Annotated in this window: 33 protein-coding genes and 1 tRNA gene (1 of these 34 cut by a window edge); 14 read left to right on the forward strand and 20 right to left on the reverse strand. The window is 63.6% G+C overall.

Annotated elements, in window-relative coordinates:
- Positions 1–1006 carry the 3' end of an excinuclease ABC subunit UvrB gene (gene uvrB / locus HNQ40_RS17580; protein WP_184679119.1) on the forward strand. 1070 nt of this gene lie to the left of the window's left edge, so the window shows 1006 of its 2076 coding nt (coding positions 1071–2076); its start codon lies off the left edge, out of view; the stop codon is at positions 1004–1006.
- Between the two features lie 41 nt (positions 1007–1047).
- On the forward strand, positions 1048–1920 hold the full coding sequence (locus tag HNQ40_RS17585; RefSeq protein ID WP_184679120.1) for an efflux RND transporter periplasmic adaptor subunit: 873 nt from the start codon (positions 1048–1050) through the stop codon (positions 1918–1920).
- Between the two features lie 74 nt (positions 1921–1994).
- Here the strand turns inward: HNQ40_RS17585 and HNQ40_RS17590 are convergent, their stop codons facing one another.
- The 3 genes from HNQ40_RS17590 to HNQ40_RS17600 all read right to left on the reverse strand — a co-directional run bounded on the left by HNQ40_RS17590 (position 1995) and on the right by HNQ40_RS17600 (position 8213).
- Positions 1995–3968, reverse strand: coding sequence for a preprotein translocase subunit SecA (locus HNQ40_RS17590; RefSeq protein WP_184679121.1), 1974 nt, complete (start codon positions 3966–3968; stop codon positions 1995–1997).
- 4 nt (positions 3969–3972) lie between these two features.
- On the reverse strand, positions 3973–6174 hold the full coding sequence (locus HNQ40_RS17595) for a hypothetical protein (RefSeq protein ID WP_184679122.1): 2202 nt from the start codon (positions 6172–6174) through the stop codon (positions 3973–3975).
- A gap of 110 nt (positions 6175–6284) precedes the next feature.
- Entirely contained in the window at positions 6285–8213 is a 1929-nt protein-coding gene (locus tag HNQ40_RS17600) for an HlyD family efflux transporter periplasmic adaptor subunit (RefSeq protein ID WP_184679123.1), read from the reverse strand.
- A gap of 159 nt (positions 8214–8372) precedes the next feature.
- Between HNQ40_RS17600 and HNQ40_RS17605 the strand changes: the two genes are divergently transcribed.
- Positions 8373–8446 (forward strand) — tRNA-Val (locus HNQ40_RS17605).
- Positions 8447–8547: 101 nt separating this feature from the next.
- Here the strand turns inward: HNQ40_RS17605 and HNQ40_RS17610 are convergent.
- The 4 genes from HNQ40_RS17610 to HNQ40_RS17625 all read right to left on the reverse strand — a co-directional run bounded on the left by HNQ40_RS17610 (position 8548) and on the right by HNQ40_RS17625 (position 13700).
- Positions 8548–11502: a hypothetical protein gene (locus HNQ40_RS17610; protein ID WP_184679124.1), complete on the reverse strand. Its 2955-nt coding sequence runs from the start codon at positions 11500–11502 to the stop codon at positions 8548–8550.
- A 92-nt stretch (positions 11503–11594) separates the two neighbouring features.
- Positions 11595–12416: an esterase/lipase family protein gene (locus tag HNQ40_RS17615; RefSeq protein ID WP_184679125.1), complete on the reverse strand. Its 822-nt coding sequence runs from the start codon at positions 12414–12416 to the stop codon at positions 11595–11597.
- Positions 12417–12420: 4 nt separating this feature from the next.
- Positions 12421–13260 carry a lipase family alpha/beta hydrolase gene (locus HNQ40_RS17620; RefSeq protein ID WP_184679126.1) on the reverse strand — a complete coding sequence of 280 codons (840 nt, stop codon included), beginning with the start codon at positions 13258–13260 and terminating at the stop codon, positions 12421–12423.
- Between the two features lie 26 nt (positions 13261–13286).
- Positions 13287–13700 carry a hypothetical protein gene (locus HNQ40_RS17625; RefSeq protein ID WP_184679127.1) on the reverse strand — a complete coding sequence of 138 codons (414 nt, stop codon included), beginning with the start codon at positions 13698–13700 and terminating at the stop codon, positions 13287–13289.
- A gap of 352 nt (positions 13701–14052) precedes the next feature.
- On the opposite strand from HNQ40_RS17625, the gene rpsD reads away from it, so the two are divergent.
- Complete coding sequence (gene rpsD / locus HNQ40_RS17630) at positions 14053–14652, forward strand: 30S ribosomal protein S4 (RefSeq protein ID WP_184679128.1); 600 nt, start codon at positions 14053–14055, stop codon at positions 14650–14652.
- A gap of 95 nt (positions 14653–14747) precedes the next feature.
- Here the strand turns inward: rpsD and HNQ40_RS17635 are convergent, their stop codons facing one another.
- From HNQ40_RS17635 to HNQ40_RS17665, 7 genes are all read right to left on the reverse strand, one after another.
- Positions 14748–15590, reverse strand: coding sequence for a class I SAM-dependent methyltransferase (locus HNQ40_RS17635; protein WP_184679129.1), 843 nt, complete (start codon positions 15588–15590; stop codon positions 14748–14750).
- A 19-nt stretch (positions 15591–15609) separates the two neighbouring features.
- Positions 15610–16752 carry a DUF1963 domain-containing protein gene (locus HNQ40_RS18450; protein ID WP_184679130.1) on the reverse strand — a complete coding sequence of 381 codons (1143 nt, stop codon included), beginning with the start codon at positions 16750–16752 and terminating at the stop codon, positions 15610–15612.
- A 24-nt stretch (positions 16753–16776) separates the two neighbouring features.
- Entirely contained in the window at positions 16777–17826 is a 1050-nt protein-coding gene (locus HNQ40_RS17645; RefSeq protein WP_184679131.1) for a sugar phosphate isomerase/epimerase family protein, read from the reverse strand.
- 50 nt (positions 17827–17876) lie between these two features.
- Entirely contained in the window at positions 17877–18236 is a 360-nt protein-coding gene (locus HNQ40_RS17650) for a four helix bundle protein (RefSeq protein WP_184679132.1), read from the reverse strand.
- A gap of 44 nt (positions 18237–18280) precedes the next feature.
- Positions 18281–20227, reverse strand: a complete 1947-nt coding sequence (locus tag HNQ40_RS17655; RefSeq protein WP_184679133.1) for an MFS transporter — start codon at positions 20225–20227, stop codon at positions 18281–18283.
- A 69-nt stretch (positions 20228–20296) separates the two neighbouring features.
- Positions 20297–21436, reverse strand: a complete 1140-nt coding sequence (gene tsaD, locus HNQ40_RS17660; protein ID WP_184679134.1) for a tRNA (adenosine(37)-N6)-threonylcarbamoyltransferase complex transferase subunit TsaD — start codon at positions 21434–21436, stop codon at positions 20297–20299.
- On the reverse strand, positions 21433–23025 hold the full coding sequence (locus HNQ40_RS17665) for a S41 family peptidase (RefSeq protein ID WP_184679135.1): 1593 nt from the start codon (positions 23023–23025) through the stop codon (positions 21433–21435). The genes tsaD and HNQ40_RS17665 overlap by 4 nt, the downstream gene beginning before the upstream one ends.
- A 178-nt stretch (positions 23026–23203) precedes the next feature.
- On the opposite strand from HNQ40_RS17665, the gene HNQ40_RS17670 reads away from it, so the two are divergent.
- The 3 genes from HNQ40_RS17670 to HNQ40_RS17680 all read left to right on the forward strand — a co-directional run bounded on the left by HNQ40_RS17670 (position 23204) and on the right by HNQ40_RS17680 (position 26740).
- The gene (locus tag HNQ40_RS17670) at positions 23204–23722 is read left to right on the forward strand and encodes a metallophosphoesterase family protein (RefSeq protein ID WP_184679136.1); all 519 of its coding nucleotides are present in this window, start codon (positions 23204–23206) and stop codon (positions 23720–23722) included.
- 153 nt (positions 23723–23875) lie between these two features.
- Positions 23876–24424, forward strand: coding sequence for a GNAT family N-acetyltransferase (locus HNQ40_RS17675; RefSeq protein ID WP_184679137.1), 549 nt, complete (start codon positions 23876–23878; stop codon positions 24422–24424).
- A gap of 249 nt (positions 24425–24673) precedes the next feature.
- Complete coding sequence (locus HNQ40_RS17680; RefSeq protein ID WP_184679138.1) at positions 24674–26740, forward strand: heavy metal translocating P-type ATPase; 2067 nt, start codon at positions 24674–24676, stop codon at positions 26738–26740.
- Between the two features lie 45 nt (positions 26741–26785).
- Here HNQ40_RS17680 and HNQ40_RS17685 read toward each other — a convergent pair whose 3' ends face one another.
- Positions 26786–27937, reverse strand: a complete 1152-nt coding sequence (locus HNQ40_RS17685; protein WP_184679139.1) for an acyltransferase family protein — start codon at positions 27935–27937, stop codon at positions 26786–26788.
- Positions 27938–28107: 170 nt separating this feature from the next.
- On the opposite strand from HNQ40_RS17685, the gene HNQ40_RS17690 reads away from it, so the two are divergent.
- Positions 28108–28806, forward strand: a complete 699-nt coding sequence (locus tag HNQ40_RS17690) for a PEP-CTERM sorting domain-containing protein (RefSeq protein WP_184679140.1) — start codon at positions 28108–28110, stop codon at positions 28804–28806.
- A 41-nt stretch (positions 28807–28847) separates the two neighbouring features.
- Here HNQ40_RS17690 and HNQ40_RS17695 read toward each other — a convergent pair whose 3' ends face one another.
- From HNQ40_RS17695 to HNQ40_RS17705, 3 genes are all read right to left on the reverse strand, one after another.
- Entirely contained in the window at positions 28848–30515 is a 1668-nt protein-coding gene (locus tag HNQ40_RS17695) for a family 16 glycoside hydrolase (protein WP_184679141.1), read from the reverse strand.
- Positions 30516–30685: 170 nt separating this feature from the next.
- Positions 30686–32098: a hypothetical protein gene (locus HNQ40_RS17700; protein WP_184679142.1), complete on the reverse strand. Its 1413-nt coding sequence runs from the start codon at positions 32096–32098 to the stop codon at positions 30686–30688.
- A 273-nt stretch (positions 32099–32371) separates the two neighbouring features.
- A complete protein-coding gene (locus HNQ40_RS17705; protein ID WP_184679143.1) occupies positions 32372–33169 on the reverse strand; it encodes a type II secretion system protein in 798 nt (265 codons plus the stop codon).
- An 848-nt stretch (positions 33170–34017) separates the two neighbouring features.
- On the opposite strand from HNQ40_RS17705, the gene HNQ40_RS17710 reads away from it, so the two are divergent.
- From HNQ40_RS17710 to HNQ40_RS17735, 6 genes are all read left to right on the forward strand, one after another.
- On the forward strand, positions 34018–35808 hold the full coding sequence (locus tag HNQ40_RS17710; RefSeq protein WP_184679144.1) for a sulfatase: 1791 nt from the start codon (positions 34018–34020) through the stop codon (positions 35806–35808).
- 113 nt (positions 35809–35921) lie between these two features.
- Positions 35922–37346: a sulfatase family protein gene (locus HNQ40_RS17715; RefSeq protein ID WP_221435613.1), complete on the forward strand. Its 1425-nt coding sequence runs from the start codon at positions 35922–35924 to the stop codon at positions 37344–37346.
- On the forward strand, positions 37343–38782 hold the full coding sequence (locus tag HNQ40_RS17720; RefSeq protein ID WP_184679145.1) for a sulfatase-like hydrolase/transferase: 1440 nt from the start codon (positions 37343–37345) through the stop codon (positions 38780–38782). The genes HNQ40_RS17715 and HNQ40_RS17720 overlap by 4 nt, the downstream gene beginning before the upstream one ends.
- A gap of 35 nt (positions 38783–38817) precedes the next feature.
- Positions 38818–40509 (forward strand): sulfatase family protein, encoded by a 1692-nt coding sequence (locus tag HNQ40_RS17725; protein ID WP_184679146.1) that lies wholly within the window; start codon positions 38818–38820, stop codon positions 40507–40509.
- A gap of 64 nt (positions 40510–40573) precedes the next feature.
- A complete protein-coding gene (locus HNQ40_RS17730; protein ID WP_184679147.1) occupies positions 40574–42076 on the forward strand; it encodes a sulfatase family protein in 1503 nt (500 codons plus the stop codon).
- A 71-nt stretch (positions 42077–42147) separates the two neighbouring features.
- Positions 42148–43632 carry a sulfatase family protein gene (locus tag HNQ40_RS17735; RefSeq protein ID WP_221435614.1) on the forward strand — a complete coding sequence of 495 codons (1485 nt, stop codon included), beginning with the start codon at positions 42148–42150 and terminating at the stop codon, positions 43630–43632.
- Positions 43633–43755: 123 nt separating this feature from the next.
- Here the strand turns inward: HNQ40_RS17735 and HNQ40_RS17740 are convergent, their stop codons facing one another.
- Positions 43756–44511: a 3-keto-disaccharide hydrolase gene (locus tag HNQ40_RS17740; protein ID WP_184679148.1), complete on the reverse strand. Its 756-nt coding sequence runs from the start codon at positions 44509–44511 to the stop codon at positions 43756–43758.
- A 179-nt stretch (positions 44512–44690) separates the two neighbouring features.
- On the reverse strand, positions 44691–45899 hold the full coding sequence (locus tag HNQ40_RS17745) for an aldo/keto reductase (RefSeq protein ID WP_184679293.1): 1209 nt from the start codon (positions 45897–45899) through the stop codon (positions 44691–44693).
- Positions 45900–46275 lie beyond the last annotated feature (376 nt).

A 46275-nucleotide genomic window follows, 5' to 3' on the forward strand; every position in this document is an offset into this window, starting at 1 on the left:
CCGAAAGGAAACACTCGTCGAGCACGGTTTCCGCCTGCCCTCGGCCCTGGACAACCGCCCACTCAAATACGACGAGGTCGAAGAACTCTGGCCGCAGGTCGTCTTCGTCAGCGCGACCCCCGGCGAATACGAACTCGAAAACTCCGGCGGCGAGGTCGTCGAACAGATCATCCGCCCCACCGGCCTGGTCGATCCGGTGATCGATATCCGCCCCGCCGACGGCCAGGTGCCCGACCTGCTGAAGATGATCCAGGAACGCAAAGCCAACGGCGAACGCACGCTGGTCACGACGCTCACCAAACGCCTCGCCGAGGACTTGGCGTCGTACCTCGCCGACCAGGACATCGACTGCCGGTACCTGCACAGCGAGGTCGAGACGCTCGACCGCGTGGTGATCCTGCGCGAGCTGCGTGAGGGGCAGTTTGATGTGCTGGTCGGGGTGAACCTGCTGCGGGAGGGCTTGGACCTGCCCGAGGTGTCGCTGGTGGCGATTATGGACGCCGACAAGACCGGATTCCTGCGTAGCGGCACGTCGTTGATCCAGCAGATCGGCCGGGCCGCGCGGAACGAAAACGCCTACGTGGTGATGTACGCCGACGAGGTCACCCCCGCGATGAAGGAAGCGATCGACGAGACCAACCGCCGCCGTGAGAAGCAGCTCGCCTACAACGCCGAGCACGGCATCACGCCCAAGACCATCAAGAAAGCCATCCGACGCGGCATCGAGATGGAGCTGCGTGCCCGCAAGACCGCCAAGGATGCGCTGTCTGGTGATGAGAAAGAGTACGACCGCGCCGAGCTGTTGCAGGAACTCGAAGCCCAGATGCTCGAGGCCGCCCAGGCCTTAGAGTTCGAAAAAGCCGCGTCGATCCGCGACAAGGTCAAGGAAATCAAAGCCGCCCCGGCGATGACCAAGGTCAAGCTCAGCAAGAAGAAGTCCAAGCCCAAGCCCGGCACCCCGGGCACCAAGGTGCGCAAGCTCAGCAAGAAACGCTCTTCGCGGTAACCTGTAGCGGTCTCCACCCCCCCCTCCCCAAGGACCCCGGGATGCTTGAATCACTCTCGAAACAGATCGGCGTGCTCACATTCATGGCCGCCGTCGCGATCCTTCCCCACCACGCGTCGTCCGAGCCGGTAGAGGGCATCGTTTTGCCCAGCAAGCAGGTCGTGCTCAACGCGCCGCTGCCCTCGATCCTCAAGGAGTTCACCGTGCGGGAGGGCGACAAGGTGGAAGCCGAGCAGCCTCTGGCGTTCATGGACGACAGCCTGCAGCAGGCCTCCCTGAAATCGGCCGAGTTTCAGGCGGCCAGCATGACCGCCATCCGCAACGCCGAGCTGGTCCTGGAAGACGCCCAGATCCAGGTGGAACGGATCCTCGAAGCCCAGAGTTCGGACGCCGCCAGTGAATGGGAAGTCCGCCGGACCAAGCTGCAGGCCGAAACCGCTGCCGCCCAGCTCGAACAAGCCCGCGAGCAGCAGGAACTGGCCAAGATTCAACTCGAACTCGAACGCGCCCGGCTCGAGCGCTACGCGGTGCTCGCCCCGTTCACCGGCCGAGTCCTGCGGATCGACGCCGAGGCCGGCGCCTCGCTGACGCAGCAGGACCAACTGCTCACCCTCGTGGCGATGGACCCGCTCGAAGCCCACTTCCACCTGCCCAGCACCGACTACGGCAAACTCGAAGTCGGCCGGGAGTACACCCTGGCGACCGACGCGTCGCGGCAGCTGTCGTTCAACGCCAAGCTGATCACCATCGACCCGGTGATCGACCCAGCCAGCCAAACGTTCCGCGTGGTGTTCGAGATCGACAACGCCGACGAAGCGTTGCCCTCCGGCTTTGCCGTGTGGGTCGATCCCGACGCCGTGGGCGGAGAAGCCGCCGCCGCGGTGTCGACCGAATCACACGGTTTTCTTGATTAACGTGCCGATATCTGTCTTTGCCGCTTGCGGCTAAGCGTCCGAGTGCTGAGCAGCAAGCGGCAAAGACAGAGGATTTACTCCACCCCGGCGAAGCCCAGCGAATCGGCGATCTGTTCGTCCTGTTTGAGGACCTGCTTGCGCATCGCCCTTGAACGCGACTGTGCCCGGCGTTGAGCGCGTTGGAAGAAGAACGGCACCCACCGGAGGCGGCCGTATCGGCGGATCAACTCGTCCTCCAGGCTCAGGAACATCACCGCATCGCCGGGGTCGCCCTGCCGACCCGCCCGGCCGAACAGCTGCCGGTCCACGCGGCGCGAGTCGTGGCGTTCGGTCGCGATGATCTGTAGGCCGCCGAGTTCGACCACGCCCTCGCCGAGTTTCACGTCGGTGCCACGCCCGGCCATGTTGGTGGCGATGGTGACTTGGCCACGCTGCCCCGCCGCCGCGACGACCTCGGCCTCCTCGGCGTGGCGGATGGCGTTGAGCACCTGATGCTCGATGCCGCGCTGGGTCAGCCGTTCGCTGAGCGTTTCGCTCGCGCCGACGCTGCGTGTGCCCACGAGGATCGGCCGTCCGGTGTCGTGCAGGCGTTGGACCTCGTCCGCGACGGCGTCCCACTTGGCGTCCTCGGTCGGCAGAATGCGATCGTTCGCCAGCTTGCGGATGATCGGGCGGTGGGTCGGGATGTAGGCCGTGGGCGTGCGGTAGGTCTGCCAGAGTTCGCGGCGTTCTTCCCAGGCCGTGCCCGTCATGCCCGAGAGGTTGCGGTACATGCGGAAGAAGCGTTGAAAACTGACACGGGCCATCGTCGCCTTGGGCGGTTCGACTTCCACACCTTCTTTGGCCGCGACCGCCTGGTGCAGGCCGTCGCGCCACTCGCGGTCGGGCATGAGCCGGCCGGTGGATTCGTCGACGATCACGACCTTGTCGCCCTGCACGACGTATTGGATGCCGGCGACGTACAACTCCCGGGCGGTGATCGCCTGGACGATCATCTCCTCGGCCCGACGCTGTCCCGCCCAGATGCCGCCCAGCGATTCGGTGACCTCGGCGACCTTGTTCCGGCCGCGGCTGGTCAGCCGGATGTCGCGGAACTGGCGGTTCACCGTGAAGTCTTTGCGGACCTCAAACACCTGGGCGAGTTCCGCGGCTTTAATGAAGGCTTCGACCTGCTGGGCATTGGGCGAGGGGCCGGAGATGATCAGCGGCGTGACGGCCTCGTCGATCAGCACCGAGTCGGCCTCGTCGACGATGACGTGCTCGAGCCCGCGCATCACGACGCGCTGCGCCGCCCCGGCGGGGTTGTTGTCGCCCAGCCCGCCGCCCAGCATGAGTTGGTTGAGCATCGTGTCGGTCAGGCCACGCTGCGGGCCCAGGGTGAGCTTGTCGCGGAGGTAGTCGGCGGCGGCTTCTTTGTTGGTGGTGTAGGTCACATCCGCCGCGTAGCCCGCGCGGCGGACCGGCGGGTCCATGTCGCTGGTGACCGAAGCGACGGTCAGGCCGCACGCCTCGTAGACCGGCCGCATCAGGTCCGCGTCCCGCCGAGCGAGGTAGTCGTTGACCGTGATGACGTGCACGCCGCGTCCGGCCCAGCCGGCCACGGTCGCGGGCAGCGTGGCGATCAGCGTCTTGCCCTCGCCGGTGGCGACCTCGGCGATGCAGCCGTCGTGCATGGCCAACGCCGCGGCGATCTGGGTGGGGTAGGCCTTCAGCCCGATCGCGCGGAACGCCGACTCGCGGATGAGCGCGAACCCACGGGTCACATCGTCGGCCGTCTCACGACCCCGCCGGAACACCGCCCGCATCTCCAGGACCTGTTGCCGGAGCTCGTCGATGTGTAGCGATTCGATTTCCGGGGCCAATGCGATCACCGCGTCGGCCCGTTTGAGGTACCGCCGGGTGCGGGGCAGCCGCGAGACGATCGCCGCGGCGCACGCCTCCCAGGCCGCGTCGAGGCCCTCGGGCAGACGCGGGGACGGGGGCCGGCTGGCCAGCATCCGCCACCACGAACTGGGCGGCAACGCAACTGGTGGATCGAGTCGACTCATCGCCTCACATACTCAAGCGCCGCATCAGCATCTGCCGCAACGCCAGCCAGCCCTGCTCGGCCAGCGGCTGCGGCTCGAAGGTAAACCGCACATGCACCCGCTGCCCCGCCATCAACGGCGGCGCGCCTTCCGGGGCCGGGTCGGGCTTGATGCGGACCTCGAAGAAGGCTTCTGCGGCTTTCGTGCCCGTTTGGTCGGCCGTGTCCGTCGCCACCGAGCCGCCGGCCATGTAACCCATCGCGGGGCTGAATAGCTCGTTGCCGCCCGACTCGGCGACGCTCAGCACGGTGCCGTGATACGTCTCGCCGGGCCGGTTGGGGTTCTTGATCTCCACGGACCGCCCGACCCAGTTGCCCACTTCCAATCGGGGCCCGAGGTATTGGTCGGCCGCGGCGCGGATCACCAGGTCATCCAGCGACGCGACGACGCCCATCGGTTCGCCCCGCTTCACGAACCGGCCGGGCAAACGCTCGCTGTCGAACGAGACCCACGTCCCCGCAGTCGTCGGTTGGGTTTGCAGATCGGCCAGTTGGTCGGCGATGCGTTGCCGTTGGTCTTCCTGAGCCCGCAACTGCCCGCGAAGCGCTTGGGCCACGGCGATGTCTTCCGACATGGCGGCGCGGTAGCGTGCTTCGAGCTGACGCTGGTCGCCCAGCAACTGGTCGTAAGCCGATTGCAATTCGAGGTTGTCTGCTTCGACCAGCACGTCGCGCTGTTCGGCATCGACCGTCACCGCCTCGCCCGTGGGCATAGCGGTATGGATGAAGCCATCCGCCCCGGCGTAGATGCGTTCTAAGGTGACGGGCTCGACCAACGCCGAGGCCCGCCCGCGGTCGGGCACCGGTACCCCGCCGACCAGCACAGCGATCAGCAGCACCGTCGCCAGCGACGCGTAGATCGCCCGGCCGCGCGTCCGGGTCAGTTCCGGGCTGTTCGCCAAATACTTGATCCACTTTCCCCAGGGGACCAAGAGGAACGTGACCACCGCGAGGAACGCCATGATCATGCCGATGAAAAACAGCTGGCCCGCCACGAACAACACGATCGTGAAGCCCAGGAACACGCGGTACGCCGCGGACGCCAGGCCGTAGGTCACGAACCACACGGTTTCGCCCGCGCTGTGGGCCGGGTTCTTAGGGTTCTGCACGGCGTAGACGTGTTTTTTGACCAGGTAGTAGAGGTAGTCTTTGCTGCGCTGATAGAGATTGGGCAGCTCGGCGAGGTCCGAGAGGATGTAGTAGCCGTCGAAGCGGATCAGCGGGTTGGCGTTGAAGAGCAGCGTCGAAACGCTGGCGATGAACATGACGTTGTAGGCGATCGCATGGACGGTCGGGGTGTTGACGCCGGTGTTGGCCCAGACGACCGCGGCGATCGCGGCACAGGCGATCTCGACGTACATGCCCGCCGCGCCGACGAAGGCCCTGCGCCACTTGCTGCGGAACGCCCAGGCGCTGCTGGCGTCGACGTACGGCACGGGCGTGAGCACCATGAGCATCAGCCCGATGGTGTGGACCTCGCTGCTGACCTGTTCTTTCTTGCCGAAGTATTTGACGCTGAACCCGTGGCCGAGCTCGTGGATCAACTTCAGAACGCCGAAGCTGATGTAGAGCAGCGGCAGGTTGGCGGGGTTCAGGATGTCGTTCTTCTGGCTGTAGAGCTCCCCGGCGTTGTCGGCGATGCTGAACACGCCGTAAGCGACCAATGCCATCCACAACACGATCCCCACCGGCCCGAAGATCCAGCCCACCAGCGGCGACCAGCGATCCAGCAGGCGATCCGGATCGAACAGCGGCACCCGCGCGAACAACACGTTCATCACGTAGCCACGCACCTGCCGGTTCATCCGTTTCTTGTAGCGGTTGAACATCCCTGCGGCGTCGGCGGGGAGGTCGGCGTGGATAAGGTTGGACGTGTAGAGCTGGCCGAGGATCTGGATCGCTTCACCTTGGGTGGGCGCGGCGTCGCCGAGCTGCTCGTTGCAGGCGTCCCAGACCTGGGCCACGGTCCGCCGGCCGTCGAGCATCGCGACGAAGCGGTAGGCCGACTCATCCACCCGGAAGAACTGGTTGTTCGACGGGTCACGGAACACCACCCACAGCCGGCCCCGGTAGTGCTGGCGGAACGTCTGCACCAACGAACGCAGCCGCGGCGTCATCTCCGCGACGCGGTACCAGGATTCGTTGAAGGTGGGGCGATCAATGGCCATAAGTTTGAGTGATTATTGAAACGACTTGTTTGGATACGTTTGAGAAGTTGTGATCGCCTGCGCGGCGGGCGGTCAGGGCTTCGCCCCGACACCCCTAAAGCCAACAATCCTCAAATCCACAACTTCAACCGGACCCAGTTGATCGCGTCGCGTGTCCAGACCCAGCCGATGGGTGCTTGGCGGGAATCGATCTTGGCGACGCCCTCGATGCCGGGCTTGGCCCAGGGTTGGGTGTCGAGGAGTTTCACGCGGACGCGGAACACGTTGCTGCCGTCGATGACCTCGGCGATGGGGTTGATGCGTTCGACCTCAAACCGCAGCTTGACGCCGGGGTGGGCGGCGGCGGCGAGTTCGCCGACGGCGCCTTCCGAGGGCACGTCGCCGATCTTGCCGTCCGGCACCCACAACTCGGCCCGCAAGGCGCTCAGCGGCGCGACCTCGAACAACACATCGCCTTTGCTCACCGGCGAACCCAGCTGCTGCTTCAGGTCGCCCACCACCACCGTGCCCGCGATCGGCGAGCGGATGACCGCGTGATCGATCTGCCAACGCAGCCATTCGAGTTGCGCCTCGACATTCGCCACCCGGGCCTCGGCGATCTGGCGTTCGACCTGGCTGCCTTCGCGGGCCGCCATCTTGGCTTCTTTTTCGTACCCGAGCTGCTCTGCTTCGAGACGCGAGAGTTCTGCACGCAACTCCGCGGTGTTCAGCGTCGCCAACGCCTCGCCCTCCGCGACGACGTCGTTCGGCTCGGCTTCTACGGTTTCGAGGTAGCCCTCGAACGGCGCGGGGATCGAGCGTTGGGTCACCGCCTGGAACGTGAAGGGCGCTTCGACGCGGATCGTGCCGGGCACGAAGATCAACGCGAGAACCCCGGCCAGCAATGCGATCGCGGTGACTTTCGCCCAGGTGTGTTTCGGTCCGAGCACCGTCGCCAAGCTACGGCGGGCCGAGTCGGCCAGCCGGGCGCCGAACCAGCGGTCGGTCTCCGACAGCTCCAGCACACGGGGGGTGAACAGGTCTACCGCCATCCGCAGGAACGAGGCCTCTTCCACGGTCAGGGGCTGATCGATCGGACGCTCGAGGGTGACCACCCCGATCACTTCGCCGCCGCGCCGCATGGGCAGGCTGCACACCGCCGACGGGCCGTGCTTGCTGGAGAGTTCCTGGGCGGCGCGGTTGACCATGGTGGCTTCGGGCAGCACGGGGTGCAGCACCTCGATGTCCTGGTCGAGCGACTCTTCCATGGCCGACTCGATCGCGCCGACCAACGCCATCTTGCGGCTGATGTGTTCGGTCTGGCTCATCGCGCGCAGCTTGACGTAACGCCCCGAGAGCAGGCCGATGCTGACCCGGTCGGCCCGCCACCGCGAGGCGATCTCGTTACACAGCGCGATCGCCGCTGCGCGGAAGCGCCGATGGTCGTTGCTGGCCGAGAGCACGCGGGTCGCGGTGGACAGCCCCCGCAGGTCGGCATCGCGTTGCTCCAAGACCTGCCGCATCTCGTAGAGACTCAAGAGGCTGATGCTCAACTCGATCCGTTGGCAACGGGCCTGGACGATCTGGGGGTCGTCGGTGTCCAGCAAAAAGGCCGACACGCCGGAGAATCCGCCGGGGGTTTTGATGGGGACCAGCACGAGGTGGTGAACCATCGGGCGTCCGGGATCGGACAGCGCCGCCTGCAGCTGATGCACCTGGGTTTCAGGCGCCAAGGGCGATTGCTGAGTCACCAACTCGATGGCGTGGGCCAGCCAGGACGGCGGCGATCCCGTGGCCGGGAGCGGCGGGTAAACCGCCATGATTTCTGAGGTTTTGGCGGAAGGCGGCATCGGCCGATCCGACGGGACAGGCGTCGCTGCAATCTCACCCCCCAACCGAACCACCGCTCCCGCGGTCGCCTGCCCAAGCCGGCACTGCGTCGCCAGCAGCTCGGTGAGAAACTGCTCCGGCGGTCCGCTGAAACGGACCAGACGCTCGACCAGCCCCGAGGCGGAGCCGCCCCATCGCTGGGCCGCGGTCATCGGCGGGTTCAGGCTCATGTGTGAAATCCCTTTCGTGAAAACCGTTCGTCCGCGTGTGTCATACGCTTCGCACGCCCGGTAAAGCCCCTGAAAAAGCCCTGCTTCACAGCCCTCATCCTACCGGCTTGCAGGTTTGGCGGACAGCCCTACAATGTGTCGCTCGGGTTAATCCCAGACGGGCCATTGGCGCAGTTGGCTAGCGCGCCTCGTTGACATCGAGGAGGTCACTGGTTCAAGTCCAGTATGGCCCACTTCTCACCCTCCGCCACCGCGGAGGGTGATTTTTTTTGCGCTTCGATGGCGCCAGGTGTTACGACCGGTATCCACATGACTGCGTGGGCATCGAGGGGTCTTATTCAACATCGTTGACCCCGACGGTCTGGTTCAGCACCGCCGGGCCGTTGGTCTCGCGGACGCCCAGGCGTATGTCGCTTTGCGACAGCGCGGGGGCGGCATCGACGAAGCGCAGCTGGCGGATCACCGCCTGGCCGGGGTCGAGCCTGGGGATCAGACGCTCCTTGCGGGCGTGCCCCTTGAGCTTGGCGAAGACGCTCAGAGAGATCGGCTCATCGCCGGTGTTCGTGATGATGCAGGTCACCGAGGCGTCCACGGTCGAGGGGGCGGCGCCGTCCTCCAGCGCCAGGGAGGCTTCGAACCGAACACCCTGAAGCCCGAGCTCCATGGGCGTGGCGAACTTCACGATGTACTTGCGGTCGGCGGTGAACTCCATGTCTACGGTGAGGCTTTTGCCGCCGGCGACTTCGTTGATCGGGAAACGCAGTGCCACCGGGAGCTCGATGCTACGGCCCGGCCCGATGGAGAACCGGTGGTGGTGCGGCTTGATCGTCCACGACTCGGGGCCGGTGATGATGAACTTGCCGCTGACCGTGACCGGCCAAGGGTTGGTCAGGCGGACCGTGCGGACGTGGGGGATCTGGGTCGAGGTGATGAACGGATCGTTAAGCACGAAGCTGCTGCGGAACAGCGCCAGCTTCGCGTCGATGCCGGTGACGAACACCGGGGTGTCGGAGAGTTCGAGCGTGTGCTCACCGTTCTCGTTGAGAGCCAGCGGCGTGGCGTTGCCCCAGACGTCGTAGACCTTGGGGTAGTCGCCGAGGAACATGTCGAGCTTGGATCGGCTGCCGGGGGCCTTGACGTTCCAGGCGACGAGCATGCCTTCGCCGGGGCGGGCGTCGGGCATGGCTCGGGCTTCCTGTTCGGACAGAGCCCGGCGTTCGAAGATGATGCCCACGCGTTCTTCGCCGAGGTTCAGCCGGCCGATCGCACGGTAGCCCGCCAGGCGGTTCGCGACGTTGGACGCCACGCCCAACAACGGATCGGGCAATAGCGACTCACGCCGCTCCAGCCCGCGGGCCCAGAGATCGGGGATGGCCACGCCGATCTCGTTCTGCTCCCAGGCGTGCACCATCCGCAGGGCCAGGTCGCTGGCCCGCGCCGCGTGGGGAACTGCATCGGCGGGGGCCGGCTTGATATGGAGCCGGCGGTTGTGGCTCGGGGAGGCCCAGCCCAACTCTTGCTGCTGCTGGATGTGGTCGTTCAGCCGATCGGGCGTCACCCCCACGGGCCATTGCACGGCGTAGCTGAGGTGTTCTTCGGGAATATCCGGCCGGAACGGCTGATCGATCCGCCAGGGCACGCCCATCGTCGGGGCGGGCGTCCAATGCCGGAACGCCTCATAGGTCCGCGCCACGGTCGATCCCAATTCGGGCAGGTAGGCCGCCGAGGGCTCCCGGGCGCTGCCGAGTTGCCAGGTGTTAACCCGCTGGCCGTGCCGAACGAGGATGGGCTGGACGTAGGGCATCCAGATGTCGGAGGGTGCGCCAAAGACCGCCGCAGGCAGGTAGGTATTGACGCCCCGGGTGTGCGCGAGCTCTTCGGGCACCGGCGAGAAAGACAGCTCGACACGTCGCCCGGCATTCTTGATCGGGCCGATGGCTTCACGCAGCGTGTTGAGCCGCAGGTCGAAGCCCGCCAACGTGGTCTCCGGGCTCCAGGCCGACAGGATGACCGACCCCAGGCCCGCGAGGTTGGCCAATTCGGGCAGCAGCTTCAGTTGCGCGTTGCTCATCCCCTCGGCCACCAACGCGAAACGCTCGGCGTCTTCGCCGACTGCGCCCGTCCCCGGCGGGAGCCAGAGGACCGCGTTGTACGTCCGTGCGATCACCCGGCCCGCATCCGCATCCACCTGGGCCTGAGCGATGGCCGCGGGGTCGGCTTCATCGGTGTCATCGATCGAGAGTTCTTCGGTCATTCCGCCGATGGTCAGCGTCCGGCCGTCAGGCGAGTTGGTGCGTTGCCGCAGGGTCCGCGAGCCCTCCACCACCGCAAGCTCGGCGAGGTACCAGCCGTATCGCGGCAGGTCGGGCGACCAACGCCACTTCGACGGCGCACCCCAGCCCATCGGCCGGCGGTCCTGGATGACCACGTTCATGTTGTGGTCGTACACGGTCACCCGAGCGGTCAGCTTGCCCCCGACCAGGTCACGCACCGACACATCCCAGAAGGGCCCGGCGTTGCTGCGCGTCACGTTGACCGGGCTGCCCGTGCTGAGTTGCACGTGGGGCAGTTGCCAGACGCCGATGTCGTCAAACCAGGCGTGGCCGGTGACGTCGTGTAAAACGATCTGGTGGTTGCCCAGCGGGTTGCGCGGGTCGGCGCTGGGTTGCACGAGCTCGACCTCGAGGCCGACGTATGCCGCCTCGCCGAACTCGCCGGGCAGGATCAGTTCGACCTCGGACCACTCGCCGGCGGTGCGGACGCGTGGCGTGAGGCGGGTGCTGGTCTCGATACGCTTGCCGGCGGTGTCGACGAAGTAGGCCCGCATGCGCGCCGCGGCGTGGGTGAGCCCCGCGGTGCGGATCTTGCCGCTGATCAGGTAGTCGCTGCCCGGCACGGCCGGGAGGGCGCCGATCTGCAGGTACGCTCCCGCGCTGCCGCCGTCGATGCCCAGGTGGAGGCTGTAGTCCTCCGAGGCCGCGTCGCCGACTTCCGAGTAACGCACCACGTTGTGCATCGGGAAGCCCGCCCGGCGTGACAGGCGGTCGTGCATCGGCAGGCGGTCGAAGTTGGGGTCACTCGATTGCGAAGACCGCCCCATCGCGTACCAGCCCGGCGGTAACGCCAAGCCTCGACCGAGCTTCACGCCCTGGTCGTTCATGTCTTCGAAGTCGTATTTCTCGACCAGCCGCTTGGGCGTGAGCGGATCGATCTGCGCGTGCAGCGAGGTTCCGCTGAGCAGCAAAAGGCACACCGACAACCAAGCCGAGATACGGAGCGTGTCTCGCATGAAGGATTTATCGGTCGTCCGGGCCGATGTCGCGGAGTTTTTCCCCGGCGATCGCGTTGTACGAAGCGAACGTTTGAGCGCGATTCAGCGATTCATTCTGGAAACGCCGCGGGCTCCCCGGCAACCAGCGTCTCTTCCCCCCGGAGACGACGCAAAATGTCTGCCCGGATACGCGGGTCGCGGTAGGCCTCCTGATGCGATCGGTGCAGGGGCGGGGTATCGACCCACCAAGGCGTGAGTCCTGCCGGAGCGGTCCGCTCGCTGCCCACGATGGGGTCGTCCAGCCGCGTGTAGGGAATCAGCGTGTAGCGGGCCTCGGCCAGGCATTCGTCGAGATGCGCGAGAAACGCCGAGCCCTCCCGCATGTCGATCACCCGGCGGTCCAGCGTCGGCACCCCCGCCATGACCGCTCCGCGGTGCGGTGTGCTGATCGTGTAGAGATTGCGAATCTTCAAGCGACGCTTCGCCGCGCCCCCCTCGGCCTTGCTTGGCGAGGCGCTGTACCGAGCCACCAGCCCCCCCATCGAAAACGCTACGACATCCACCTCCGACGTCCACCCCGTTTCGTCGCTGAGCCAGACCTCCTGCACCGATTCGATCACGTGGTCCCGGCAGTCCTCGAAGTCGTCTTCAAATACAAACTCCAGCCCCACCACCTGGTCTTCGGGCACGCCGACCTTGCGCAGCTGCTTCGACCAGTACGAATTCACAAACCCCGGGTCCGCCCAACCCGCGAGGACCACCACCGGCCGATCGAGCGGACGGCCATCGCTCTCGATGTCTTTGATGATCGTCTTCGCCTGGGCCTCGGTGACCGGGAACGACGGATTCACCTGCCGAGCGGCGCAGCCCCCGATCGTGAAGGCCGAGGCCAACAACACCGTGGCGAGGATCAATCCGGGGGGCTTGGTCATGGGTTCAACGCTCGGGGAGGGGCGTCGCGGGCAGGCTGGCCAGCGGCTCGCCGCCCTGCAACTGGGTGAGGATATCCGCCTGGACCCGCGCATCAAACGCGGCCTGGATGTGGGCCATCTCGAAGGCCCGGTCCGACACCCAGTGCGGGTGCTGCCCTTCCGGGGAAGTCTTGTCGGGCCCCACGATCCAGTCGCCCAGCCGTGTGTAAGGCACCAGCTCGTAGTCGGCCTCGGCGAGCCCCGCATCCAGCCGGGCCAGGAAATCCGAGTCGGCGTTCATGTCTCGCGCCAAGCTGTTCCAGAACCCAAGCGGTGCCCAATTCGCCCCGCGGTGCGGCGAGGCGATCGTGTACAGCCGGCGGATCTTCAGCCGACGCGTCTGCCCGCATTCCGGATCCGGTGGCAGCGCTGCGTACCGTGCGACCAGCCCGCCCATCGAGAACGCGATCACATCGACCTCGACGGTCTCGTCCGAGTCGGCGTCTTCCGGCGGGAAAAGCTTGTCCACCTTCCGGATGGTCTTCGCTCGGCAGGAGTCGAACGAGTCCCACAACACAAACGACACCCCGCCGATGCGCTCGTCGTCGGTGAAGTAACGCTTGGCCTGGCCGACCGAGACCCACTCCGCGACGCACGGGTCCATGAACGGCCCGACGAACACCAGCGGCCTTTCGAGCTCGACCGGCTCTTCCCGCATCGCCCGCAGCTCCTGCTTCGCCTCGGCGTAGGTCAGATCAAACGACGGGTTCACCGCCGAGAGATTCGAGCAGCCGATACCCGCGCCGCCTGCGAATGCCGCAGCCAGATACAGGAACGCCCGGAACAGCGGTTGGGGTTGGCTCATCCAAACATGATAAGGCCGGGTGAATGTCAGCGGGTGATTTCGATGATCTTGTCGCGGCTGGTGCTCTGGTTGTAGTTGTCCTGCACCCTGCCGTTGCTGGAGCTGAACCGGTCGCGGACGTTGGTCTCGCTGATGGAGATGATCGTGCGGCGGGTGCCCGCGTTCACGCCCGGCTTGCGGTCGAGGCGGTCGTGGTACCACGCCGTGCGGTCGTCGAGCCACGGCTGGAAACTTTGCAGCTCATTCATCTCGGGGCTGTCGAGCGCCAGAGAGCGGCGGTTGCCCTCGGCGTCGACAAGCGGGCCCAGTTCGAACCGCATTTCCGCTTGGCGTGCGTCGGCGGCCCGCTGCTGCTCGGCTTTGGACGGGGCGCAACCGGTGCCCAGCACAACGGCTGCCAGCACACCACAGATCGACAGGCTCGGGAGACGGATTTCCATACCCCTCGCAACACGAACCGCGTGCCGGGGCGGGCCGACAGGCTGGGTCGCCGCGCAAGGTATTCGTAAAACTTGACTTACACCGATTATGCCAGAGGCGGCCACTTATCCGATCGATCGGGATGTCGCGTCCACGCAACACGTGCCGGTGTTTGCCGCATCATGTCGGTCACGCCGATATTCTTGAGCCGCCGCGGGCCATTCGTGAACTTGACGTCCCCCCGAATTTCGCCACAATACGCGACTCGATTTCGCAGGCCCGCTGTGGGCCTGAACTTTGAAGCACCGCGACGCCGTAGCCACGGCCGAGCACTCACAAGGGCCTCGTCGGGCAACCGACAGGTAACACATCATGGCCAACTACACCGGTCCCAAAGTCAAGCTCTCCCGTCGCGTCGGCGTGCCCATCGCGGACATCCCGAAGCACACCACCAAGCGTCAGCTCAACCCCCCCGGCATGCACGGCTTCCGCGGCCGTCGCCTCCGCGACTACGGCATCCGCCTCAACGAGAAGCAGAAGCTCCGCTTCCACTACAACGTTCTCGAGAAGCAGTTCCGCCGCTACATGGCTGAGGCCGGCCGCACCCAAGGCAACACGGGTACCGTCCTGCTCCGCCTGCTCGAGCAACGCCTCGACAACGTCATCCGCCGCCTCGGCTGGGCCCGCACCATCTGGGCCGCCCGTCAGATCGTGTCCCACGGCCACGTCCTGGTCAACGGCAAGAAGTGCAACATCGCCTCCCTCCAAGTCAAGGTCGGCGACACCATCACCCTCAAGGAAGGCATCCAAAAGCTCGTCCGCGAGAACATGGAATCCCTGCCCGGCCACGAAGTGCCCGAGTGGCTGACCTTCGACCCCTCCACCCTCGAAGCCAAGGTCGCCGCGGTCCCCACCGCCGACCAAGTCCCCTTCGACGTGAACCTGAACCTGATTATCGAATTCTACCGCTAATCACGTTCATCCCATCGAATACAGAAAACCCACGGACATTGGTCCGTGGGTTTTTTCTATATCGCCAATTTGCATGAACCTGCGGTTTTCGACGCTCACGTCAGCTCGGCGGTCAGTGTGTACTCCACCGGGAGCTTGCCGCGCCAAGGCTCGGGGAACTCCCAGCGTTCATCGCCGACCCGCTGCATCACCTTCAACGCCGGCCATACGCAACGCGAGGACTCTTCGAGCCGTGTGATGCGCATCCCCGCGTCGATCACCGCCGTCACGGTTTCCCCAAGCGGATGGCTCCACTCGGCGTTCCGGGTGTGTTTGAAGCCCACAGTATCGTCGGCGTAGGTGCCGTCCTGTTCGGTCACAATCCGCTCGCCGCCGAGGTAGGGGTAATGCAGCCCAAACCCCTTCGGGTCATCGGGCTTGTCCTCCAGCATGTCCATCATCGGGTGCACGTCATTCAGGAACAACCGCCCGCCGGGACGCAGCAGCGACGCGACAATCTCCGCCCAGCGATTAACGTCCGGCAGCCAACACAGCGAGCCGATCGAAACAAACACGACATCGAATTGCCCTTCGATCAACTCCCGGGCGTCGTAGACATTGCCACAGACAAACGTCGTGTCCAACCCGAGTTCATCACGCAAGCCGACCGCCTTGTCGATCGCCGGCTGCGAGAAATCCAATCCCGTGGCCTTCGCGCCCAGCCGACTCCAAGCCAGAGTCTCCATGCCCATGTGGCACTGCAGGTGCACAAGCGACTGACCTCCGACAGGCCCAACGCCGCGCACAATATGCTCCGCCAAATCGTGCCCGCCGTCACGCAGGGCATCGGCGTGTTGACGGTACATGGCCGATTCCCAGTGGACCTGAACACGTTCGTTCCACGACAAACGGTTCCACTCGATGCCTTCGCGTTGTTCTTCGTGATGGGATTGACTCATTGGAAACCTAAGTACGGTGCTATGACGTTGACCAATGAGCCCAGCAACGATCGAAACGGCGGGCTGACAGATCATCTTCTTGGATGAAAAATGCGAGCGTTCCCCCATCGCCCCAGCTGACACCGAACAACTCGCGATCTGACCCAATCTCAAAAAGGCAGCGCCATTTCTTTGCGACTATTGAAAGTCGGCCCCATTCGGGATGGTCTTCGTCTATGTCTTCAGCGAGTTCTTCGTCTCCTTCAGCCATCGCTGCGCACAACAGGCGGACGTACTCATCGTTAGTTCCGTAAAGACCGTTGGCGCAGCCGAGAAGCTGAGATAGTCCTACCGGAGTAAACGGATAGCTGAACATATGGTCGATCCACTGTGCAGCGACATGCTCCTCCGTCCACGGTTCCTCTTCGTCACCATCGTCTTCGGATTCGTCATCCTTGCTAAAAAGCCCCAGGCTCATCTGCCCTAAAATATCCTCCGTAGGGATCATCCAGCGGACGTATGGGGAAAGCGGCCTTGATTGGCCAGACGGCGGGGATTCTGCGAGTTGTCCATGGCTAGGTGCGGAATTACGAATTAGCCCCTCTACCTCTTCGTGAAACAGAACTCGGAAGCAGCTTTTGTCATCCATCTCAAAGCCCGAGGGTAGATCACCCGCCCCCACAAAGAACTGAATCAAGCCTTGCTTGGGCAACACGTTTTCTAAGTCATACGCGGACACGTCAGCAAAGTTGAACTGACCGAGAAATCGCATGGGGCCATCCTGATTTTCCGGCCATTCCTGGCCCGGCGGCAGATCAGGGCAGCCCCCGAGAAAAGTGGTGCCACAGGTAGGTTCGTCGGACGGCACAGAGGCTTTACCTTGAAAACCAATTCCGGGCGTAAGATGCTGTATGAAGTTCTCTAATACCCTGGGGCTAGCCTTTACCCTCTCTGCGAGCATTACACGCTGAAAAAAACTGTGGCGCTCTGCGAACGCCACAGTTTTCTTAAATCTCTGTATCTGAGTGCGATAGTGTTCTGGAAGACGAAGAACCAAATTCTGTGCGGTGTCTTTGGTGATTTGCTTCGTGTACCACTCTGGCTTCGGTTGTTGTTGCATCTCGGCAGACGCCCAAGCCAGATACAACGGCTTCACGATGGTTCGCAGTAATGGCCGTTTCACAGAGCAGTCCCCCTTCAAATTGGATCAGTTATCAAACTGCGCATCGAACACGATGTCGCTGCTGGGGAAGTCGACGCTGCGGACGAACTCGGCGGCTTCGGTGGCGCCGTACTCGCGGTCCATCCGGCCGTCTTCCCACTCGACCGACAGGGGGCCTCGGTAGCCGATGTCGTTGAGGGCGACGATGATTTCTTCGAAGTCGATGTCGCCGTGGCCGAGGCTGCGGAAGTCCCAGAACCGGCGGGGGTCGGTGAAGGTGGTGTGGCCGCCGAACACGCCGACGGTGCCGTCGCCGTGGCCCCACCACGCGTCCTTCATGTGTACGTGGTAGATGCGGTCGGCGAACTTGCGGATGAAGCCGACGTAGTCGACGCCCTGGTAGCCCAGGTGCGACGGGTCGTAGTTGAAGCCGAAACGCTTGTGGCCCTTGACCGCGTCGATGGCGCGGGCGGCACTGGCGGTGTCGAAGGCGATCTCGGTGGGGTGGACTTCGAGGGCGAAGTTGATGTCCTGCTTCTCAAACTCGTTGAGGATCGGGGTGAACCGCTTGGCGAAGTCCTTGAAGCCCTTCTCCCAGAACGCCTGGTCGGTGGGCGGGAAGGCGTAGATGGCGTGCCAGATGGACGAGCCGGTGAAGCCGTTGACCACACCGGGGAAGTCGTCGCCTGCAGCGCCCTTCTTCTTGCCGCGGCCGGGCTTGTTGTTGAGGAAGCGCCGGCAGGCCTTGGCGGCCAGCTTCATGTTCGCTGCGGCACGCTTGCGGACGCCTTCGGGTTCTCCGTCGCCCCAGACGTCTTCGGGGAGGATGGATTTGTGACGTTCATCGATCAGGTCGCACACGGCTTGGCCGACCAGGTGCATCGAGATGGAGTAGCTCGTCAGGCCGTAGGCCTCGAGCACTTCCCAGCGCTGCTTGCAGTACTTGTCGCTCTTGGCGGCCTGGACGACGTCGAAGTGGTCGCCCCAGCAGGCGAGCTCCAGCCCGTCGTAGCCGAACTCGGACGCTTTGGCACAGATGGTTTCAAACGGCAGGTCGGCCCACTGGCCGGTAAACAACGTGACGGGACGGGGCATGGAAAACCTCCGGTTTTCAGTGATGAGTGACGAGTGAACAGTGATGAGTTTCAGGACAGTGACGACATGAGTCCGCCGATGACGCGAGAGACTTCCATCGCTTGATGCTTGAATCGGGCGAACTCATCCCGATCAACATATCCGGCGTCGAGGGCGATGTACAACTGGGCCCGGACCTCGGCACACGAGGCCTTGGCGATCCCCAGAAACTGTTTGAATTCGGCCCGGCTCCGTCGATCAAAACCCTCGGCGATATTTGACATCACCGAGATCGCAGCTCGCCGAATCTGATCCCGCAGGGCGAAGTCTCGAGCAAATTCTCCCTGGCGCGTGATCGCATAAACCGCCCGATTCAACTCCCTGGCCTTCTGCCAAGCCACCAAATCCTCGAACTCCTCAGCCAGCGCCATCTAACACCTCCCGGAAGGATTCCAAACTCATCACTGCTCACTCGTCACTCATCACTCGCCGCCGGCGCTTCTTCCACAGGCCCCGAAGCCAACGCAATCATCCGCCGTCGCAGTTCCGCCGTGATCTCCTCTGGCAAGGCGGCGCGATCCGGCGTAAACGGTGGGCCAAAAGCAATCCGGCGGCGGCCGGGCGTGAGGAAGTGGCGGGCCATGCTCTTGCTGACCTCGGTGCCCTCGATCCAGACCGGGACGATCTGGGCTTTGCTCAGCCGGGCGGTCACGGCGACGCCGTCTTCAAACGGCTTGAGGATCCGGTCGTCGTACTGCAAGTTGCCCTCGGGGAAGATGCCCAGGCAGTCGCCGGCTTTGAGATGCTTGACGATCTGGCGGACTTGCTTGGAGGCGTTGACGCGTTCGCCGGACTCGTCGTGGTCGATGAAGATCGGGTCGATGATCTTCCAGAAAAACTCGACAGCTTTGAAACGGTAAGACGTGAGCATCAGCCAGCGGATCTGCCGGGGGCAGGCGGCTTGCATGAGGAAGGGGTCGAGCGCGGTGGTGTGGTTGGCCGCGAGGATGACCGGGCCGGACTCGGGGATGTGGTGTCGGCCGTCCCATTCGAGGCGGTGCCACACCAGGCAGAAGAACCGCACGAGGTGGCGGAAGAAGTTGCCGCCCGCTGCGGGCATCGGGCCGTGGGTCAGGTAGTAGAGGGCGTAGCCAAGGCCCGCGACGATGAGCAGTGGGCCCAGGCCATACAGCACATAGATAATCTTGGTGTCGGCGTCCTCCAGTTGCCAGATCATGCCGTAGATGATCACGCTGACGACGGTCGTGACCATCGCGGCTAAGCCCATCACCGAGCCACGCACCGAGTTGGGGGCGATGCTCTGCAGCAATGAAATCACGCTCACGATGGCGACATTGCCCGCGACGCCGACAAAGAACGCGCCCACGTAAGTCACCGCTTTCAGCGGGATCACGCTGACCAGCAGCACATTCAAGCCCGCGATCGCCAGAGCGACGCCCATGACCAACGGGGCCTGTTGCCGGGTGCGGATCAGGCCGATGACCACGGCCCCCGCCAGCATGCCGAAGCCCAGTGCCGCGCTGACCTGCGTGAACTCTTTCATGAGCGCATCGCCGGTCAGGCTGTAATGAATCTTGCAGAGCCCGATGACGCCGCTGTACATGGTTGCGGCGGCACCCCAGACCATCACATCGATCACAATCAACCAGATCACCTTGCGGTGGCAGGCGACGTATTTCATCGCGTCGATCAGCGATACCGCCGTGCGTGAGTTGTCGTTTCCTTCGTCGCTGTCGAGTAGCCGCGTCGACTTGGGTCGCATGAAAGCAAAAAACGAGCCGGAGATGAGATAGAACAGCGCGCCGACCAGCAGCCCGGTCTCGACCGACGAAGCTTCATCGGGGGAGATGATCCGCCCCCCAACCACCATGCCGATCATCGAGAACACCACATTGATCACCAAGACGACCGCGTTGGCGGGCTGCATCTGCTGGCGTTCGACGAGTTGGGGCACGATGGCGTTGCGGGTCGGGTTGAAGATCGAGGCAAAGATGCCGATCGCGAACAGCATCGCGTAGACCTGCCACTCGCGGTCGGGATCAACCTGGCTGGCCCCCCCAATGAGAAAAACACCGAGCAGCAGCAACAGGCCGCGGGCTTCGTCGCAAGCCATCAACAGCCACTTGCGTGGTAAACGATCCGCCACCCAGCCGCCGAGCACGCTGAAGAACAGGTACGGCATGAAGAAGAAGAATTGCGTACCCGCCTGCGTGCTGGTCGAGTCGCCTTCTGCCGCGAGGCCTCCCAGCAGGGCGAGTGCCGCGAGCATGATCATGCGGTCGCCGAAGCCGCTGGCGGCTGTGCTGGTCCACATCAGGGTGAAGCTGAAGTTCCGCCACAGCGGCGTGGGCGGCGCGTGATGTCCGGGGGCGGAGGTGGTTGTGGAAACGGTCTCGGACATCGCCAAAGGATACCAGTGTGGGCCGGGGGGAGCGGCGATCTGCGATCGCCGGCTAAACAACTGAATGATTCACACCCGGCTGGTGGCGACTACGGGCAGGTCCAGGGGCGAGGTCTCGCCGCGCTCGAGCAGTTCGTGGGCGTAACCCGCGATCATCGCGGCGTTGTCGACGCAGTAGCCCAGTTCGGGGAGGTGGATCGACAGGCCGTGGTTCTTGGCCATAGTTTGGACACGCTCACGCAGAGCAGAGTTGGCGCTGACCCCCCCGCCGAGGACGAGCGACTGGGGACGTACACCTTCAGCGGCGAGCTGCTTGATGGCGCGTTTGATCTTTCGCTCGACCGCGGTGACCGCGGCGTGTTGGAACGCGGCGGCGAGGTCGGCCTTGCGCTGCGGCGAGAGGTCCGAAGCATCACGTTCAAACGTCGCGTCCTTGCCCCGCCCAACAGGCAAGCCGCGCACGGCGTAGAGCAGCGCGGTTTTTAATCCCGAGAACGAGAAGTCGAGGCTGCCGGGTTTGAGCATCGAGATGGGGAGTTCGGGGACATCCTCGGCGTTGCGGTCGCCTTGCTGGGAGAGCTTGTCCATGGCCGGGCCGCCGGGGTAGCCCGCGTTGAGGATGACGCCGGCCTTGTCGTAGGCCTCGCCGATGGCGTCGTCGATGGTGCGGCCCAGGACGGTGATGTCGGCGGCCGAGTCCATGCGGTAGAGGCTGGTGTGGCCGCCGGAGACGACCAGGCCCAGGGCGGGGAAAACAATTTCGGATTTCGGATTTCGGATTTCGGATGTGGAGGGATCCGGGGCTTTGTCGCTTTGCTCCGCAGCCCTCGGCTTGGTAGGGGTGAGGGTGGCGGCGTGGAGGTGGGCGCGGACGTGGTCGATGCCGATGAGGGGTTTGTCGAGGGACCAGGCGAGGGCTTTGGCGGCGGCGACGCCCACGATGAGCGAGCCGACGAGGCCCGGGCGGTTGCCCACGGCGATGGCGTCGAGGTCGGCGAGCGTGATACCCGCGTCGTCGATCGCTTGCTGCACCACGGGCATCAGGCGTTCGAGGTGGGCACGGCTGGCGATCTCGGGGACAACGCCGGCGTAACGCACGTGCAGGTCGTGCTGCGTCGCTACGACATTGGACAGCACCTCGCGGCCGTCTCGGACCACGGCGGCGGCGGTTTCGTCACAGCTGGTTTCGAGGCCGAGGATCAGCGTCACGGGGCTAGCGCGGGCTCGGGTTCTTCGGCGGATTCCACGGCTTCTTCGATCACGGCGTCGGCGGCGGTCTCTTCGGCCTCGGCTTCGGCTTCAGCATCGACCGATTCGTCTTCGATCGGCTGGCCATCATCGAGCTTGGCGAGCTTCTCGTTCACTTCGGCCAGCGTTTCTTCGAGCAGTTCACGCTGCTTGGTGAGCTGTTCGCGTTCAGCCAGGCGGACGAGTTCATCGGCGTTGGATTTGCCGACGACGGGCCATTCACCAGAGTCGAGCTTGCCCAGGATCGCCGTGAGCGCCGCGGCGAGTTGCGGGTCTTTGAGCGTTTCGTTGATCCACTCGGGCGTCACGGTTTCACTGTGCTCCTGACCGTTGTTGGCGTTGATGATGTCTTGAGCCTGGCGGGCTTCGAGGCGTTCGCGGCGCTGGTCGGGCGTCATGGGCACGTAAGCGTTTTCGCTGGGGTCCACGCCCCACGCTTCGTCCTCGGCCTTGTTGCGGCGGTGGATGTTGCGGCCCGAGGGCAGGTAGTAGTAGGCGTTGGTGATCTTCAGCGCGCCGGCGTTGTTGCCCAGCAGACGCTTGACCTGCTGCACGCTGCCCTTGCCGAAGGTGCGTTCACCCACGAACAGGGCGCGGCCGTTGTCCGCCAACGCACCGGCAACGATTTCCGAGGCCGAGGCGCTGAAGGAGTTGGCCAGCACCACAACGGGGATCTCCGGCAGGAGCGTGTCGGAGGTGGACTTGTACACCTGCTCGGGCACCTTGCGGCCGCGGACCGAAACGATGGTCTGTCCTTCTTCGAGGAACATGTCGCTGATGTCGACCGCGGCGTTGAGCAGCCCGCCGGGGTTGTAGCGCATGTCGATGACCAGGGCGCGGATGCCCTGGCCCTTAAGCTCTTGCAGCGCTTCGAGCACCTCGGGCGTGGTGCGTTCGCTGAACTGGGTGAGCCGGATGAAGCCGACTTTGTTTTCGGGGTCGAGGAAGTAGTTGTAGCTGTGGTCGGCGTTGCGCTTGAAGCCGCGGACGGTCTGGACCTCGATCTTGGCGCGGGTGATGGTGATGTCGACTTCTTCGCCCGAGGCGTGGCGGACGGTGATGGAGACGTCGGTGCCGGCCGGACCCTTGAGCTTGCTGATCGCTTCGTTGATGGGCATGTTGAGGGTGTCTTCGCCCTCGATGGCCATCACGGTATCGCCGGCCATGACGCCGGACTTCCACGCCGGGGAGTCTTCGAGCGGGGTGACGATGTGCAACCGGTTGTTCTCGATGGTGACCTCGGCCCCGATGCCGGTGAACTCGGCGCGGACGCTTTCGTTGAAGGCTTCGAATTCTTCTTGGGGGAAGTACTGGGTGTAGGGGTCGTCGAGCGACTCGATCATGCCGTCGATCGCGCCTTCGATGAGCTCTTGCTGGTCGGGCTCGTCGACGTATTCGTTGGCGAGTTCGTATCGCAGGTCGACCAGGAGGTCGATGTGTTCCAGCGTCGAGGTGCTTCGGGCCCAGGCCCCGCGGTAGGTTACGAAAAACGCCAGGAGCACAGCCATAGCCGATGCCAGCGCGAGGTTGCCGATCAGACGATTATTCATAGCGGCATTCTAGCCGAGGACCGCCCAGACGTCCGTGGCGGGGCCGCGGTGGGCTGGGGTATGCACCTGATTCGGGGGTTGGCATCGGTGCGGGTTCAGGTTAAACTAACAGCTATCGCCTTACACCAGCCTGTTCGTGCTTAACTTAGCCGTTTCCACGGCTGATGGAATCATTGTTTTGCCCAAGATCGGCCTTCTTTCGGATTCACATGGCCGTGCCGCAACCACCCGCCGTGGGGTTGACGTGCTGCTTAAGCAGGGTGCGGAAGTCTTGATCCACCTCGGGGATGTCGGCACCGTCGAGGTGATCGATGCGCTGTGCGTGGAAAAACCCAACAGCGAGGACCAGATCGAATCCCATTTGGTGTTCGGCAACACCGACTGGGACATCGACTCGTTGGCGGAATACGCCGACGACCTGGATGTCGCGGTGGACCACCCCGTGGGTCGGCTCCAATTGGGCGACGGCAAAGACCTTGTCTTCTGCCACGGGCACGAATCCAAGCCGATGCAGCAGGCGCTGGCCGACGGGGCAAAATACCTCTGTCACGGCCACACCCACGCCCAGGCAGACGACCGGCAAGGCTCAACCCGGGTGATCAACCCGGGGGCGTTGTTCCGGGCGTCGGTCTACAGCGTCGCGGTGCTGGACACGGCAACCGATCAACTGGTGTTCTTTGAGGTCGAAGCGGTTTAGGACAAGCCCGTACGCCTTTGGGAACAACGTCTTACGTTAAAATGAGGCGTCTCCCGGCAGGCCCGTGGCTGGATGGGATCATTGTCGTTAAGATAGGAAATTAGGAGCAAAGCAGCGGCTCGTGGCGGCGGGTTGCTGGGGATTCTGGAATCAATGGCCGATCAGTTCAGACAATCCGATGTGGGTCAATCCTTCGACTACAGCACGCTGAACGTGCGTACCTTCGTGGCGGATGATCAGTCTGAAGTCCTGCGGCTGTACAACGATGGGCTGTTGGCGGGCCAGATCGCACCGAACGACACCGGAGCGGACCTAGATCACGTGGCCGAGGCCTACTTCGACGAGCCCCGGCACCACTTCTGGGTGGCCCAGGTCGCCGAGCAGATCGTCGGCATGATCGGGGTGGGCTCGGATGAAGAGCACACCGCCGAGGTCCGACGTCTCCGCGTGGACCCCGCCCACCAGGACGGGCCCGTCGCCGAGCAGCTCCTCGAGTCGGCGTTAAACCACTGCAAAAACAACGGCTACCTGAAAATCCGCCTCGACACCCGCTACGAAAAGACCGCGGCGCTCGGGCATTTCGACCGGATCGGATTCCAGCACACCCGCACCCGCACCGCCCCGGGCAAGGAAGTCCTGGAGTTCTACCTCGACCTCTACCGCCAGCACGAAGATCAGCCGGACGGCACCCCCACTTCCTGATCGGTATTGGGCTGAATGCTGCTCTTGCGCGACGTTGCTCAGCGTAGCTCAACCCATCCTCAAAATCTTGCCCCTGAACGCCGTTAACTACTGAACTCACACGGCTTTTGGGACGTATCAAACCGATCGACGCGGGCCGTACTCGCCTTGATTCTCTGCCACCTACCCGCGTATCCTTTACGGCCCCGATCCTTTTTTCGATCCCAACCTTGCCGCCCCTTCGGGTCACCACGAGCAGGACTTTCGTACATGACCGCCCTCCCGCACGATCACACCCACGACCACGCCCATCCCGCCCCAGCTGCTCCCAGTTCGCCCGACACCGGCGACCGCAAGGTCGACCTGAAGATCATCGCGGTGTTGTTCGGCTGCACCGTGCTGATCACCGCCGTTGTCGCCCGATTCCTGTTCGACACGCCCGACTACTCCAACCTGCTCGCGATGGCCGCCGCCATCCTGCTGGGCTGGCCCATTGTTTACGGCGCCGCCAAGTCGCTCATCACCGGCAGGTGCTCCCACGATCACGGCGAGGCCTGCGACCACGATCATGATCACGTTCGCTCCGACAGCCACATGGAAGAGCTCGTTGCCCTGGCGATCATCGCCAGCTTCGCTTCGGGTGAATACCTCGAGTGCGCCGCGGTCGCCTTCTTCATGCTGATCGCGTCGCTGATCGAGCACCGCACCGCGGTGGGCGCGCTCAAGTCGATCGAGTCGCTCATCCGCATCACCCCGACCCGGGCCGTGAAGCTTGCCGATGACGGCAGCGAATCCGAAGTCCACGCCGCGACCCTCGTGCCCGGCGACAAAGTCGTCGTCCTCCCCGGCGACAACATCCCCGGCGACGGCCAAATCAAAGAAGGCGTCTCCACCGTCGACGAAGCCAACATCACCGGTGAATCGCTCCCCGTCGAAAAGTCGCCCGGCGACGAAGTCTTCGGCGGCACCATCAACGAGACCGGCCGGATGGTCATCGAGATCACCCGGGCCGGCGAAGACTCGACCCTCGGCAAAGTGCAGGGCCTCATCCTCCAGGCCGCTCAAACCCGCCCCGCCGCGGTGCGTGAACTCTCGAAGTACGCCGCGTTCTACACGCCCGTCGTCGTCATGCTCGCCGGCATCATCTACTTCTTCTCCAAAGACCTATCGAACAGCATCAGCCTGCTGCTGATCGCCTGCCCCTGTGCCATCATCCTCGCGGCACCCACCGCCGTGGTCGCGGCGCTCTCGTCCGCGGCCCGTTTGGGGGTGTACGTGAAGTCGGTGGCCGAGCTCGAAGTCGTCCGCCGCGTGACCGCCTTCGTCTTCGACAAGACCGGCACGATCACCACCGGCCAGCTCGCCGTCACACGTATGAAACCCATTGACGGCATGGAGGCCGCCGACCTGCTGCGTTACGCCGTCAGCGTCGAAGAAAACTCTCGCCACCCCGTCGCCCGGGCGGTGGTCGCGATCGCCAGTAAGGCCAAGATTCAGGCCGGCAACACCGACAACGTCGAAGAAGTCGCGGGCCGCGGCATGAAAGCCACCGTCGATGGCAGGGCCGTGATGGTCGGCCGTCAAACCTGGCTGCAGGAACAAGGCGTCGATCTTTCCGCCGCCGACATCAGCGAAGGCGAAGGCCTGTCGCTGCTGTTTGTCGCGGTCGACAACCAATACGCCGGCTGGCTGGGCATGGCCGACCAACCCCGTGAGCAGGCCGCCGCCGCCATCGCCGAACTCGGCGAACTGGGCGTGAAGCGCCGCGTCATGATCACCGGCGACCGCCAATCCCCCGCCGCCCGCGTCGCCGCCGCGGTAGGCATCACCGACTACTCCGCCGAGGCCCTGCCCGGCGACAAGCTCACCCTCGTCGAAGACCTCAAGAAGGCTGGCCACACCGTCGCGGTACTCGGCGACGGCGTGAACGACGGCCCCGCGCTCGCCGCCGGCCACGTCTCCATCGCCATGGGCGCCGCCGGCTCGGACGTCGCGGTCAACTCCGCCCGCATCGCATTGATGAACAACAACCTCGACCGCTTGCCCTTCCTGGTCATGCTGTCGCGCCGCACCGTGGCCATCATCCGTCAGAACCTGATCGCCACGATGATCTACATCCTGTTCATGCTCGCCCTGCTCGCCGCCGGCGTCCTCACGCCCATGTGGGCCGCGATCGGCCACGGCATCAGCTCGATCCTAATCATCTTCAACTCCGCCCGCCTCGTCCGCGTCGGCGAAGACCTCGAGCACCACGACGATGTCGTCGCCAAGACCGAGACCGCCCGCCCCGTGCAGACCACCCGCGTGGAACCGGCCCCGCCGGTCGCTACTGCTTAAGCGTCGTCATTGGTTCTCGAACCTGCCGCTCCGCGCGAGCATCAACTACCACCCGATCACGTACTTGCTGCGCTTCCCCAGCGCCTGCTTGACCGCGATCGAAACGACCAGGCTCAGCCCGAAGACAATCACCGCCTTGATCGGGAAGATCAGCCCGCCCGGCACCATCGGCTCCAGGTAGTCGGTCGTGTCGAAGTAGTGCAACCCAAACAACACCCAGGGGTGGATAAAGAACAACGCGAAGCTGCACGACGCGATGAACTTAAGCCAGCGCAGCTCCAGGTGATCGATCTTCGAGAGCAGCGACAACGCAAAGAAGATCAGCGCGATCTTTTGCAGCAGCATCAGGTCGATGCCGTTGTAGGCGAGCATGCTCTTCTTCTCGTAGTTGCCCTGCTGGCCCACAAAAAACGCCTGTGCCGCGGCGATCCCCAACACGATCAGCCCCAGCAGCACCGTCCGGTTGCGGATCACCTCCAGCACCTTCGTCTGGTGCTGCGACACCACGATCCCCAGCATGTAAAACGGCACGAAGTACACCACCGAGTGGATCGGGCTGATCTGCGCGAGCGGCCGATGCACCCACATCGAAACCCCCATCCACGCCAGCAGGATCCCGCCCTGCCACGCCGCGGGCAGCTTGATGTAGCGGATGAACATCGGCGACATCAGGAACACGATCGTGATGAACGGGATGTACCAATACGCGGTCAGGATCCGCCCCGTCCACACATACTGAATCAACAGCTTGACGTTATGAACCAGGTCGCCCGACTGTCTTTCGAGGTAGCGGTGCGACTCGTCCAACGCGACGACGATCACCAGAAACCCCAGCACCGACAGGATCAGGTACGGCAGAAACACCGCCTTGGCCTTCTTGGTCAGGAACTTGCGGTAGTGGTACCGCGGGTAGAACACGTGGTGGAAGAAGAACCCGGAGATGAACACGAACATCGCCGTGCCGCCCGTGATGAGGTTGCCCAGCGTCAGCTCGTAGGGCGTGTCCTGCTGCCACGGCCAGTAGCTGTGCCCCACAACAATCACGATGATCGCAAACGCCCGGAAGTAATCGAAGTAGTTCAGGCGGACCCGCGTGGGTTTGGGTTGCACGGGTTCGCCGGCACCGGTTTGCTCGGGGGCGGCAGATTCTTTCTCAGGCGAATCGGACGCGGCGGGTGGAGTGAGGCTCTCTTGCACGGCCGGTAGCGTAACGGCGATGCCGCTCGGCTGTCTACCGCCGGCATCGCCGCTTCCCGAAGCGTGAGAAACGTTGCACGCAAAGAACGCAAGCCCCGCAAAAAAATCGAGCATCCGCGCAAGACCGCAGGCTTCCCGGCGTATCCCTGGCAACCCCAAGGAGAACCCCCATGCTCACCCGTTTACTGGCCGTCCCCGCCCTTGCCGCCGCTTCCCTGTTCGCTCTGCCCACGGCCGACGCGGCGCCCCTCAACATCCCCGGCTGCGTCGCGGCGCTCCCCGGCACAACCGTCGCCGCCGAGCCGCAACTCGCCGGCACCGTGATCCACGACGAGATCCGGGCCCTGAACTTCGTCGGCGACCCGATGGACCCCACCACCGGCTACGCCACCAGCCTCCAGATCCGCGTCGTCCGCTCCTCCCTCGATAACACGCTGGACTTCTACTACCGCTTCCTCAACAACGACGAGTTCACTTTCCCACTCGGCTCGGTCGATGCCTTCGGCTTCCAGGGCTACGACGCCAACGTCAACTACCGGACCGACGGGCTCGGCGACACCGCCCCGACCACGGCCCTCCGCTCGGTGGGCGATGGCGACGGCATCCGCTTCGCGTTCTCCGCGGGCACGATTGTTCCCCCCGACCTGCCCGGAGCCAACAACAGCACGCGCTTCATGTTCATCGATACCCAGGCCACAGAGTTCGACATGAACGGCCACATCAACGTCCACGCCGGCCTCGCCAACTTCGACCCGGCCCTGGCCACGCTGATGAACACCCCGCGGCCGATCCCCGAGCCCGCCTCGCTGGCGATCCTCACGATCGGCGGCGCCCTCATCGGACAACGCCGCCACCGCCGTCTCGACTAGTCCAAACGAACCCGCCTATCTTCGACGGCACAAGGCCCCGCTTACCCGCCCGAACCGGCGGTAAGCGGGGTCACCACATAGCTGCGGATCGCGATCGGCCCGTGGTCGCCCTGGATCGCGATGGGGCCCGTGGCTTCTTCGCCCCGCAGCGGCGCGGCCCGCGTCGGACCGGTCACTTCGACATCGGTCTGCACGAGTTGGCCGTTGACGTGCACGGTTTTGAAGCGGGCGTTCTGCGTCTTCTTGCCCTCGGCATCAAAACGCGGGGCGTGGAACACGATGTCCATCGTCTGCCATTCGCCGGGCGCTTTCGCGGCGTTGACCTTCGGCGCGACACCTTCGTAACCCTGCGGCAGGCCTTTGGCCTCCGCGTCTTCCTTGCTGCGCCACCGCTGGTAGACGCCGCCCAGGTCGGAGTGCTTCACCTCCGGCTTGCCGTAGCTGTCGAGGATCTGGATCTCGTAACGCCCCATGACGTAGACCCCCGCATTGGAGCCCTTGGGCACCATGAACTCGAGCTGGATCGACACGTCCTGGAACTCCGCCTCGGTGAAGAGGTAGGCCGCGCGGTTCTTCTCGGCGCCGTTGAACAGTATCGAACCGCCCTGCTCGACCGCCTCCGCCACGAACCGGCTTTCCCCTGCCACGGCCTCGACCGAGTCGGCGACCATCCACCCCTTGGCGGGCCGGAACGAGCCGAGGATGTCGTCGTGGATCAGTTCGGTCTTGCCGGACTGCGAGGTCGGGGTGTATTTCAGGATACGCCCGAACTTGCTGTACTCGGTCATCAGGATGTTGCCGTCGGCGTCAAACGCGATGCCGTGCGGCGACGTGACGATGCCTTCCCGCCACTGCTCGGGCGGGGTGCGGTTGCCGTTGTACTTGTCGTCGTTGGTGCCCATCGTGGTGTCGATGTTGCCGTCCTTGTCGAGCACGCTGATCCGGCCGTGGATCTCGGCGATGGCGACATACGGCCCGTGGAACGCCGCGGCCGAGGGGCGACGCAGGTCGGTGGCGAAGTCGCCCAGAAACTCGCCGTCCAGCGACAGGTGCACCAGCCGCAGGTTCGCCCGGTCGCACCCGAGGATGCGCGGCTCGTCGTAGCGCGGGTCGATATGGATCTTGTGCAGGTTCTTGAAGTTGTACGGCTCGGCCCGGCCCACCCAAGTCTCGCGGTAGCTGCCATCCGCGTCGTAGAGGTGGATGTTGTCCGTGGCGTAGCCGTCAACCACGTAGATGGTCCCGTCCGGCGAAACCGCGCACGACGTGAACCGCGGGTTGATCTCGTCGCTGTCCTTCTTCTTCCAGAAATACTTCTCGGGGATCGCGGTCACCGGCGTGGCGAAGACGACCGTGCCGTCGAGCTTCATCTTGGTGAGCGTTCCCGACCACAGGCCGACGCCGTAGAGGAACTCGCCGTCGTCTTCCTGTTGGATCACGAAGCCGTGGAAGTCTTTCGGTGCGCCCGGCACGTTACGCAGATACTTGCCCTCGGCCGAGTACACCTGCAGGCCCGGCTGCTCACCGCCCATGACCGAGACGTAGATCTCGCCGTTGGACGCAACCGCGATCTCGCCGTGCCCGTCGCCGACGGTGCCCCACTCTGCGGGGACTTCGGGGAAACCGGGCTGATGCTCAAACTCGTGAGCGACAACCGAAGCGGAGACAGACATCGCAGCCAGGAACACAAAAAAAGATCGGATAGTCATGGGTAAGGATTCGCGAAGGGGGAAGCAGGTTGTGGGCGATTAAACATTTGACAATATCGCTCGAAGGAGCGTGCCGTATTCTACCTTCACTTCGCCCAAAGTCCGAATCAACATTTGGCAGCGCAGAGCGCGGCATGCTCACCCATGACTAAATCAACCAAAAGCGGGGCTCAGCGTTCCGCGACGAGGAGGTGGGCCTTCGCTTCGCCAAGGTCCATCCCGTTGAACAGCAGCAGGCGGTCGAACTGCAGGCCCTGCGAACGGCCCGCGATCTCGACCGAGTAGATCCCCGGCTTGGGGAACTCGACCGTCAGCCAGGCGTGCTTGTGCTTCACTTCCACGGTACCGTTGGTGCCGAACGTGCCTTTGCTCCGGCCGACGAACTTGTTGAAGCCGGTGATCTCACCGTGGCCGATCTGCGTGGCGTCGGGGAAGTTGATCCAGACGTCGTTGGCGTGGTCGCCCGCCACGCCGTCGGGCTGACGCATCGACCATTTAATCGTGTACCGACCGGGCTCTTTGATCTTGATCTTGCCCTTGAGGCGGTGGCCGGTCACCTTCTGGTAGCTGTTGTTGGCGGTGTAGGTCACGTAGAAACCGCCCGACGCGAGCTTGTCCTTCTTGATCTCCCAGCCCGAGCCGATGTCCATGCGCTCGGCCTCGACGACGATCAGGTTCCCGGTCATCTCGCCGACGACGAGGTCTTCCAGCGGGCCCATGCTCTCACCCATCAGGTTGCGGAGCTTGTTCGGGCTACCGTTTTCGTCGTTCAGCAGCAGGAAGTAGACCATGCCCGCGTCCGACACGTCGGCCTTGTTGTAGGTGTGGGCCTGGATCCGGGTATAGAGCCAGCGGAAATCCGGGTCCGGGCTCTCGCGGAGAAAGCCAAACACGTGGAAAGCCTTGCCCGCGTGCCAGAGCACCTGCGGCTTCTCGGAGGCGTTTTGGTCTTTGATCTTGATGTAACCCATACCGTCGTTTTCGAAGAACGGCTTGAAGTCGTCGATCGTGCGGTGGTTGTCCTGGATCAGCTGCGTCTCGTTGTAGATCGAGTGCGAAATGATCGAGGTGTACTGACGTTTCGAAGGCTCGGCCGCCGCGACCGCGCGGTAGATCGATTCCACTGGCCCCGCCGCGATGATGAACAGGTGGCTGTCCTCGCTCGACGCGTTGATCGCTGCGGTGAGGTTGGCGATGCCCTCGTCGAGCTGCTTGGTCAGGTCGAAGAACACCTCGGGGTTGAAGCCCCATTTGTCGATCGCGGGTATGACGCTGGGGGTCATGCGGTCCTTGTCTTCGGGCACCGGGCCGACGTCGAGCCAGTTGTTGAAGTCGAAGTGCACGAGCTGGTCCTGCACGCCCTGCTTGGCCATGATCGCCAAGGCCACTGCCGACGCCCCGATGTCGTCGGGGTCCGCGACGGTGTGTTTGTTGTTGGTCCGCGCCGATTCGCCGTTGCCATCCATCGACACCGCGATCCGGTCGTTGGGCCGCCAGGGCGATTCGACCGCCAGCGAAGCAGGGACACAAACCGCCACCGAAAGGATCGACAGCGCCACCGTACGAAAAACACATGCACTCATTGGAAGAGGTCCGGGAGGGAAACGGGGGAGGGGAACAAAGGGGAGAAATCAGAGGAGGCTGAAATATATCAGCAGGCGGAGTACGGGGCAATGAAAAAATTGGAACAGTTCAAATCACGTCACACGCGAAGTGCGAAAACACCGCTGCCGCCCTTAAGGCTCGCACAACGGTGTTGATACAAGTGCGGCACGCAAAACAAATTGCCAGCGACGAGTACGCCGCTGGCAATTCAGTGTGAAGGCTGTTGAGAAAATGCTGGGCTTCAGGAAAGCTTAGTGGCCGGTGTGGACGTTCCAGGCATTGATCACCATCGCGGCGTCCGCATCGGCGACCCCGGCACCGTCCACAGCAAACAGATTGTCCTGCGCGGTCACCGCATTGTTGCCGTACTTGGTTTGCTCGACAAACTCGGAGGTTGCAAATTCGACGGAGTTGTCGTTGCGAGAAATGCCTCCACGCCAATCACCTGAGTTCTGCTCGGTCCAAACAGAGCTAATCGTGGCATCCAATCCACCCGTATTTTTATCCGAGATAATTGCGGCTGCCGTATTGAGTGTTTCTTTCCACTCAACCGCACGTTCCCGGTCAGGAACAACCATCCCTGGGGTTGGTCCGGGCGGGCCGCTATGTAATTGGATCATGGCATAAGAGAAATTGAAATTCGTAATTTCGGGTACCGCAACAGAAATGTCCGCAGGTTCAACACTCTCGTCGGCAGGGCTATTGCAATATTCAGGAGGAAAGAAGTCGCCGTTTACCATCAATGCCACGCTGAGGTTGGGCAGTGTGGGTGTGCCGCCAAACTGGGTACCAGAGATAGGTGCCAGACCTGGGTGGAAAGTCCCATCAGGATCGATCCCGGGGAAGAATCCGTCTTTGCCGCCTGTCTTGTTGGATTGAGCGAACGTAACCATCCCTTGATGGATGCCGCGGATCTGGGTGTTGCTGGCCATTTGGCGAGCGGTGCGGCGGGCGGCGCCGAGGGCGGGGAGCAGGATGCCGATCAGCAGCGCGATGATCGAGATCACCACGAGGAGTTCGATAAGGGTAAAGCCGTGACGCTTGGGCATGGAACAGACTCCAGATGAGAGTAAGAAAAGGAGGATGGAATCGGAGACGGTTGAACCCCGGAGATGGAACTGATCGTTCTCATTGTAAGCCAGAAAATCCTCATAAAAAGAAGATTTGGTACATTTTTCCAATTTTGTTTCAGAGTGTTCCAATTGGAAATCCGGGCTCCCAATTCAGCTCCACCCGATTGAGCGGTGTTCCAATAATGGCCTCCGTTCAACGCTCTCGCGGCCCAAATTGTCAAAGAGCGAACGCTCGGCATCGAACACCTGGCATGTATCGGCCCACACCCAATGTTCCAAAGTAAATGCCGTCGTCCTCGACCCGCGTGCTGGGGGTGGCCGCGCGATTACGCCACGGTCCATCGTGTCTGTTGCCGGCAAGGTGGCTCACCGACGAACGCCGAAACCCCCACGCTTGAAAACGCGAGCCCGGCCTTCCCCACGCATCTCACAGAACGGTCCTTGCCTGCAACCGTCCCGCCGCCGCGGGGTGCCGAAAAAACTTTCCTCCACCAGGGGGCGGCGTGTCACGAACGTGCGCACGCCTGCGCCACCCACACACACAAACCACTCCGTAAACACGCGATAAAGCGTGAAAAAAAATTTCTAAACCCACTCCATGAGCCCGCTCTGTTGTGCGCACGCGCGCGACGCATCGACGGCAAGATGAAACTTGCAGAACTTCTACCTCTCCATGCAATGACTCCTCGGCTAAGCCGTTCGACCAAAGTTCCCGGGATCCCTCAGCCTCTCCATCTCCCCGCCTAGGGGAATGCCCCGCCTCGATCCCCTCCGACTCACCCTCCCCGCCCATCAGCTTCCCCCCACACTCCGCGAGAATCTCGATGCCCAAACGCGTGCCGCTCACCGTTACCGCTGCCTTCCAGCTTGTCACAGCCTTTGCCCTCGCCTTCGCCAGCCTCACGGTGAACACCGCCCGCGCCCAATCGGTTCAGCCCAACATCATCTTCATCATGGCGGACGACATGGGCTGGGCTGACCTGAGCACCGGCTTGACCAACTACGGCGACCCCAGCGACTTCTACGAAACGCCCGCCCTCGAAACGCTCGCAACCCAAGGCATGGCCTTCACCAACGCCTACGCCACGCCGACCTGCGCCGCCACGCGTGCCGCGATCCTCAGCGGGGCCTACGCGACGCGCTCCACCAACAACGTCTACCAAGTCGGCTCGCTCAACCCCGCGAGCCAAACCAACTCAATGCTGGTCGGCCCGTCCCAGGGCACCAACGGGTCCAACGACAAACTGTCCACCGCCACCATCACCCACGCCGAAACCCTGCAAGCGGCGGGATACACCACCGCCACCGTGGGCAAGTTCCACGTCGCGCCCAACGCCAACCAAATCATTTCCGATCACGGCTTCGACGAAAACTTCGGCGGACAACAGGCCGGGGCACCGGGCAGCTACCACGCCAACAACGGCGTCTTCGGACCGGCCATCCACTCCAGCCTCGACCCGTTCGCCAGCAACTACACGCAGGACTACGTCGACAACAACATCAAACCCTACGCCAACGGCACCGACGTCGCGGCCATCGACGCTCTGGTGGGCACCGCCAAGCACGTGACCGACGCCTCCACCGACGCAGCGATCGACTTCATGACCCGCAACGCCGACGATCCGTTCTATCTGCAGTACAGCGCCTTCGCCGTGCACACCCCGATCGATACCGCACAGGCCAGAGCCGACCTGCTGGACAAGTACAACAACCTGTCGCCAGGCACGGAAGACTCCAACGCGTCCTACGGCGCACTGGTTGAAGGACTCGATCAAGGCGTCGCCCGGCTCATCGATCACCTGCAAACCACCGCCGACCCGCGCAACCCCGGCCAAACCCTCGACCAAAACACCCTGGTCATCTTCTACTCCGACAACGGTGGGCTTGAGCCGCAAACCAACCTCAGCGTGTTGAGCGGCCAGAAGGGTGAACTCGATGAGGGCGGCATCCGCGTGCCCATGATCGCCTGGAGCGGCAACAGCGATCTGGTGGATGGCGGAACCGTCAGCGATGCCGTGGTGATGCCCACCGACTTCTACACCACCTTCGCCAGCCTCGGCAGCGCGACCCTGCCGACGTCCCAAGCCTTCGACGGCGAAGACCTCTCGGGTGTGTTTGCCGATAGCAGTGTCACCCCCGACCGTGACAACGTGTACTGGCACATGCCCGGCTACTCCCAGTCCGGCCGACAACGCCCGCAGAGCGTCACCCGCTCGGGCGATTGGAAGCTGCTCTACAACTACGAAGACCAGTCCTACGAGCTCTACAACCTGGCCACCGACCTCGGCGAGACGAACAACCTCGCCGAGGACGAAGCGTTCGCCCATATCCTCGCCGATCTGGGAGGCGACCTGCTGCAGTGGCTCGACGACACTGACGCCCCGCTCGCCACCCTGCGTAGCGGCCTGCTTGAGATCATGATCGACGGCCAGGCCTACGCCAACGGAGTTATCACCGAGTACGACCAAGAGATCGTCACCATCGCCGCAGGCGAAGAGGTGCCCTTCGTGCTGAATACCAACGTGATCCCCGAACCCGCCAGCGCGGCATGCCTAAGCCTGTTGGCGGGCCTGGGGCTGTCGCGTCCGACACGTCGCCGCACGTCGGACCACTAATCGCAGCGCGAAACTTGATCGATCCAGACACAATTCATGGATCGCCTGACGGTATATTGGGTGGATCACCGCGTCTCGCTTCGTGTGTCCTGCCCCCTACCCGAGATCAATGAATGAGTGTTCGCCGCTGGCTTGCTGTGCTGGGTTGTGTGTTGATGGCTGCAGCGGCGAGCGGGGAGAACGCCCAGCGTCCCAATATCGTGCTGATCATGGCGGACGACCTCGGCTACGGGGACACGGGGTTTAACGGCAACACGCTGATCCAGACCCCACACCTCGATGCGTTGGCCGCGGAAGGGGTGACACTCACGCATTTCTATTCGGGCAACTCGGTCTGCTCCCCGACGCGGGCAACGGCGTTGACCGGGCGGCATCACGACCGCATGGGTATCTGGAACGCCAACGTCGGGCACCTGCCCAAACAAGAAGTCACGCTGGCGCAGATACTCAAAGCCAAAGGGTATGCAACGGGACACTTCGGGAAGTGGCATCTGGGGACACTCAGCCGAACAATGTCGTCGAAGGGCGAACGCCGGAAACCCGCCTTGAACTACGCCCCGCCGTGGGAGCGGGATTACGACGCGTCGTTTGTCACCGAATCGGCGGTCCAGCTCTGGGACCCGGGGCTGGGCAAGCGATCGACCAATAACCCGTTTTTCGAGAACGGCGTGGCGCTGGACGGCGACGACCCGAGCCTGCGCGGCGGGGCGTCGCGGGTGGTGGTGGATCGTATGGTGCCGTTTGTGGAGACGAGCGTAGAAGCGGACACGCCGTTCTTCGCGGTGTGCTGGTTCCATGCGCCGCATACCGATGTGATCGCCGGGCCCGAGTATCTGGCGATGTATCCCCGGCACGGCGAGGCGGCACACTACTACGGCTGCGTCACCGAGATGGACGACCAGGTGGGCAGAATCGTGAAGCTGCTCAAAGACCGTGGCGTGTTCGACAGCACGCTTATCTTTTTCTGCTCGGACAACGGACCGGAGGGCAAGCAACCCGGCGGCCGCAACATGGGCGAGACCGCGGGCTACCGTGGCCGCAAGCGTGCGTTGTACGACGGCGGGGTGCGTGTGCCGGCGTTCGCGGTGTGGCCGGGCATGATAGAGTCGGGCACCAAGAGCGACGCGGTGCTTAGCACGCTGGACTACTTCCCCACGGTGCAGAACATCGTTGGCTACACGATGTCCGACGACCGCCCCCTCGACGGCGAAGACGTGCTGGACATCCTCACCGGAGACCGCGACCAACGGACAACGCCTCTTGTGTTTCGTTACCGCGGGAAGTTCTCCTCTTGGATCGACGGCCCGTACAAACTCGTGATGCCGGCGGGCGAGCTGTACGACATGGAGAACGATCCGTTCGAGACGACCGACGTCTCGGCCGAGATGCCCAAGAAGACCGAGGCGATGACCCAGGCCTTGGCGGAACGTTTCGAGAGCATCCGCGCGAGTCACGCGGGGGCCGACTACGGAGACGCGGGATTCGAGCCCGTGGACCCGTGGCGCCCGTTGCAGCTGCAACCGAAGGAGTCGCCGTGACGAAGCAGTTGGTTTTGCTACTCGTGATGCTGTTTACTTCGGCTGCTGCCCGAGCAGATCGACCCAATATTCTGTTCATCTTCGCCGACGACATGGCGTGGGACGCGATGAGCTGCATGGGCTCGGAAGCGCAGACGCCGCACCTCGATGCGCTGGCCCAACGCGGCGTGCTATTTGCCAACAGCTACAACATGGGCGGCTGGGGCGGAGCGATCTGCGTGGCGAGCCGGTCGATGCTCAACACCGGGCAGCGTCTTTGGCAGGTTCAGCCTCACGCCAGCGCGATGCAGAAGTACAAGCGAAACGGCGAGACCGGGCCGTTGCCGGTGGACGCGGGCACATCGTGGAGCCAGTGGCTCGGCGAAGCGGGGTACCACACTTACTTCACCGGCAAGTGGCACGTCCACCTCTACGATGCCGAGCAGGTCTTCCGGGAAACCGGCACCGTCCGCCCCGGCATGCCCAACCAGACCGACGCGGGTTACAACCGGCCGCAGGGGCCCGACGATCAGAACTGGCTGCCGTGGGACCCGCAGCACGAAGGCTTCTGGAAAGGCGGCAAGCACTGGAGCGAGATCACCGCCGACGAGGCGGTGGATTACCTCAAGCATTCGGCCCAGCGCGACGAGCCGTTCTTCGCCTACGTCGCGTTCAACGCCCCGCACGACCCGCGGCAGGCGCCCAAAGCCTACGTCGACCATTACCCGCCCGAACGCGTCACCGTGCCCGAGAGTTTTCAGCCGCTGTACCCGTATGCCGAGGCGATCGGCTTACCCCAATGGCAGCGTGACGAGAAGCTGGCGCCGTATCCGCGCACGCCCTATGCCGTGCAGGTCAACCGCGCGGAATACTTCGCGATCATCTCTCACATGGACACACAGATCGGGAGGATTCTCGATGAGCTCGAAGCCACCGGCCAAGACGAGGACACGCTGGTCATCTTCTCGGCCGACCACGGCCTGTCGGTCGGGCACCACGGCCTGATCGGCAAGCAGAACATGTACGAGCACAGCCTCAAAGCACCGCTCATTATTGCTGGGCCGGATTTGCCCGTGGGTGTGCGTCGATCCGAGCGTGTGTACATCCAGGACATCGTGCCGACGACGCTGGATTTCGCGGGCGTCGAGGTACCCAAACAAGTCGCGTTCCGTAGCCTGACCCCCCTGCTGCGCAACGCGCCCTACGAGGAATACGACACGATCTATGGGGCGTATCGCAACCTGCAGCGTGCGGTGATCCACGAGGATTGGAAGCTGATCTACTACCCCGCGGTGCCGAAGTATCGGCTGTTCGATCTCGCCCAAGACCCACAAGAGATGAACGACCTGGCGGACGATCCGCGGTTTGCCGAGAAGCTCAGCGCCATGAAATTGCTTCTGACCCAAGAGTTCGAAACCCAGGGCGACCGCGCGATGTTAAGTAAGCCGCTGAAGTAACCCTTCCCCCTTTGCCGAAAGCGACACGACCCCGAATGATGCGCCACGCTCTGCATGCACTCCTGGCTTTGCTCTTTGCTGTTCCACTTTCAGCGGGGAACCTCGATCCCGCTCGGCCGAACGTGATCGTGATCTACTACGACGACATGGGCTGGGGCGATATGGGGGCGAACGTGGCGAGCGAGTTCGCCGTGCCCGAAGGATCGAAGTATCTGGAGGCGGGCGCGAAGTCGTTGACGCCGTACCTCGACGCGTTGGCGGCGCAGGGGATGCGATTCACCAACGGGCACTCGGCCGACGGGGTGTGCACGCCGTCGCGGTACGCGTTGATGACCGGGCGTTACTGCTGGCGGACATGGCTCAAACGCGGTGTGACCGGGGGGTACAGCCCGTCGTTGATGCAACCGGACGAATTCACCGTCGGGAAGATGTTCCAGAAGCAGGGCTACCGCACCGCGATGGTCGGCAAGTGGCACATCGGCATGGAGTTTCAGGACCGCGAGGGCAACGCGGTGAAGATCCCGAAATACAGCGCCGAAGTGCTGGCCAAGGACCAGATCGATTTTTCTCGGCCGGTGCTGGACACGCCGATGCACACCTCGGGCTTCGACTACTTCTTCGGGACGTCCGCGTCACTGGACATGCCGCCCTACGCCTGGCTCGAGACTCGCGGCGATGACGTGCATCTGCTCGTTGACGGTGCGCTGGTGATCGAGGGCGAGGTCGATTTCACCCAAGGCCGAGTCGCGATGAACGCAGACCTGGATGAACGCAAGGGGCTGCGCGAAGAGATCCAGGCGTTTGCGCGGGACGGCGTGATCGATCCGACCTTTGTGTTTGCGGACTACCTGCAGATTCAGGCGGCGAAGGTGGCCGAGGTGATCGCCGAGCGTGAAGCCGACGGCCAGCCGTTTTTCATCTACGTGCCGATGCCCGCGCCGCACACGCCCCACACCGTGCAGCCCGAGTTCGTCGGCAGCGCTGGCTGGACCTACGGCGACTACGTCGTGCAGACCGACTACTACACGGGAAAGATTATCGAGGCGTTGGGCGATCCCGCGGACCCGAAGCGTTTGGCGGCGAACACGGTGGTGTTCGTGACCAGCGACAACGGGCCGGAGAACATCGCGTATCACTCGAGCCTGGAAAACAACCACGACGCAAACGGCCCGTACGCCGGCCGGAAGCGCGACAGCTACGAGGGCGGGACGCGGGTGCCGTTCGTGGTGCGCTGGCCGGGCGTGGCAGAGCCGGGGAGCGTGACGGACCACCTGTGCTGGCAGGGCGACATCATCCCGACGCTGGCGGAACACCTCGGCGTGGAGCTTGGGGAGCGTGAGGCGCCGGACGCCGAGAGCTTTCTGCCGGTGCTGCGGGGCCAAGCGATGCCCGAAGGACGACGCCAGGCGATCATCCAGCACTCCTCCCGCGGGCAGTTCGCCATCGTCGAGCACACCGGCCGATGGAAGCTCATCGATGGCACGGGCGGCGGGGGCAACAAGACCACCGGCGACGCCGACAACCAGGAAACGCTCGTGGCCGGAACCCTGCGTGGCGAGCCGAAACAGCTCTTTGACCTCAAGGCCGACCCCGGTGAGCGGGAGAATTTACTCAAAAATCCGTCGCCGAGCGTCCAAAAAACTGCAAAAGATTTATATAATCTTCTCAACCAGATCCGTGGCGACGCGGAATGGGGCACCGACGGCAGCAGTTGGCCGGACCGGTGAGGCACCGCTCGGGTGCCGACGTGTGACCCACGGTTTCTGTCCTGTCCGCATCCCAGAGGATCCCATGCCGATACGCTCCCGCCTGCTTGCCTGTCTGTGCGTTCTGTTGTTTTCGCTTAGCGCGGTCGCCGAGGATCGGCCCAACTTCATCGTCATCATGGCCGATGACCTGGGCTACAACGACGTCGGCTTCAACGGCTCGGAGGAAATCTTTACGCCCCGCCTCGACGAGCTCGCGGCCAACGGCGTGATCTTCAACAACGGCTACGTCACCCACGCCTACTGCGGCCCCTCCCGCGCGGGCCTGATCACCGGGCGTTACCAGGCCCGCTTCGGGGTCGAAGTCAACTTTACCAGCTCGCCTTTCGACATCCACCAGGGCCTGCCGCTCGAACAGAAAACCTTCGGCAACCGCATGCAGGCCGCGGGCTACCGCACCGGCATCATCGGCAAGTGGCACCTCGGCGCGTCCTACCCCTTCCACCCCAACAACCGCGGCTTCGACTACTTCTACGGCTTCCTCTCCGGCGGACACGACTACTTCCCCGACACCGTCACCTACATCCACCCGCTCATCCAGGAATCCGGCAAGAACGCGGGCAAGCCGCACTACAGCGCCAACGAAACCACCTACTGGCCGCTGATGCGCAACGAGAACGCGGCGGAGTTCGATGAATACCTCACCACCGCGCTCAGCCGCGACGCCGCTAAGTTTGTCAAAGAGAGCGACAAGCCCTTCTGCCTCTACCTTGCCTACAACGCCCCACACGGCCCGCTGCAGGCACCCAAAGAACTCATCGAAAAATACAACCACATCGAAGGCAAGAAACGCCGGGTCTACGCCGCGATGATCGACTCCATGGATTCTGGCATCGGCATGGTCGTCGATGCGCTCAAGGAATCAGGCAAGTACGAAAACACGCTGATCTTCTTCCTCTCGGACAACGGCGGCGTGCAGCCCAAGCCCGGCTACGAGGGCGAAGACTACGCAGACAACTCGCCCTACCGCGGCGGCAAGGGCAGCATGGTCGAGGGCGGCACCAACGTCCCCTTCATCGCCCACTGGCCCAAGGGCATCCCCGCGGGCACGGTCTACGACTACCCCGTCTCGGCGCTGGACATCACCGGCACCTTCGTGGCGCTGGGCGACGGCGACACCTCCGGCCCGCCGATCGAGGGCAAGAACTTGATCCCCTACATCACCGGCGAAAACACCGAGCCACCCCACGAAGCGATCTTCTTGCGCATGGTCGACGGCGTGAACTGGATGATCCGTACCCCCGAGGCCAAGCTGCTGCTCGAGCGCCCCTTCCAGGCGAAGGACGAAGGCAAGCCCGAACTGTACGACATGGTCAACGACCCCTACGAGACCAACAACATCATCGACGAGCAGCCCGAGCTGCGGGCCGAGCTAGCGAAACTATGGAATGATTGGAACAAAGACAACGTCGGCAACCGCTTCCTGCAAGCAGGAAACTACCAGAAAACCCGCCTGAAGTTCTACGAAGACCTCCAGAAAGAACAAGACGCCAAGGCCGCGAAGTACAAGCCCATCGTCGTCGAGTAATCAATTTTCATCCGCTATAAACAACACCGCCCCGGCTCTCCGCCGAGGCGGCTTTTCTTTGAAAGGTCTCGATGATGAATCGTCTGCACTGGTTGGCGTCATGCCTGCTTCTCTTTGCGTTAACCGCATCGGCCAGCGCCGATGACGCCCGTCCGAACCTGCTCGTAATCATGGCCGACGACCTGGGTTACGGCGACCTCGGCTTCACCGGAGCGCCCGACATCGAGACCCCGCGTCTCGACGCCCTGGCCGCCAACGGCGTCGAGTTCACCAACGGCTACGTCACCCACCCGTATTGCGGCCCATCGCGCTGCGGCTTCATCACCGGTCGCTACCAGGCCCGCTTCGGAGTGGATGTGAACTTCCCCAACTCGCCGTTCGACCGCCACATCGGCCTGCCCACCACCGAGACCACCTTCGCCACCCGCCTGCAGAAGGCCGGCTACCGCACCGGGCTCATCGGTAAGTGGCACCTCGGCACCGCCGCCCACTTCCACCCCAACCGCCGCGGATTCGACTACTTCTACGGCTTCCTCCACGGCGGCCACGACTACTTCCCCAAAGACGTCACCGAGGTCTACGAACTGCTCAAGAAAGACGGCACGACCAACCACCTGGCGGGCAACGACTACAAGAAAGCCATCCACCGCAACGACCAGGTCGCAACGTTCGACGAGTACCTCACCACCGCGCTCAGCCGCGACGCGGCGACCTTCGTGAAGGACAGCGACAAGCCGTTCTGCCTCTTCCTGTCCTACAACGCGCCGCACAGCCCACTGCAAGCACCCAAAGAGCTGATCGAGAAGTACAGCCACATCGAGCACCCCAAACGCCGGGTCTACGCCGCGATGATCGACTCGATGGATTCGGGCATCGGCATGGTGGTGGATGCCCTCGAAGAAGCGGGCAAGCTCGACAACACCTTGATCTTCTTCCTGTCGGACAACGGCGGCGTCACCCCGATGTTCCCCTGGTCGCCCAACGCCGACTGGCCGCGAAACGATCCGTACCGCGGCGGCAAGGTCGCGCTGCTCGAGGGCGGCATCCACGTGCCCTTCATCGCCCACTGGCCCAAAGGCCTACCGGCGGGCGTGACCTACGACCAGCCGGTGATCTCGCTCGACATCGCCGCGACGTTCGTCGCGCTCGGCGAGGGCGACACGCCCGGCAAGCCGATGGACGGGGTCAACCTGCTGCCCTTCGTCACCGGCCAAGCCGACGGCGTCCCGCACGAGGCCTTGTTCTGGCGCAAGTACAACGGCCAGCAATGGGCGATCCGCACGCCCACCGCGAAGTACCTCATGCCCACCCTCGGCCCGCGTCCCGAACTGTATTTGCTCGACAGCGACCCCTACGAAACCACCGATGTCCGCGACAACGAGCCCGAACTGCGGGCCAAGCTCTCGGAGATGTGGAATGCATGGAACGCCGAGAACCAGGCCGCCGTGTACCCCGAGGCCCACGAGTACCAGAAGATCCGGATGCAGATGTTTGAAGACCTCAACCAACGCCTCCGCGAAGAGGCGGAAGCGAAGCACCCCAAGGTGATCGACTAGCGCTCTTGATGTTTAGCGGGTGGCACGAAGTGCCCCGCGTCGATTCATCGTGACATTAGTGTCAACACGGTCGGTTATAAAACGCGGGACGCTGCGCGTCTCCCGCTAAACGCATGAGTCGATTTACAGCTCACGCACCCAGATGTTGCGGTAGCGTACGACTTGGCCGTGGTTCTGCAGGAAGAACGGGCGTTTGGCTTCATGGGGCTCGTAGGGGTGGGCTTTCTTGTGGCGGGTCGGGCCGAGGATTTCGGTGTGGTTCTGGACCAGGACGCCGTTGTGGAAGACCGTGACGTAGGCCGGGCTGACGAGCTTGTCGTCTTCAAAGACCGGGGCCTTGAAGATGATGTCGTAGGTCTGCCACTCGCCGGGCTTCTTAGCGGCGTTGACCAGCGCGGGCGTCTGGCCGTAGACCGCGGCGACCATGCCGTCGGCGTAGGAATCGTTTTCCCAGGCGTCCATGATCTGCACTTCGTACTTGCCCATGAGAAACACGCCGCTGTTGCCGCGCTGCTGCGCGTGGCCCTTGATCTCTTCGGGTGCGGCCCATTCGAGGTGCAGCTGCATGTCGCCGAACTTCCGACGCGTACTCATGCCGTGGGTCTTGGGGACGATTTCCATGTAGCCGTCCTGGATCTTCCACTGCACGTCGTTCTCGGCGTTGGCCCACCACTCGTCGGTGTTCGTGCCGTCGAAAAGCACAATCGCGTCGGAGGGCGGCTCCGCATTCGTGGCCCCGGGGGTGATCACCGGGGGCAGCGGGCGCTCGCGGTCGTGGACATGCCACCCGCTGGGCAACAGCGGCAGGGGCTCCTCAGCGACCTCGCCCGCACCCGCCGCCAACAGCCCGATCACCAAACACACGCTGAATTTCTTCATGGGTTGAACCTCGCTAAAGACACCAACAAAACAAACCTCTCCCGCCGCGTGGCGGAGCTCCAACATTCCCATGATAGAAAGTCGCCCGTCCCAGAGAAACAAGCAAAACGCAACCCCGGCAACCGCGATCGGCGGCCGCACGTGCGAAGCGTAATCAGTGCATCACATCAGCCCGAGCTTCAGACCAGGTTGAGCTCGGTCTTGCGGCCCGCCAGCGCCAGGTTTTCGTTCAACATGTTCTCATCCGCCATGTCGGAGATCACCGCGGAGAGGTTCGGGTTCTGCAACGCGGCGAGGTACGCTTTCTGGGCGATGCTCAGGTCTTCATCGGGGACCATCGCGTTGAGCTTGGCGATCCGCCACTCCAGGGCGTCGACGATCACCGGCCGGGCGACCTTCATCGCCACCACACCCATGCCCGCCTCCGCGGCCTGCTCGATGACCGGGTCCAACGCCAAGTGGTTCACGATGTTGTAGCCGATCATCGCGACGTCGTAGACGCCCGTGCCGACCGCGGCGGTGAGGTTGGCCCCGGCGTCGTTGTGCGCCGAGAACGCCAGCGACCGGGCTTTGCCCGATTTCTTGAGCTCGGCCATGCCTTCGAGCAGCGCCTCGTCGTCAAACGCCTCCGGCGACTCGACGCTGTGCGGGCAGAACAACACGTCGTAGTGATCGACCGTGGTTCGCTTCATGCTGGCTTCAAGGATCTCGTACATCTTGTCCTTGAACTGCTTCTTGCTGCCCGCGTTGTAGCCGAGCTGCTTCATCGCGTTCACACGATACGTGCCGTCGAACGGGCCTTCCTGCCCTTTGAAATAGTTGACGTGGTACCCGGGCCGGGTGTTGCCGCTCTCTTCGAGGAGGCGAGCCGCCAATTCGTCGATCTCGGTCTGCTTGCCATCGGCAAGCGTTTTGTATTTCTCGGTGTACATCCGGCGGACGTAGCCGTTGTAGTGCGAGAGCTTGGTCGTCAGAAAAAAGCGGTCGCGCTGGATGCCACGCTTGAGCAACGCGCCGATCGCCTTCTCGCCATCGCCTCCCCCGTACGCGGTCGCCTGGTCGAGGTAATTCAGCCCGCGGTCGAGGGCCGCCTCGTACAGATCGATCGTGTTCGGCTTCATCAGGTAGCCGCCGTAGACCACCTCCGACACCATAAACCCCGTCCGCCCCAACATGCGATAGGTCATATCGGGGTTCCGGTTACGCCACTCGGGCTCAGCGGCCGGAGCCGCCGGAGCTTTGACCTGCTCTTCATTCGCCGGGGATGTCTTGGTCGTGTCGGCGTGTGCCGCGGCCGTGGGCAAACCCAGCGCGGCCCCCACCGCCGTCGTGCTCTTGAGGAAGTTGCGGCGTGTGGTCCGTGTGGAAGTGGCGTCGGGGTTGGGCATGGCAGAATTACATCTAGGAGAAATAGAAGACGTCGCTTCGTCTGAAGATCAACCAGCGAAGCTTCAAGCAGACACGTCAAATCATATCAGCATCTCGAAGCGAAAAGCGGCCAGCCATTTTCGAAACACCGCCCCTTCCGGCGCATCGCTTCTACCGAACCAGACTTCCAACGGAGTCCCCCGGATCGGATAGCCATTGCATCGTTTACGCCGTGTTGTCTTCGAAGATGCGTAGGTTGGTGAACGTCACGTTCGCCGAGCTGTCACCGTCGTCGTCCGCAGCCAGCACCAGGTGCGTCACCGCGCCCGTGAAGTAGTCGCCCACGCGGATCTGGTAGCTGCCCGAGCCGTTACGCTGCGATTGGTTCGCCGACGA

Origin of the sequence: Algisphaera agarilytica, assembly GCF_014207595.1 — a bacterium.
GTDB classification, from domain to species: Bacteria; Planctomycetota; Phycisphaerae; order Phycisphaerales; family Phycisphaeraceae; genus Algisphaera; species Algisphaera agarilytica.

Coding starts and splice junctions, on each gene's coding strand:
- HNQ40_RS17645 (WP_184679131.1), bottom strand. CDS start 17,826: ATGCCCCGTCCCGTCACGTTGTTTACCGGCCAGTGGGCCGACCTGCCG.
- HNQ40_RS17675 (WP_184679137.1), top strand. CDS start 23,876: ATGGCCGATCAGTTCAGACAATCCGATGTGGGTCAATCCTTCGACTAC.
- rpsD (WP_184679128.1), top strand. CDS start 14,053: ATGGCCAACTACACCGGTCCCAAAGTCAAGCTCTCCCGTCGCGTCGGC.
- HNQ40_RS17695 (WP_184679141.1), bottom strand. CDS start 30,515: ATGACTATCCGATCTTTTTTTGTGTTCCTGGCTGCGATGTCTGTCTCC.
- HNQ40_RS17610 (WP_184679124.1), bottom strand. CDS start 11,502: ATGCGAGACACGCTCCGTATCTCGGCTTGGTTGTCGGTGTGCCTTTTG.
- HNQ40_RS17625 (WP_184679127.1), bottom strand. CDS start 13,700: ATGGAAATCCGTCTCCCGAGCCTGTCGATCTGTGGTGTGCTGGCAGCC.
- HNQ40_RS17740 (WP_184679148.1), bottom strand. CDS start 44,511: ATGAAGAAATTCAGCGTGTGTTTGGTGATCGGGCTGTTGGCGGCGGGT.
- HNQ40_RS17700 (WP_184679142.1), bottom strand. CDS start 32,098: ATGAGTGCATGTGTTTTTCGTACGGTGGCGCTGTCGATCCTTTCGGTG.
- HNQ40_RS17620 (WP_184679126.1), bottom strand. CDS start 13,260: ATGAGCCAACCCCAACCGCTGTTCCGGGCGTTCCTGTATCTGGCTGCG.
- HNQ40_RS17705 (WP_184679143.1), bottom strand. CDS start 33,169: ATGCCCAAGCGTCACGGCTTTACCCTTATCGAACTCCTCGTGGTGATC.
- HNQ40_RS17725 (WP_184679146.1), top strand. CDS start 38,818: ATGATGCGCCACGCTCTGCATGCACTCCTGGCTTTGCTCTTTGCTGTT.
- HNQ40_RS17585 (WP_184679120.1), top strand. CDS start 1,048: ATGCTTGAATCACTCTCGAAACAGATCGGCGTGCTCACATTCATGGCC.
- HNQ40_RS17655 (WP_184679133.1), bottom strand. CDS start 20,227: ATGTCCGAGACCGTTTCCACAACCACCTCCGCCCCCGGACATCACGCG.
- HNQ40_RS17710 (WP_184679144.1), top strand. CDS start 34,018: ATGCCCAAACGCGTGCCGCTCACCGTTACCGCTGCCTTCCAGCTTGTC.
- HNQ40_RS17665 (WP_184679135.1), bottom strand. CDS start 23,025: ATGAATAATCGTCTGATCGGCAACCTCGCGCTGGCATCGGCTATGGCT.
- HNQ40_RS17650 (WP_184679132.1), bottom strand. CDS start 18,236: ATGGCGCTGGCTGAGGAGTTCGAGGATTTGGTGGCTTGGCAGAAGGCC.
- HNQ40_RS17635 (WP_184679129.1), bottom strand. CDS start 15,590: ATGAGTCAATCCCATCACGAAGAACAACGCGAAGGCATCGAGTGGAAC.
- HNQ40_RS17745 (WP_184679293.1), bottom strand. CDS start 45,899: ATGCCCAACCCCGACGCCACTTCCACACGGACCACACGCCGCAACTTC.
- HNQ40_RS17600 (WP_184679123.1), bottom strand. CDS start 8,213: ATGAGCCTGAACCCGCCGATGACCGCGGCCCAGCGATGGGGCGGCTCC.
- HNQ40_RS17715 (WP_221435613.1), top strand. CDS start 35,922: ATGAGTGTTCGCCGCTGGCTTGCTGTGCTGGGTTGTGTGTTGATGGCT.
- HNQ40_RS17690 (WP_184679140.1), top strand. CDS start 28,108: ATGCTCACCCGTTTACTGGCCGTCCCCGCCCTTGCCGCCGCTTCCCTG.
- HNQ40_RS17615 (WP_184679125.1), bottom strand. CDS start 12,416: ATGACCAAGCCCCCCGGATTGATCCTCGCCACGGTGTTGTTGGCCTCG.
- HNQ40_RS17595 (WP_184679122.1), bottom strand. CDS start 6,174: ATGGCCATTGATCGCCCCACCTTCAACGAATCCTGGTACCGCGTCGCG.
- HNQ40_RS17735 (WP_221435614.1), top strand. CDS start 42,148: ATGATGAATCGTCTGCACTGGTTGGCGTCATGCCTGCTTCTCTTTGCG.
- HNQ40_RS17730 (WP_184679147.1), top strand. CDS start 40,574: ATGCCGATACGCTCCCGCCTGCTTGCCTGTCTGTGCGTTCTGTTGTTT.
- HNQ40_RS17590 (WP_184679121.1), bottom strand. CDS start 3,968: ATGAGTCGACTCGATCCACCAGTTGCGTTGCCGCCCAGTTCGTGGTGG.
- HNQ40_RS17680 (WP_184679138.1), top strand. CDS start 24,674: ATGACCGCCCTCCCGCACGATCACACCCACGACCACGCCCATCCCGCC.